At 59.3% G+C, this 56,717-nt stretch carries 56 protein-coding genes and 1 tRNA gene (1 of these 57 running past the window's edge); 33 read left to right on the forward strand and 24 right to left on the reverse strand.

Annotated features, from left to right (window positions below; genetic code table 11):
- The coding region (locus tag ABL922_RS03655; protein WP_349022847.1) for an OB-fold nucleic acid binding domain-containing protein at window positions 1-830 on the forward strand (830 nt) is incomplete at its 5' end.
- Window positions 831-1,008: 178 nt separating this feature from the next.
- Here the strand turns inward: ABL922_RS03655 and rhuM are convergent.
- Complete coding sequence (gene rhuM / locus ABL922_RS03660) at window positions 1,009-2,034, reverse strand: RhuM family protein (protein ID WP_349022848.1); 1,026 nt, start codon at window positions 2,032-2,034, stop codon at window positions 1,009-1,011.
- 122 nt (window positions 2,035-2,156) lie between these two features.
- A tRNA-Gly gene (locus ABL922_RS03665) sits at window positions 2,157-2,231 on the reverse strand.
- A gap of 199 nt (window positions 2,232-2,430) precedes the next feature.
- On the opposite strand from ABL922_RS03665, the gene ABL922_RS03670 reads away from it, so the two are divergent.
- Together ABL922_RS03670 and ABL922_RS03675 are read left to right on the forward strand one after the other, a co-directional pair.
- Complete coding sequence (locus ABL922_RS03670) at window positions 2,431-3,336, forward strand: tetratricopeptide repeat protein (protein WP_349022849.1); 906 nt, start codon at window positions 2,431-2,433, stop codon at window positions 3,334-3,336.
- A gap of 10 nt (window positions 3,337-3,346) precedes the next feature.
- Window positions 3,347-3,964, forward strand: a complete 618-nt coding sequence (locus ABL922_RS03675; protein ID WP_349022850.1) for an LON peptidase substrate-binding domain-containing protein — start codon at window positions 3,347-3,349, stop codon at window positions 3,962-3,964.
- A 3-nt stretch (window positions 3,965-3,967) separates the two neighbouring features.
- On the opposite strand, the gene ABL922_RS03680 is transcribed toward ABL922_RS03675, so the two are convergent.
- From ABL922_RS03680 to ABL922_RS03705, 6 genes are all read right to left on the reverse strand, one after another.
- Window positions 3,968-4,591 (reverse strand): MarC family protein, encoded by a 624-nt coding sequence (locus ABL922_RS03680; protein WP_349022851.1) that lies wholly within the window; start codon window positions 4,589-4,591, stop codon window positions 3,968-3,970.
- Window positions 4,588-5,310, reverse strand: a complete 723-nt coding sequence (locus tag ABL922_RS03685; protein WP_349022852.1) for a hypothetical protein — start codon at window positions 5,308-5,310, stop codon at window positions 4,588-4,590. The genes ABL922_RS03680 and ABL922_RS03685 overlap by 4 nt, the downstream gene beginning before the upstream one ends.
- A 7-nt stretch (window positions 5,311-5,317) precedes the next feature.
- Entirely contained in the window at window positions 5,318-6,214 is an 897-nt protein-coding gene (folD, locus tag ABL922_RS03690) for a bifunctional methylenetetrahydrofolate dehydrogenase/methenyltetrahydrofolate cyclohydrolase FolD (protein ID WP_349022853.1), read from the reverse strand.
- Window positions 6,211-6,516: a YggT family protein gene (locus ABL922_RS03695; protein WP_349022854.1), complete on the reverse strand. Its 306-nt coding sequence runs from the start codon at window positions 6,514-6,516 to the stop codon at window positions 6,211-6,213. Before ABL922_RS03695 ends, folD begins: the two co-directional genes overlap by 4 nt.
- Window positions 6,517-6,623: 107 nt before the next feature.
- A complete protein-coding gene (gene argB, locus ABL922_RS03700; protein WP_349022909.1) occupies window positions 6,624-7,523 on the reverse strand; it encodes an acetylglutamate kinase in 900 nt (299 codons plus the stop codon).
- 13 nt (window positions 7,524-7,536) lie between these two features.
- Window positions 7,537-8,193, reverse strand: a complete 657-nt coding sequence (locus ABL922_RS03705; RefSeq protein WP_349022855.1) for a queuosine precursor transporter — start codon at window positions 8,191-8,193, stop codon at window positions 7,537-7,539.
- A gap of 210 nt (window positions 8,194-8,403) precedes the next feature.
- Between ABL922_RS03705 and ABL922_RS03710 the strand changes: the two genes are divergently transcribed.
- Both ABL922_RS03710 and ABL922_RS03715 read left to right on the forward strand, forming a co-directional pair.
- The gene (locus ABL922_RS03710) at window positions 8,404-9,630 is read left to right on the forward strand and encodes a NupC/NupG family nucleoside CNT transporter (protein WP_349022856.1); all 1,227 of its coding nucleotides are present in this window, start codon (window positions 8,404-8,406) and stop codon (window positions 9,628-9,630) included.
- On the forward strand, window positions 9,627-10,271 hold the full coding sequence (locus ABL922_RS03715) for a DUF2185 domain-containing protein (RefSeq protein WP_349022857.1): 645 nt from the start codon (window positions 9,627-9,629) through the stop codon (window positions 10,269-10,271). Before ABL922_RS03710 ends, ABL922_RS03715 begins: the two co-directional genes overlap by 4 nt.
- A gap of 2 nt (window positions 10,272-10,273) precedes the next feature.
- Here the strand turns inward: ABL922_RS03715 and mutS are convergent, their stop codons facing one another.
- Complete coding sequence (mutS, locus tag ABL922_RS03720) at window positions 10,274-12,904, reverse strand: DNA mismatch repair protein MutS (RefSeq protein ID WP_349022858.1); 2,631 nt, start codon at window positions 12,902-12,904, stop codon at window positions 10,274-10,276.
- A gap of 157 nt (window positions 12,905-13,061) precedes the next feature.
- On the opposite strand from mutS, the gene ABL922_RS03725 reads away from it, so the two are divergent.
- Complete coding sequence (locus ABL922_RS03725) at window positions 13,062-15,326, forward strand: NADP-dependent malic enzyme (RefSeq protein WP_349022859.1); 2,265 nt, start codon at window positions 13,062-13,064, stop codon at window positions 15,324-15,326.
- 10 nt (window positions 15,327-15,336) lie between these two features.
- Here the strand turns inward: ABL922_RS03725 and ABL922_RS03730 are convergent, their stop codons facing one another.
- Entirely contained in the window at window positions 15,337-15,819 is a 483-nt protein-coding gene (locus ABL922_RS03730) for an outer membrane protein assembly factor BamE (protein ID WP_349022860.1), read from the reverse strand.
- A 94-nt stretch (window positions 15,820-15,913) separates the two neighbouring features.
- Here ABL922_RS03730 and ABL922_RS03735 point away from each other — a divergent pair, with 94 nt between their 5' ends.
- From ABL922_RS03735 to ABL922_RS03745, 3 genes are read left to right on the forward strand one after another with little or no spacing between them, the layout of a single operon-like run.
- A complete protein-coding gene (locus tag ABL922_RS03735; protein ID WP_349022861.1) occupies window positions 15,914-16,483 on the forward strand; it encodes a ubiquinol-cytochrome C chaperone family protein in 570 nt (189 codons plus the stop codon).
- Window positions 16,477-17,016: a DUF177 domain-containing protein gene (locus ABL922_RS03740; RefSeq protein ID WP_349022862.1), complete on the forward strand. Its 540-nt coding sequence runs from the start codon at window positions 16,477-16,479 to the stop codon at window positions 17,014-17,016. Before ABL922_RS03735 ends, ABL922_RS03740 begins: the two co-directional genes overlap by 7 nt.
- Before the next feature lie 9 nt (window positions 17,017-17,025).
- Window positions 17,026-17,640, forward strand: a complete 615-nt coding sequence (locus ABL922_RS03745; protein ID WP_349022863.1) for a CDP-alcohol phosphatidyltransferase family protein — start codon at window positions 17,026-17,028, stop codon at window positions 17,638-17,640.
- Here ABL922_RS03745 and ABL922_RS03750 read toward each other — a convergent pair.
- The gene (locus ABL922_RS03750; protein WP_349022864.1) at window positions 17,612-17,959 is read right to left on the reverse strand and encodes an antibiotic biosynthesis monooxygenase; all 348 of its coding nucleotides are present in this window, start codon (window positions 17,957-17,959) and stop codon (window positions 17,612-17,614) included. The genes ABL922_RS03745 and ABL922_RS03750 overlap by 29 nt on opposite strands.
- An 11-nt stretch (window positions 17,960-17,970) precedes the next feature.
- On the reverse strand, window positions 17,971-18,348 hold the full coding sequence (locus tag ABL922_RS03755) for a VOC family protein (protein WP_349022865.1): 378 nt from the start codon (window positions 18,346-18,348) through the stop codon (window positions 17,971-17,973).
- 99 nt (window positions 18,349-18,447) lie between these two features.
- Between ABL922_RS03755 and soxR the strand changes: the two genes are divergently transcribed.
- A complete protein-coding gene (gene soxR, locus ABL922_RS03760; RefSeq protein ID WP_349022866.1) occupies window positions 18,448-18,891 on the forward strand; it encodes a redox-sensitive transcriptional activator SoxR in 444 nt (147 codons plus the stop codon).
- Here the strand turns inward: soxR and ABL922_RS03765 are convergent.
- From ABL922_RS03765 to ABL922_RS03775, 3 genes are read right to left on the reverse strand one after another with little or no spacing between them, the layout of a single operon-like run.
- Window positions 18,888-19,286 carry an acyl-CoA thioesterase gene (locus ABL922_RS03765; RefSeq protein ID WP_349022867.1) on the reverse strand — a complete coding sequence of 133 codons (399 nt, stop codon included), beginning with the start codon at window positions 19,284-19,286 and terminating at the stop codon, window positions 18,888-18,890. The genes soxR and ABL922_RS03765 overlap by 4 nt on opposite strands.
- Entirely contained in the window at window positions 19,283-20,134 is an 852-nt protein-coding gene (locus ABL922_RS03770; protein WP_349022868.1) for a DUF2971 domain-containing protein, read from the reverse strand. Before ABL922_RS03770 ends, ABL922_RS03765 begins: the two co-directional genes overlap by 4 nt.
- A gap of 21 nt (window positions 20,135-20,155) precedes the next feature.
- Window positions 20,156-22,282, reverse strand: a complete 2,127-nt coding sequence (locus ABL922_RS03775; RefSeq protein WP_349022910.1) for a S9 family peptidase — start codon at window positions 22,280-22,282, stop codon at window positions 20,156-20,158.
- Window positions 22,283-22,421: 139 nt separating this feature from the next.
- Here ABL922_RS03775 and ABL922_RS03780 point away from each other — a divergent pair, with 139 nt between their 5' ends.
- The 3 genes from ABL922_RS03780 (at window position 22,422) to ABL922_RS03790 (ending at window position 25,808) form a co-directional block, all read left to right on the forward strand.
- A complete protein-coding gene (locus tag ABL922_RS03780; protein ID WP_349022869.1) occupies window positions 22,422-24,230 on the forward strand; it encodes an aminopeptidase P family protein in 1,809 nt (602 codons plus the stop codon).
- Between the two features lie 190 nt (window positions 24,231-24,420).
- Window positions 24,421-24,768 carry a DUF559 domain-containing protein gene (locus ABL922_RS03785; RefSeq protein WP_349022870.1) on the forward strand — a complete coding sequence of 116 codons (348 nt, stop codon included), beginning with the start codon at window positions 24,421-24,423 and terminating at the stop codon, window positions 24,766-24,768.
- A gap of 206 nt (window positions 24,769-24,974) precedes the next feature.
- Complete coding sequence (locus ABL922_RS03790; RefSeq protein WP_349022871.1) at window positions 24,975-25,808, forward strand: TauD/TfdA family dioxygenase; 834 nt, start codon at window positions 24,975-24,977, stop codon at window positions 25,806-25,808.
- 57 nt (window positions 25,809-25,865) lie between these two features.
- On the opposite strand, the gene ABL922_RS03795 is transcribed toward ABL922_RS03790, so the two are convergent.
- Window positions 25,866-26,261, reverse strand: a complete 396-nt coding sequence (locus ABL922_RS03795; protein ID WP_349022911.1) for a type II toxin-antitoxin system death-on-curing family toxin — start codon at window positions 26,259-26,261, stop codon at window positions 25,866-25,868.
- 1 nt (window position 26,262) lies between these two features.
- A complete protein-coding gene (locus tag ABL922_RS03800; RefSeq protein ID WP_349022872.1) occupies window positions 26,263-26,490 on the reverse strand; it encodes an AbrB/MazE/SpoVT family DNA-binding domain-containing protein in 228 nt (75 codons plus the stop codon).
- A 102-nt stretch (window positions 26,491-26,592) separates the two neighbouring features.
- On the opposite strand from ABL922_RS03800, the gene yghU reads away from it, so the two are divergent.
- The 9 genes from yghU (at window position 26,593) to purU (ending at window position 33,895) form a co-directional block, all read left to right on the forward strand.
- Window positions 26,593-27,504 carry a glutathione-dependent disulfide-bond oxidoreductase gene (yghU, locus tag ABL922_RS03805; protein ID WP_349022873.1) on the forward strand — a complete coding sequence of 304 codons (912 nt, stop codon included), beginning with the start codon at window positions 26,593-26,595 and terminating at the stop codon, window positions 27,502-27,504.
- A gap of 52 nt (window positions 27,505-27,556) precedes the next feature.
- Window positions 27,557-27,925: a VOC family protein gene (locus ABL922_RS03810; RefSeq protein ID WP_349022874.1), complete on the forward strand. Its 369-nt coding sequence runs from the start codon at window positions 27,557-27,559 to the stop codon at window positions 27,923-27,925.
- A 55-nt stretch (window positions 27,926-27,980) separates the two neighbouring features.
- Window positions 27,981-28,379 carry a cupin gene (locus tag ABL922_RS03815; protein WP_349022875.1) on the forward strand — a complete coding sequence of 133 codons (399 nt, stop codon included), beginning with the start codon at window positions 27,981-27,983 and terminating at the stop codon, window positions 28,377-28,379.
- A gap of 43 nt (window positions 28,380-28,422) precedes the next feature.
- On the forward strand, window positions 28,423-29,469 hold the full coding sequence (gene obgE, locus ABL922_RS03820) for a GTPase ObgE (protein WP_349022876.1): 1,047 nt from the start codon (window positions 28,423-28,425) through the stop codon (window positions 29,467-29,469).
- Window positions 29,454-30,572, forward strand: coding sequence for a glutamate 5-kinase (proB, locus tag ABL922_RS03825; RefSeq protein WP_349022877.1), 1,119 nt, complete (start codon window positions 29,454-29,456; stop codon window positions 30,570-30,572). Before obgE ends, proB begins: the two co-directional genes overlap by 16 nt.
- Window positions 30,572-31,492 carry an NAD(P)-dependent oxidoreductase gene (locus tag ABL922_RS03830; RefSeq protein WP_349022878.1) on the forward strand — a complete coding sequence of 307 codons (921 nt, stop codon included), beginning with the start codon at window positions 30,572-30,574 and terminating at the stop codon, window positions 31,490-31,492. Before proB ends, ABL922_RS03830 begins: the two co-directional genes overlap by 1 nt.
- An 89-nt stretch (window positions 31,493-31,581) precedes the next feature.
- Window positions 31,582-31,824 (forward strand): acyl carrier protein, encoded by a 243-nt coding sequence (locus tag ABL922_RS03835; protein ID WP_349022879.1) that lies wholly within the window; start codon window positions 31,582-31,584, stop codon window positions 31,822-31,824.
- A gap of 1 nt (window position 31,825) precedes the next feature.
- A complete protein-coding gene (locus tag ABL922_RS03840; RefSeq protein WP_349022880.1) occupies window positions 31,826-33,025 on the forward strand; it encodes an aminotransferase class I/II-fold pyridoxal phosphate-dependent enzyme in 1,200 nt (399 codons plus the stop codon).
- A gap of 9 nt (window positions 33,026-33,034) precedes the next feature.
- Window positions 33,035-33,895, forward strand: coding sequence for a formyltetrahydrofolate deformylase (purU, locus tag ABL922_RS03845; RefSeq protein WP_349022912.1), 861 nt, complete (start codon window positions 33,035-33,037; stop codon window positions 33,893-33,895).
- On the opposite strand, the gene ABL922_RS03850 is transcribed toward purU, so the two are convergent.
- The 3 genes from ABL922_RS03850 to ABL922_RS03860 are packed head-to-tail and all read right to left on the reverse strand — an operon-like array spanning window position 33,892 to window position 36,209.
- Window positions 33,892-34,752 (reverse strand): hypothetical protein, encoded by an 861-nt coding sequence (locus ABL922_RS03850; RefSeq protein ID WP_349022881.1) that lies wholly within the window; start codon window positions 34,750-34,752, stop codon window positions 33,892-33,894. The genes purU and ABL922_RS03850 overlap by 4 nt on opposite strands.
- A 40-nt stretch (window positions 34,753-34,792) precedes the next feature.
- Complete coding sequence (locus tag ABL922_RS03855; protein ID WP_349022882.1) at window positions 34,793-35,761, reverse strand: diacylglycerol kinase family protein; 969 nt, start codon at window positions 35,759-35,761, stop codon at window positions 34,793-34,795.
- A gap of 16 nt (window positions 35,762-35,777) precedes the next feature.
- Window positions 35,778-36,209, reverse strand: coding sequence for a DUF2141 domain-containing protein (locus tag ABL922_RS03860; protein WP_349022913.1), 432 nt, complete (start codon window positions 36,207-36,209; stop codon window positions 35,778-35,780).
- 163 nt (window positions 36,210-36,372) lie between these two features.
- On the opposite strand from ABL922_RS03860, the gene lptF reads away from it, so the two are divergent.
- The 4 genes from lptF (at window position 36,373) to ABL922_RS03880 (ending at window position 41,461) form a co-directional block, all read left to right on the forward strand.
- Window positions 36,373-37,593 (forward strand): LPS export ABC transporter permease LptF, encoded by a 1,221-nt coding sequence (gene lptF, locus ABL922_RS03865; protein WP_349022883.1) that lies wholly within the window; start codon window positions 36,373-36,375, stop codon window positions 37,591-37,593.
- A 3-nt stretch (window positions 37,594-37,596) separates the two neighbouring features.
- Window positions 37,597-38,691 carry an LPS export ABC transporter permease LptG gene (lptG, locus tag ABL922_RS03870; protein WP_349022884.1) on the forward strand — a complete coding sequence of 365 codons (1,095 nt, stop codon included), beginning with the start codon at window positions 37,597-37,599 and terminating at the stop codon, window positions 38,689-38,691.
- A complete protein-coding gene (locus tag ABL922_RS03875; RefSeq protein ID WP_349022885.1) occupies window positions 38,688-40,232 on the forward strand; it encodes an oligosaccharide flippase family protein in 1,545 nt (514 codons plus the stop codon). Before lptG ends, ABL922_RS03875 begins: the two co-directional genes overlap by 4 nt.
- 65 nt (window positions 40,233-40,297) lie before the next feature.
- Window positions 40,298-41,461 (forward strand): N-acetyltransferase, encoded by a 1,164-nt coding sequence (locus tag ABL922_RS03880; RefSeq protein WP_349022886.1) that lies wholly within the window; start codon window positions 40,298-40,300, stop codon window positions 41,459-41,461.
- On the opposite strand, the gene ABL922_RS03885 is transcribed toward ABL922_RS03880, so the two are convergent.
- Together ABL922_RS03885 and ABL922_RS03890 are read right to left on the reverse strand one after the other, a co-directional pair.
- Window positions 41,458-42,273 (reverse strand): ATP-binding protein, encoded by an 816-nt coding sequence (locus ABL922_RS03885; RefSeq protein ID WP_349022887.1) that lies wholly within the window; start codon window positions 42,271-42,273, stop codon window positions 41,458-41,460. The two genes, ABL922_RS03880 and ABL922_RS03885, sit on opposite strands and share 4 nt — an antisense overlap.
- Complete coding sequence (locus ABL922_RS03890; RefSeq protein WP_349022888.1) at window positions 42,270-44,000, reverse strand: acyl-CoA dehydrogenase; 1,731 nt, start codon at window positions 43,998-44,000, stop codon at window positions 42,270-42,272. Before ABL922_RS03890 ends, ABL922_RS03885 begins: the two co-directional genes overlap by 4 nt.
- Window positions 44,001-44,085: 85 nt before the next feature.
- Between ABL922_RS03890 and ABL922_RS03895 the strand changes: the two genes are divergently transcribed.
- From ABL922_RS03895 to galU, 6 genes are all read left to right on the forward strand, one after another.
- On the forward strand, window positions 44,086-45,000 hold the full coding sequence (locus ABL922_RS03895) for an L-threonylcarbamoyladenylate synthase (protein WP_349022889.1): 915 nt from the start codon (window positions 44,086-44,088) through the stop codon (window positions 44,998-45,000).
- A complete protein-coding gene (locus ABL922_RS03900) occupies window positions 44,997-45,980 on the forward strand; it encodes a M48 family metalloprotease (protein ID WP_349022890.1) in 984 nt (327 codons plus the stop codon). The genes ABL922_RS03895 and ABL922_RS03900 overlap by 4 nt, the downstream gene beginning before the upstream one ends.
- Before the next feature lie 84 nt (window positions 45,981-46,064).
- Window positions 46,065-47,126 carry an efflux RND transporter periplasmic adaptor subunit gene (locus tag ABL922_RS03905; RefSeq protein ID WP_349022891.1) on the forward strand — a complete coding sequence of 354 codons (1,062 nt, stop codon included), beginning with the start codon at window positions 46,065-46,067 and terminating at the stop codon, window positions 47,124-47,126.
- 33 nt (window positions 47,127-47,159) lie between these two features.
- Complete coding sequence (locus ABL922_RS03910; RefSeq protein WP_349022892.1) at window positions 47,160-50,240, forward strand: efflux RND transporter permease subunit; 3,081 nt, start codon at window positions 47,160-47,162, stop codon at window positions 50,238-50,240.
- Window positions 50,233-50,760 carry a peptide-methionine (S)-S-oxide reductase MsrA gene (msrA, locus tag ABL922_RS03915; protein ID WP_349022893.1) on the forward strand — a complete coding sequence of 176 codons (528 nt, stop codon included), beginning with the start codon at window positions 50,233-50,235 and terminating at the stop codon, window positions 50,758-50,760. Before ABL922_RS03910 ends, msrA begins: the two co-directional genes overlap by 8 nt.
- A 32-nt stretch (window positions 50,761-50,792) precedes the next feature.
- The gene (gene galU, locus ABL922_RS03920; protein ID WP_349022894.1) at window positions 50,793-51,662 is read left to right on the forward strand and encodes a UTP--glucose-1-phosphate uridylyltransferase GalU; all 870 of its coding nucleotides are present in this window, start codon (window positions 50,793-50,795) and stop codon (window positions 51,660-51,662) included.
- A gap of 6 nt (window positions 51,663-51,668) precedes the next feature.
- Here the strand turns inward: galU and aqpZ are convergent, their stop codons facing one another.
- Window positions 51,669-52,370, reverse strand: coding sequence for an aquaporin Z (gene aqpZ, locus ABL922_RS03925; protein WP_349022895.1), 702 nt, complete (start codon window positions 52,368-52,370; stop codon window positions 51,669-51,671).
- 140 nt (window positions 52,371-52,510) lie between these two features.
- Here aqpZ and ABL922_RS03930 point away from each other — a divergent pair, with 140 nt between their 5' ends.
- Window positions 52,511-52,816: a hypothetical protein gene (locus ABL922_RS03930; RefSeq protein WP_349022896.1), complete on the forward strand. Its 306-nt coding sequence runs from the start codon at window positions 52,511-52,513 to the stop codon at window positions 52,814-52,816.
- Window positions 52,817-52,897: 81 nt separating this feature from the next.
- Here ABL922_RS03930 and rpoC read toward each other — a convergent pair whose 3' ends face one another.
- Window positions 52,898-56,717: the 3' portion of a DNA-directed RNA polymerase subunit beta' gene (gene rpoC / locus ABL922_RS03935; protein WP_349022897.1), read on the reverse strand. It continues 443 nt past the right edge of the window; only the last 3,820 of its 4,263 coding nucleotides appear in the window; its start codon lies beyond the right edge, outside the window; it ends in the stop codon at window positions 52,898-52,900.

Below are 56,717 nucleotides of genomic sequence, written 5' to 3' on the forward strand. Positions count from 1 at the left end.
GTTTCCGCCAGATCGATGGTTTCCGCCAGGCTTGGGGAGAGGCCATCGAAGCTGCGCGGGCATCCGGCCCCTTCACCTCGATCGAAGATCTGGCCCGCCGCGCCGCACTGCCCCCCGCCGCCTTGCGCAAGCTGGCCGATGCCGATGCCTTTGGTTCATTGGGCAAGGGGCGGCGCGATGCGTTGTGGGAGGCGCGGCGAACGCCTTCCGACCAGCTGCCGCTCTTTGCCTTTGCCGATGCGGCCGAACTGGGGGCGGAACCCGATGCGCAGCTTCCTTCCATGCCGCTGTCGGAGGAGGTGGTCGCCGATTACCAGATGCTGCGCCTGTCGCTAAAGGCGCATCCGATGCAGTTTCTGCGCGATCGCTTCACCCACGAAGGCGTGCTCAGTTGCGCCGATAGCAATGCCGCGCCCGACGGACGGCGGGTGGCCTGTGCTGGCATCGTCCTCATCCGCCAACGACCGGGCAAGGGCAATGCCGTGTTTATCACGATCGAAGACGAGACCGGCGTGGTCAACGCGCTGCTGTGGGCGCGTGATATGGAAAAACAGCGGCGTGCGGTGATGGCTTCGCGGTTGATGCGGATCGAGGGCGTAATCCAGCGCAGCAAGGAAGGCGTCGTCCATCTGATGGCAAGCCGCATCGTCGACTGCACCGACCGGCTCGATCATTTGTCGGAAAGCCATAGCGCCGACCCGCAACTGGCGCGCGCCGACGAAGTGGCCCGCCCGCAAACGCCTCGCGCATCATCCCCACGCGCCCCGGGGCGCAGCGCAGCGCATCCGCGCAATGTACGGATACTCCCCAAGTCGCGCGATTTTCACTAAGGCCACAGCAGAAACGCCCCACATAGCGAGCATGCTGGGCAGGTATATCAATGATTTGATGAAGAAACTGGAGCGGGCGAAGGGATTCGAGCGTTAGCATCATTGTTGTCGGCCAAAGTATGATGCCCACACTACGCCTGCTTAGGCAAAAGATGGGCGTCTACAACGGACCCACTGACTATTTCTTCGTGGCTCTTGGAAGACCTTTTTGCGCGGTTTTAATTTCTGAAATGACCTTGTCAGCCGCTTCATGACGCAACGCCTTAACTTTTGCCTTAAATTTATCATATTCACGTTCGGCATGTTTTTTAGCATCCTTCATGGATACACGACCGCCGGAACGCAGCACCGACCGACCTAAATCCTTCAACTGCTTGTCTAGTAAATTTCCAGCTTCAACCATCGTCTTCAAGCGCCCGATATCCAGCTGGTCTTCAAATATGTCGAGCAGGATTGTGGTAAGGCGGTTAAGTTCCTTGATTTCTCGTTCGGCCAGATAGTTTTTTGAGGTAGTGACGTCTGCTTTTCTGATGTTGTCATTCGGCCATGTTTGAAGCCCCATATTGGGCGCATTGGAATCAGCCCTACTGTTAAGGACTTCGGCAGGCGTATGTGACGCGACTGCATAAATTAACTTGGCTTGAGTGTTTTTATAGAATTCGTGCCACTCATCTGAAGTGCCATCATAATCCTGGCACATTGCACAGATCGAACGTAGTTCGCGATAGACATTGGCTTCGTCCGACCTGATATCCCTAATGATATCGCGTAGCTCGGCAACGCGGTCACGATAATCGGGACTCTTGAGCCGAGTGGTATCTACTACAAATCCCTTCGTAGCGAATTGGACCAGTTTGTCTGTTGCCCATCTGCGGAACAATGTGGCCTGCTTTGAAGAGACTCGGTATCCAACAGAGATCACCATATCTAAGCTGTAGAGCGTGATTGGTTTGGTTGATGATGCAATTTGCGTTTTATGCAAATTGCTCTCGTCGAGTTCACCCTCTTCAAGAATGCTACTAATATGACGAGATATTGTCGAAACGTCTCGACCGTACAGGTCTGCGATCTGCGCCTGTGTCATCCAAAGTTCTTCGCCTTGATAATAGATTTCTACCTTAGGCCTGGCATCCGTCCCATAAACAAGGAAGCGGTCACCCGTCGCTTGATCCTCTTGCAGGTGCACAGGTTCCAGATCTGACATTAATATAGCCCTTAATCGACGATTCGAACGTAAAGAGAACAGATAGCACTTGGCAAAGATATTGCCAATAGCACCGCTCTTCACGACCGATGGGCCGGAAGGCATCAAATGCGTGTTAACGTTGGAGCGGGCGAAGGGATTCGAACCCTCGACCCCAACCTTGGCAAGGTTGTGCTCTACCCCTGAGCTACGCCCGCTCTGGCGGCTGGAATCATCTGGTTCCAGCGGGTGAGGCGCGCCATTAGCAGGCGACATCGGGGGCTGCAACCCCTTTAATGACAGGACAAAAGCTTTGCATTTTTTCCGCTCCGCGCGCCAATCTCTTGGCATATCCGCACCACACCCCACATAAAGCATACAGATGATTCGCATAACGGGAGCAGTATTTTGGCCAGCATGGGTTTGACTACCGAAGAACAGAAAGCGGTGCAGGCGTTTCGCGACGAAATTGTCGAGCCGTCGATGACCAAGCTCGTCATTCTCGATTTCTGGGCCGAATGGTGCGGACCGTGCAAGCAGTTGACGCCAGTGCTCGAAAAGGTCGCCGCAGATTATGCCGACAAGGGCGTGGTGCTCGCCAAGGTCAATGTCGACGAGAACAAGTTCATCGCGGCACAATTTCAGGTCCGCTCTATCCCCACCGTCTATGCGATGTTTCAGGGGCAGCCGGTGGCCGACCTGACCGGCGCGCGCACCGAGCCGCAGCTGGTGGCGATGCTCGATCAGCTGCTCGCCAAACTGCCGGTGCAGCCGGGCGCTGCGGCGGATGCTGGGCCGAGCCTTGATGAAGTGGCCGCCGCCGGGGCAGAGGCGCTCGCCGAAGGTGCCAATGAAGAGGCCTATGCGATCTTCACCGAAATTCTCGGGCACGATCCCGAACATAAGGGGGCGCTGGCAGGCATGCTTGAGGCATTGATTGCGCTCGATCGGAAGGAAGAAGCGCAGGCGATTCACGCCAGCCTGACCGAAGAGCAGCGCGCCGAACCGGCGATGGAGCGCGTCGGCACTATGCTCGCCATTGCAGCGGAAGCGCGCGATCCTGAAGAGGTTATTGCGCTGAAAGCGGCGGTCGATGCCGACCCTGACAACCATCAGGCGCGGTTTGATCTGGCCAATGCGCTGATGGCGGCGGGTGATCGCGATGGGGCGGCGGACGCGCTGCTCGCCACCATTGCCGCCGACCGCGAATGGAATGAAGGGGCTGCGCGCAGCCGTTTGCTCGAGATTTTCAGCATGATCGGGCTGGAAGACCCGTGGGTATCGGCGACGCGGCGCAAGCTGTCGGCGATTTTGTTCGGCTGATGCCACGTCGATGACAGCCAAGCGGATCTCGATCTTTCCTTTGACGGGCGCGATCCTGCTGCCCGATATGCAATTGCCGCTGCATATTTTCGAGCCGCGTTACCGCGCGCTGGTCAGCGATGCATTGGCGCGGGACCGTATGATCGGGATGATCCAGCCCAAGGGCGGCGGCGATATACCGTCGTTGTTTGACGTCGGCTGCCTCGGGCGGATCGGCGATGTCGAGGCGCTGGAGGACGGGCGCTATAATATCGTGCTCGAAGGGCTGCAGCGCTTTACCGTGAAGCGCGAACTCGATGTCACCACGCCTTTCCGGCAGATCGAAGCCGAGCTGTGGGAAGAGGATGAAATCGGTGAGACGCTGTCGCTGGGCGAACGCGCGGCACTGGAAATGGAATCGCGCCGCTTTGCCGATGCGCAGGGCTATGCGGTGGACTGGAATGCGGTTGGCCAGCTCGACGATTTCTCGCTGGTCAATGTGATCGCCCAGATCGCGCCCTTCGATGGCGCGGCCAAGCAGGCCCTGCTCGAATCGCGGGGGTTATCGTCGCGTAGCGAGATGATTATCCAGCTGATGCAGTTTTTCGGCCGGCACGACGGCTCGGAAGACCGGGTGACCTTGCAGTAAAGCCTAGGCGCCGAAGCTGGCGCGCAACCCATCAATCACAAATTGCGCCGCCAATGCGCCGAGCAAGACACCGAGCAGGCGGGTAATGACGGCCTCGGCCTTTGATCCCAGCACACGCATGATCGAGCCTGCGGCAACCAATGCGATCAGCGTCAGCAACAGCACCGCGGCCAATGCGCCGAGCACGATCAGCGAACGGTCAAGCCCTTCATTCTGGCTCATCAGCAGCATGACCGAGGCGATCGAACCGGGGCCGGCAATCATCGGCATCGCCATCGGAAAGACCGAGACATCCTCAATTTCGGGCGTGTCGATGATCTTCTGCGCGCGTTCTTCGCGCCGTTCGGTGCGCTTTTCGAACACCATGTCGATCGCGATCAGGAACAGCATGACGCCGCCCGCGATGCGGAAACTGTTGAGTTCGATATGCAATGCGCCGAGCAAATCCTCACCAAAAAGCGCGAAGACGTACAATATGCCTGCTGCAATGATCGACGCACGGATCGCCATGCTGCGCCGCTGCTGTGCCGACGCGCCCTTGGTCAGGCTGGCATAGATCGGCGCGCAGCCGGGCGGGTCGATCACCACGAAAAAGGTGATGAAGGCCGAGATGAACAGGTCGATCACGGGGCGGGCGCCGCCACCTTGTCGGCGATCACCGTGTCAAAGTCCTGGCCATTCCATAAACGCACCACGACCGACCGCGCGCCATTGGGCATCACGACCCAGGTGAAGTTGAGGCTCTGATCGCGCGACAGGCCCATTTTCATCTTGGCGCCTTCGGGCGGGGCCGACAGCGGGGCGTTCGGCTGACCCTTGCAACTGGCTACACGCGTTTCGATCATCTCGGGCGCGGCGCGCGGTGCGGTCAGCGCGTCGCCATGATCGACGACCCACTTCCACTCGCCCTTGCCGATATAGGAAGGCGGCGCTTTTTTCGGGCGCTTGCCCTTCTCGATCCATTGCCAGACGGTGGTGAAATAGCCGACCGAGCCATCGGGGCGCTGCCACGCGCCGGTGGTCACGCCCGTCCTGCCATCGCACGACATGAAGGCCTTGTGCGGTTGCCATGTGACCGATTTGGGTGGATCGGCTCTGCCCTTCAGCCATTCTTGCGCGAGAACCACCTCGGGCACGAACATGACGGCGTCCTTTGCCGATGTTTCGCGAAAGGCGGTCCATTGCCCCTTTTCCTGCGCCAGCCGGTTGAAGGCGATTTCAGCAGCGATAATCGCGCTGGGATTGGCACTCGGCGCGATCGCACTGCGCGGCACGGACTGGCCCGCACAGCTGCTGGTAAGCATGGCTGTCGCGAGAATGGCGGGAAGCAGATATTTTCCGGTCATGCCCGGATCATAGCCCTTCGGGGTCGGCAAGGCCAGCCCGGCGGTGCGCGGCAACCAATGTGTTGCGCAGCAGACAGGCGATGGTCATCGGCCCGACGCCGCCCGGCACCGGCGTGATGGCAGAGGCCAGTTCGAGCGCGCTTTCATAATCGACATCGCCCACAAGGCGCCCCTTGGTTTCGCCAACGGCGGGTTCAAGACGGTTGATGCCGACATCGATCACCACCGCACCGGGTTTCAGCCAGTCGCCCTTGACCATTTCGGCGCGGCCGACAGCGGCTACGACGATATCGGCTTGCTGCACGCGTTCCTTGAGATCGCGCGTGCGGCTGTGCGCGATGGTGACGGTGCAATTTTCGGCGAGCAGCAATTGCGCCATCGGCTTGCCGACGAGGATCGAGCGGCCAATGACGATTGCATCCTTGCCCGACAGATCGCCGATATGGTCTTTCAAAAGCATCAGCGAGCCGAGCGGGGTGCAGGGAACCAGGCCGGGTAGTCCAAGCGCAAGGCGTCCGGTGCTGATAGGGGTCAGTCCATCGACATCCTTGTCAGGGTTGATCGCGTCGACCACCGCCTGTTCGTCGAGTTGTTTGGGAAGCGGAAGCTGCACCAATATGCCGTCGACGCGTTCGTCGGCGTTGAGTTGCCGCACCAGCGCAATCAGCTCTTCCTGTTTGGTATGGGCAGGCAGGCGGTGCTCGAAACTCGCCATTCCGGCGGCGACAGTCGCCTTGCCTTTCGACGCGACATAGACCGCGCTGGCCGCATCATCGCCGACCAGCACAACGGCCAAACCCGGAACACGCCCAGCGGCGGCGGTAAAAGCAGGAACCGCCTCGGCGATGCGCGCACGCAGCCCGGCTGCAAACGCCTTGCCGTCAATAACCGTCGCTCCGCTCAAAGCGCACCGCTCATATAGAGGTCGCTATACAGGCCGCCGAGCAGCATCTGAATGATGCGCAGCCCGATGATCAGCACGATCGGTGAAAAATCGATCATGCCGGTATCGGGCATGATACGCCGAATTGGCTTGAGCAACGGATCAAGGATCAGGTTGAGCGAATGCCAGATCGAAGCCACGAAATCGTTCGACAGGCTGACAACATTGAAAGCGATCAGCAGGCTGAGCACGAACTGCACAATCACCACGGTGGAAACGATGGTGACGAGATAGCCAATGATCTGGATAAGCGCGAGGAGCATCTTGGTCTTCCAAAAAGGGAGTGATGCGCCCGATTAGCCGAGGTGGTGCGCTGTATCAACTGGGTATGACAGCTTTCTCCCCTGCTCTTCAGGGGCGGAGCTTTGGTTCACTTATGCACCAGCGTCCCCGCGCCGCGTGCGGTAAAGATTTCCAGCAGGCTCACATGCGGAACCCGGCCGTCGAGGATGACTGCGGCTTCGGTGCCGCCTTCGACTGCAGCGATGCAGGTTTCCAGCTTGGGGATCATCCCGCCGGTGACCGTGCCGTCTGCACGCAGCGCGCCAATCTGCTTGGGATCAAGATCGGTGAGCAGATTACCCGATTTGTCGAGCACGCCGGCAACATCGGTGAGCAAAAACAGGCGCGCGGCACCCAGCGCCGCGGCAATCGCACCCGCCATGGTGTCGGCGTTGATATTATAGGTCTGTCCATTCTCGTCGACGCCGATCGGGGCGACGACAGGGATCATCCCGCTGCCCGAGATTGTATCGAGCAGGCTGCGGTCGATATGCTTGGGCGTGCCGACAAAGCCAAGGTCGACCACGCGCTCGATATTGCTGTCGGGGTCGCGGGTGGAGCCCTCAACCTTCTCTGCAATCACAAAGCCGCCATCCTTGCCCGAAATGCCGACGGCGCGGCCACCGGCTTGCGCGATCCAGCTGACCAGCTCCTTGTTGATCGCGCCCGAAAGCACCATTTCGGCTACTTTGGCGGTTTCGGCATCGGTGACACGAAGGCCATCGACAAAGCTCGATTCAACGCCCAGTTTTTTTAGCATCGCCCCGATCTGCGGCCCGCCACCATGGACAACCACGGGGTTGATACCGACAGCCTTCAACAGCACCACATCCTCGGCAAAATTGCGCGCGGCTTCCGGATCGCCCATCGCATGGCCGCCATATTTGATGACAAAGGTCTTGCCCGCATAACGCTGCATATAAGGCAGCGCCTCGGTCAGCGTTTCGGCTTTTGCCAGCATGGCAGGATCGGGAGCGTGGTTGGTCATATTGGCGCGGGCGTTATGCGGTGGCCGACCGACCGTCAAGCTTCCGACCCAGATTGACGACTATCGCGATCACAATCGGGATCAGCACAAATGACAGCACAACCTTGGTCAGCATCTGCCCGGCCATCAAATCGGCAATCGGGCGAACGCCGTAGAAAGAGATCGAGATGAACAGCAATGTATCGACAATCTGCGACAGCACGGCTGCGATCACCCCGCGCACCGCGGCATATTTCCCCGTGGCCGAACGCAGCCTGTCGAACAGCCAGACGTTCAGCGTTTGCGAGGTGCCATAGGAGATGATCCCGGCCAGCATCATCCGCCAGCTTTGCCCGAGAATGACAGGAAACGCCTCAATCGCGGGCGGATACATATCCTTATCATGCGGCAACTGGAGCACGATCAGCGACAGCAGGATCGCACCGATCAACGGCAGAAAGCCGAAGCGGACCAGCCTGTTGGCGGTGTCTTTGCCATGCAGTTCGGCGATGCCGCTGGAAATACCGACGAGCAGCAAAAAGGGGAAAATCCCTGCTTCAACCGCGAGCGGCCCCAAAGCCACCTGTTTGGCGCCCAGTACGCCTGCAATCGTCACCATCCCGCCATAGAAAATCGAGAACAGGAACAGCGATTGCGGAATCGACATTCCAGCCTGTTTGTTGTCGGTCATTTTGCTGCTTCCCCGTTTCTGCTTTGATGCCCAATGGTTAGCGGCTAATTTTATTGGCGCAAGGCGGAAGGGCGCGCTAACACCACCTCTATCAGTTCGTCATTCCCGCGAAGGCGGGAATCCATCACCCAAGGTTGAAGTTTAAACCGCCGGTGATGGACCCCCGCCTTCGTGGGGGTGGCGAGATTAAAAGGGATGGGGAAGACGAAAATGCAAATCCTGATGAGCCTGGCCGGAATGGCGTTGATCCTGTTGATCGCCTTTCTGCTGTCGTCCAACCGCAAGGCGATCCGCCCACGTGTGGTGCTGTCCGCTTTTGCCTTGCAGGCGGGACTCGCGGCGCTGGTGCTTTACGTGCCTTGGGGCAATCGGGTTTTGCAGGGTGCGGCCGCTGGCGTGTCCAACCTTCTGGGCTATGCCAATGAAGGCACCAAATTCCTCTTTGGCGGGTTGGCGACCGATCCGCTGGGGCAGAATTTCGCGATCCAGGCATTGCCCGTGATCATCTTCTTCGCCGCGTTCATCTCGATCCTCTATTATCTCGGCGTCATGCAATATGTGATCCGCTGGATCGGCGGGGGCTTGCAGAAAATCACCGGCATTTCGAAGGTCGAAAGCCTGTGCGCGGCCTCGAACATCTTTGTTGGCCAGTCCGAATCGCCGTTGGTGATCCGTCCCTATCTGGCGACGTTGAACTCAGCCCAGCTATTCTGCGTGATGACGGTCGGGATGGCTGGCGTCGCGGGGACGATCCTTGCGGCTTATGCCTCGATGGGCATCCGCATCGATTATCTGATCGCCGCCGCCTTCATGTCGGCCCCGGGCGGCATCTTGATGGCAAAGCTGATTATGCCCGACGACCCGAACGAACCCGCGGTCGACGATCCCAATATCGCGCTCGACATGCATGACGATGAAAAGCCAGCCAATCTGATCATGGCCGCCTCACAAGGCGCGCAGACCGGCGTGAAGCTGGCGGTAGCCGTTGGTGCGATGGTGCTGGCCTTTGTCGCGTTGGTCGCATTGGCCAACGGTGTCTTGGGTGGCCTCGGCAATCTGGTTGGCCTAAAGGGGCTCAGCTTTCAGGGCATATTGGGGCAGGTCTTCGCGCCGGTCATGTATCTGCTCGGGGTGCCGTGGAACGAAGCGGTGCAGGCGGGCGGGCTGTTCGGCACCAAAATCGTGCTCAACGAATTTGTCGCCTTCATCGATCTGGGCGCATTGAAGACTTTGTCGGCACCGACGGTCGCCATCGTCACTTTTGCGCTGTGCGGTTTCGCCAATTTCAGCTCGATTGCAATCCAGATGGCCGTCACCGGCGGCCTCGCCCCCAACCAGCGCCCGATGATCGCCAAGCTGGGATTGAAGGCATTGGCGGCGGGCTCGCTTTCAAACCTGATGAGTGCGGCGTTGGCGGGATTGTTTCTCAATATATGAGCGCCGAACACCCTTATGAGCTTATAGTAGCCGATGAACGAGCGGCTGATGCGCCATATACCTTCTTTGTGCCAACATGGTCCGAGCGAGAGCGGATCAGCGTCGGAGACTTGGTGAAACTGGGCTTTGAGTATCTCTGGGATACCGAAGAATTCAGCGGTGAGCGGATGTGGGTTGAGGTGCTCAAAAAGGACAGTTCAAGCTTAACCGGTGCCCTCAAAAACGAACCTTCAGAGCGAGGTCTGCAATTTGATCAAATTGTGGAGTTTGAACTGAAAAACGTGATCGCCATAGAATGGCAGGAGCCGGAAAAGCATCCCGCGTTCGAACAAAAAACGACTTACTGGGAGCGCTGCTTAGTCGATCAGCTAGTCGTCGATGGTGCTTTGCCGGTTGAATATGTCTATCGGGAAGAACCTGATCTTGCTCAACCGGATGATAAGTATCCGGACAGTGGATGGCGATTAAGAGGGCAACAAGGCGAAGCGACTGACGACGATATGGAAGCGCGTGAAGTTGCCTATACCGCGCTCGGTGCAGTGCTGAACAGGGATGACAGCTTCGTCCACTTATTGAAGCAACCGATCGGTTCGGCTTTCATGCGCAATTTCGAAACTGGGCAATATGATCGTGAGGAATAAATTCACTCCTCCCCCGCCAAACCCTTCAATTCATACAGCAAATCAAGCGCCTGCCTTGGGGTGAGCGCATCGATATCCATCCCCGACAATCTGTCGCGCACCGCATCGACCTTGGCCTCTGCTGCATCCAGCGCGGCTCCGAAGAGCGGCATTTCGCCCAACCCTGCCGCCAGCCCGCCGGTTTCGGCGCGGCCTTTTTCGAGCTTTTCCAATACCTGCGCTGCGCGCGCCAGCACGGGCGGAGGCAGGCCCGCCAATTTAGCAACGGCGATGCCATAGCTGCGGTCTGCCGGGCCGTCTGCGACTTCGTGGAGCAGGACGAGGTCGCCCTTATATTCCTTGGCGCGGACATGGTGCAGCGACAGCGCGTCGAGCGTATCCGCAAGCCGGGTCAGTTCGTGATAATGCGTCGCGAACAGGCAGCGGCAGCGATTGGCTTCATGGATGCCCTCGACCACCGCCCAGGCGATGGCGAGGCCGTCATAGGTTGATGTGCCACGTCCGACCTCGTCGAGGATGACGAAGCTGCGTTCGGTCGCCTGCGCTAGGATCGCCGCCGTTTCGACCATCTCGACCATGAAGGTCGATCGCCCGCGTGCCAGATTGTCCGACGCGCCGACGCGGCTGAACAGCCGGTCGACCAGCCCCAAACGCGCCGAAGTCGCAGGCACATAGCTGCCAGCCTGCGCCAATATGACGATCAGCGCATTCTGACGCAGAAAGGTCGATTTACCCCCCATATTGGGCCCGCTGACCAGCCAGAGGCGCTTGTCAGGCTGCAAATGACAGTCATTAGCGATGAAGCGCTCGCCCAGCCGTGCCAGCGCACTCTCGACCACCGGATGCCGCCCGCCTTCGACATATAGGTCAGGTGTCTCTGTAAATTCGGGCAGGCACCAGCGCCCCTCCGCCGCGCGTTCGGCCAGTGCCGCCGCAACATCAATCCGCGCCAAGGCGTCAGCACTCGCCGCAATCGCATCACGCCTCACCAAAACATGCCCGATCAGCTCTTCGAGATGCGCCGCCTCTGCTGCCAGCGCGTGGCCAGAGGCTTGCGTGATCCGCAACGCTTCCTCATGCAGTTCGGGCGAGTTAAACCGCACCGCACCCGCCATCGTCTGCCGATGCGTAAAGCCACTGCCGGCCGCCATCAGCGGGTCGGCATTTTTGGCAGGCACCTCGACAAAATAGCCCAGTACGCCGTTATGCCGGATCTTGAGAGCCGCAATTCCGGTAGAGGCGCGGTAGCGCGCCTCCATCGCCGCCACCGCTGCCCGCCCGTCACGCCCTGCCAGCCGCAGCGCATCAAGCGCGGCGTCATAACCCTCTGCAATATAGCCGCCCTGGCTGGTTTCGGTGGGAGGCGTGGTAACCAGCGCGCGGGTAAACAGGTCGACCATCGCGCCATGCCCGTCGAGTGCAGGGAGCAGGCTTTCGAGCAAGGCGGGCCGCTCCGCCATCGCTCCCAGCCGCTCGCGCAATATGCGTGCACCGTCCAGCCCGTCGCGGATTTGCCCAAGGTCGCGCGGGCTTCCGCGTCCGGCGACCACACGGCCCAGCGCGCGGGCGATATCGGGCAACTGGCGCAGAGCGGCGCGCACGCTGTCCCGCAGCAAGGGCGCGTCGTGCAACCATTGCACCAGCGCCAGTCGTGCCTCAATCGCGCCCTTGTCCATTAGCGGAGCAGATAGATCCGCCGCCAGTTGCCGCGCACCCGCGCCGGTTATGGTGCGATCAATCTCGGCGAGTAACGAGCCCGTCCGCCCACCGCCATTGGCCGAACGGGTGATTTCCAGGCTGTCGCGCGTGGCCTGATCGATCAACAGATATTGCTGCACCTCGCGCCGCACCGGCACTTTGAGGAAAGGCATCTTGCCCTGTCCGGCATGCTCCAGATAAGCGAGCAACCCGCCCGCGGCTGCCAGTTCGGCACGAGAGAGCGAAGCAAAGTCGGTGCCGCCGAAATGCGCGGCAAGCGCACCCTTGCCCGCCGCACTGTCGAAATCTTCCTTTGGCCTGTCAATCGCACCAAAGGGCTTTACCGAAAAGCCTTCGGGCGCGACCACTTCGCTCGGCCCCAATCGCGCCAATTCCGCTTCGAGTGACGCGGCGCTGACACAACTCACCTCGAAATAGCCGGTCGAAATGTCGGCAGCGGCAAGGCCAATCTCGCCACCCGCCTCGGCAAGCGTGACGAGGATGTTCGACGCCCAGCTTTCGAGCAGGCTGTCTTCGGTCAATGTGCCTGCGGTTACAAAGCGAATGATGTCACGCGCGACGAGTGCTTTATACCCGCCGCGAGCCTTGGCTTCCTCGGGAGTTTCGGTCTGCTCGGCAATCGCGACCCGATGCCCCGCCTTGATGAGGCGCGCCAGATAGCCTTCGGCCGCATGTACGGGCACGCCGCACATCGGTATGGGTTGGCCGCCATGTTCGCCGCGCGAGGTTAGCGCGATGTCGAGGGTTTGCGATGCGGCCTTGGCGTCGTCGAAGAACAGCTCGAAAAAATCGCCCATGCGGTAGAACAGCATGCAGTCGCCGGCCTTTGCCTTCAGCTTCAGATATTGCGCCATCATCGGCGTCGGCGTTTCAAGGCCGGGCAATGACGCATTCTTGGCTGGGCGCGAGTCCATCCTCGCCTGATACCGGCTTGGCGGGGCAAGGCAACAGCCGCCCACCGATGATTTGTGGAATAAGTTTGCCTGCACCCGAAGCATGCAGACTTGCGCCGCTACCGTGCTTGCCGCTAGGGCGGGCGCATATCAGAAGAAAAGCAAGGCAAGCGATTATATGAGCGAAAGCGACGTCCCCTTTACCGCCCGCGAAGCATTGCTGTTCCATTCGCAGGGGCGCCCCGGAAAGATCGAGATCGTCGCGACCAAACCGATGGCGACGCAGCGCGATTTGAGCCTCGCTTACTCGCCCGGTGTTGCCGTGCCGGTACAGGCGATCGCCGACGATCCGGCGACGGCCTATGATTATACCGCCAAGGGCAATCTGGTCGCGGTGATTTCGAACGGTACCGCGATTCTTGGCATGGGCAATCTGGGTGCCTTGGCATCGAAGCCGGTGATGGAGGGCAAGGCAGTGCTCTTCAAACGCTTTGCCGATGTCGACTCAATCGACATCGAGGTGAAGACCGAGGATGCGCAACGCTTTATCGATGCCGTCGAACTGCTCGAGCCGACCTTTGGCGGTATCAATCTGGAGGATATCGCCGCACCTGACTGCTTCGTGATCGAACAGACGCTGCGCGAGCGGATGAATATCCCCGTCTTCCACGATGACCAGCATGGCACCGCGATCATCTCCGCTGCTGGCTTGATCAATGCTTGTTTGCTTACCGGACGAAGTCTCAAGGATATCAAGGTCGTCTGCAACGGCGCCGGTGCGGCGGCGATTGCCTGCACAGAATTGATCAAGGCGATGGGCGTGCCGCATGGCAATGTCATCATGTGCGACCGCAAGGGCGTGATCTATCAGGGCCGTACCGAAGGCATGGACCAGTGGAAATCTGCCCATGCCGTGCCCACCGAAGCGCGCACCTTGGCCGAGGCGATCAAGGGTGCGGACGTCTTTCTGGGGCTTTCGGCGGCGAATGCGATGACCAAGGACATGGTCCGCGACATGGCCGACCAGCCGATCATTTTCGCAATGGCCAACCCCGATCCTGAAATCACCCCGCCCGATGCGATGGAGGCGCGGCCCGATGCGATTGTTGCGACCGGACGGTCGGATTATCCGAACCAGGTCAACAATGTTCTCGGCTTCCCCTTCATCTTCCGCGGCGCGCTTGACGTGCGGGCGACGACGATCAACGAAGAGATGAAGATCGCTGCGGCAAATGCGATTGCGGAGCTGGCACGCGAGACGGTGCATGAGGATGTGGCGGCTGCCTATGGTGGCAATGCGCAAAGCTTTGGTCGCGACTATATCATCCCGGCCCCCTTCGATCCGCGCCTGATCGAGGTAGTATCCTCGGCGGTGGCCAAGGCGGCGATGGACAGTGGTGTCGCACAAAAGCCGATTGCCGATATGGACGCCTATCGCGCCTCGCTGCGCGCCCGGCAGAACCCGACAACCTCGGTGATGGCGCAGGTTTATGAAGCGGCGCGTGCTAAGCCCAAGCGGGTGATCTTTGCCGAGGCTGAAGAAGATGTCGTGCTGCGTGCCGCCGTCCAGTTCCGCCAGGATGGCTATGGCACGCCGGTGCTGGTCGGGCGGGACGCAACTGTGCTCGCGAAGCTGCAGGCGATGGGCGTTGCCAATCCCGAAAGCTATGAGATCCATAACAGCGTTTCCAGTCCGCTGGTCCCGGCGATGGTTGACCGGCTTTATCTGCGCTTGCAACGCCGCGGCTATTTGCGCCGTGACATTCAGCGCATGGTCAATCGCGATCGCAACATCTTTGGCGCCCTGATGCTCGCGATGGATCAGGGTGATGCGATGATCACAGGCATCACACGCACCTTTGCCCAGACGATGCGCGAATTGCGGCGTGTGCTCGATTCGAAAAAGGGCGAGATTCCGTTCGGCATCCATGTGCTTGTCGGCAAGACGCATACCGTTTTCATGTCCGACACCACGGTCAACGAACGTCCGAGTTCGGAAGAGCTGGCCTATATCGCCGAGCAGACCGCGCAGGTGGCGCGCCGCATGGGGCATACGCCACGCGTTGCCTTCCTGTCCTATTCGACTTTCGGAAATCCGGCGGGCAACTGGTTGGGCAATATCCGCGAGGCGGTGGCGATACTCGACAGCCGCAAGGTCGCGTTCGAATATGAAGGCGAAATGGCGCCCGACGTTGCGCTCAACCCGGCGCTGATGGCGAACTATCCCTTCTGCCGTCTGTCAGGCCCTGCCAATGTTCTGGTCATGCCCGGTCTGCAATCAGCCAATCTTTCGGCCAAGCTGTTGCGCGAACTGGGCGGCGATCAGGTGATCGGGCCGATGCTTGTCGGCATGGAGAAGCCGGTGCAGATCGCGACCATGTCGTCGAGTGCGTCGGAAATTGTCGCCTTGGCGGTGCTCGCTTCAGCTGGGGTCGCGCAATAAACGCTCCGGCTTAAGGGCGCCCGCCCGAGCTGCCTTGTCCGGCGCCCGGTGCACCTACCGCACCGATATTGCCGAACAGTTCTTCAAAGAAGCTGGTGTTGCGGCCAAGCGTCGGTGTTTTGTCACCCTCGGGGCTCAATTGTGCGATATTCTCCATACCGCGCTGGTTTACCGCGATAACATTTCCGGCATTATCGAATTGCACGTGCAAAATGGTCTGTGCAGTCGGGCGCGGGTTGCGGAAGGCGAGCTGTTTCGTGTCGCGCGCATAATAATACCAGTCATTGGGGCTGAACTGACCGACAAAGGTCGGGCGGCCCAAAGTGCCCTGCACCGAATCCTTGTTATCCACCCCGGCCTGCACCGAAGAGATCAATGCCCCATCGCCGATATAACCCTGATGCCCGCGAAACTGGGTGCAGCCTTGCGCCAGCAGCGCGGTGCCGACGAGAGCGGCAAGTTTCAGGGCAGTCGAAATTCGGGTATTCGGCATGTTGGGGCCTTTTATGTCTATAAGCGGCATTGCCATTGCATCCTTGGGCGGCAATGGCAATATCCATCACGAAATGAACCGCGGATGAGCGCAGATGCGTCACCGCCAGAATCCGGAGCAATCGAAACACGTGACGCTGTTACGCCGCCTTTTTGGATCCGCCGAACCCGACCCGCGCGAGGCGCTGCGTCCGCTCTATAATCAGATCGTTGCGCAAGCTCGCCAGCCGCATTGGTATCTGGCGGGAGCGGTGCCCGATACGGTCAATGGCCGTTTTGAAATGGTTTCGGCGTTGCTGGCGCTTGTCCTGATCCGGCTGGAGGACGAGCCCACGCAAGCGCAGGCGATGGCGTATCTGACCGAGATTTTTGTCGATGACATGGATGCGCAGCTGCGCGAATTCGGCGTCGGCGATATGGTGGTGGGTAAGCGTATCGGCAAATTGCTGGGTGCCTTTGGCGGGCGGCTTGGGGCGTATCGTGAGGCGTTGGCAGATAGCGCGGCAGCGGACATGCTGGCCGACGCACTTCGGCGCAACCTATATGCTGATGCAACGCCATCTAACGCGCAGCTCGATCATGTCGCAACCGAGCTGCGCCGACTATGTGCAGTCCTCAAGCCAGTTCAGGCAGCTGACTTGGCCTCGGGAGCAGCCAAATGGTGATTGCGCCTGCCACACCCGAATTCAGCCGCACGGTGCCGCTGTCCGAGATTGGCACCGCGTCAAAATCGCGGCATCTGACGGCCAGCGAGGCCGAGCGAAATGCGCTCGCACGGCGTTTCGCGCTGTTGTCGCTGGATAGCCTTGAGGCAGATGTGTCAGTGCAGCCTGAAGGCACGGCCTATTTCGCAGAAGGCAGGCTGCACGGCGAAGCGCAACAGGCCTGCGTTGCCAGTGGTGAACCGGTTCCCGCGAAAATCGACGAGGGTTTCCGCATTCGCTTCGTCGCCGAAACGGGATTTGAAGCCGAATCCGAGGTCGAACTTGCCGAAGAGGATTGCGACACGTTGTTCCATGACGGGCGCGTGATCGATCTGGGGGAGGCGGTGGCGCAAAGTTTTGCGCTGGCACTCGATCCCTTTCCGCGAAGTCCCAATGCAGATGCGGCCCTGAAGGCGGCTGGCGTAAAGGATGAAAGCGAGGCCGGCCCTTTCAGCGCGCTTGCCGCGCTCAAGGAAAAGCTGGAAAAGAAATAGGCGCAGCGATTGTTCGACACCCGCCTGCGTCAGCTGATCGATCCCGCGCTCAACCGGATGGGAGCGTGGGTCGCGCATAGCGGCATCGGTGCGAATGCCATCACACTGGCTGGTGCGGTACTGGTTGTGCCGCTTTTCTATGCCTTGCTTGCGCAAAACTGGCTGGCGGCGCTGGCCCTGCTTGCTGCCAATCGCTTGCTTGATGGCCTTGACGGTGCGGTCGCCCGCATAAGGGGGGCCAGCGCATGGGGCGGCTATCTCGACAGCTTATGCGACTATGTCTTCTACACCGCCGTACCGCTGGGCTTTGCCTTTGCGTCGCCCGCGAATGAGCTTTCGGCGCTGATATTGGTGGCCAGCTTCACTCTGACTGCGGTCAGCTTCTTAGCGCTTGCAGCCATCATGGCCGGACGCGATTTAGGCCATGGTAACAAAGCCTTCACTTACTCGACTGGATTGATGGAGGGCGGCGAGACAATCGCCTTTTTTGTCGCCATGTGCCTGTTTCCCGCCCTGTTCCCGCAATTGGCGCTGCTGTTTGCCGCACTTTGTTTGGCGACCGTCGGACAACGTCTATGGCTCGCTTATCGCTTGCTCAGCCTGCCGTCAGCGCCGCCGCGCTGACCGCTTCGGCGGCATAGATTTCGAGCGCCGGAGGCTCCGTCGAGAGCGCGCTCACCACTTTTACAAATGCCCCTGATTCGGGCACCGCAAAATGCGCACGCAAAGCGGCCGCATCGACCCATTTCTCGACAAAGACCAGCCGCTCGGGATGCTCGATATCATAATGGCAATTATGCGCGATGCAGCCCGGCTCGGCGCGTGAACGGCGGCAATGCGCAACAGCCTCCGCCTCAATCGCCGCGCGGTTATCGGCGTTGGTGATGATGTGGCCGGTGACAATGATCATGGCTGCCCTTCCCAATTGGTTGTGCCTGCTCATAGGTGCCGCTATCAGCCATAGCTGACAATTTCAAATTCGATGCCATCAGGGTCAAAAAAGTAAAATCGCCGACCGGGTTCATAGTCACCATGGCTGAACGGTGTAAGGCCGCGCGCGATCACGCGGCGCTCGACCTCGTCAAGATCGTCCACAACGATGCCAATATGGTTCAACGGCACCCCCTTCTTGTGGCCAAGCTTCTCATTTCCGGGTTTCAGCGCATAGACCGCAAGGTAGAAACGGTCATTGCCGACATGAATCGTGTCCCCACCCAATTGCGCCTTGCCGTTCCAGCGGATGTGCCAATCGAACAGGTCGATCAGCATTTCGGCTGACCTTTCTGGATTGCTGACCGTGACATTGACATGCTCGATAAAATTCTGCGCCATTGGTGACTTTCCTTTCGTCCGAATCACTATTCGAGGTTGACGCAGAGCTTATGCAACCTCAACCTAAGTTGAGATCAAGCTATTTCTTGAGAGAGTGACATGAAGGCATCAGACATCATTTCCATCGGCGATTTGGCAGCGCGAACCGGGCTGTCAGTTTCCGCCATCCGTTTCTACGAAGCCAAGGGCCTGATCGAACCTTTTCGCAGCGCGGGCGGACAACGACGCTTTCTGCGATCGGATATCCGTCGGCTGTCCTTCATACGTATCGCACAAGCCTTGGGGCTATCCATCGAGGGGATCGGCACCGAACTTGCCAAATTGCCGCACGGGCGCACGCCGAATACTGCAGACTGGGCGAAGATCAGCCGCGCGATGCGAGCAATGCTGAACGCCAAAATTGCCATGCTGGAACGGACGCGCGATCGCCTCGATGGCTGTATCGGATGCGGCTGTCTTTCGTTGAAGAAATGTGCGCTGTATAATCCCGAAGACCGCGTTGCAGCGCGCGGCTCAGGCCCGATTCATGTGCTTGAGCGCTAAGCCATAAATGGCGCGGAAACTTCCGGTCGCACCCGCGACAGCCGCCCGCTTGCTTTGTCGATCATCGCCCAGGTCGTGTTCGCCCGCACGATGACTTTTCCAGAGGCATCGACGAAATCCACCCGCCGGTCAAACTGCGCGCCTTTGGGCTGGCTTTCGATCCACGTCCGCCCGGTCACGCTTTCGCCCAAGGCAACATTGCCGCGATAGTCGATCTCGTGTCGGGTCACGACCCAGATATAAGCGGCGATATGCTCGGGCGCGGCCACAGCATTCCAGTGCGCCGTCGCCATATCCTGTATCCACCGCACCCACACGGCATTGTTGACATGGCCGAGCTCGTCAATGTCGGCGGGGGTGGGGGTGAAAGGGAGGGTGAATGGTTCGGCTGTCATCGTTCATCCAATCGCCGAAATAATAGCTCAAACTTGTTTGGTGACGACACTGCCTCCCAAAACTTCAGCGATCGATTATCTATAACGGCCTTAACAGCTTCCCGAAGAGCGGCTCGGCAATTCACCCCAAACACTACGCCGGTAACCACCTTGGTATCAAACTCAAGAAAGCGGCCGGCTCCGTTTGGTACAATCTTCCGCCATTCGCGTTCATAGCTCCAAAACGCCGCCTTAGACGTTAGAGCGTCAGCAAACCTGACCGTGCCCTCGGATTCGAAGTAGCTTACCATTGGCCGATTTTCATCATAGCTTACTCTCAGCAGGGGCATCAAACCTCCACGTGGTTGCAGCAACGGTTCAAATTTCAAGGCAATCCCAGTGTGGTTGTTTGCATAATGGCTCCACATCAATACGCTATCAATGCATTCCGAAAGGCAATAAACCCCCATATTACTCGCAGTACGTTCCGACGCTATCGTCGATGTTACTCGAAGCTGTTCAGGCGAAAGTGAAAGTAATCCATTTCGTGCTTCGCGCTCAATTTCATCCGGTGGCAATTCCGGTAAAGCGCTGATGAAGTTTGCAACTAGCTTTTCGGAAAGCCCTTCAATCGCATCTCGTTCCGTGGGGGATGCAATATTCGGCAAACAATCAAAAGGATCATTGAAATCACGCGGACTTGAGCAGTAAATTTTGCCTTCAAGACAGATTTGAGCAAGCTTATCCTGCCAAGAAGGCTTTTGGCCGTCTGCAAGAGACATATACTTCCACAAAGGAAATGATGGTAATATTTCACAATTTATGGCGTCAGCAGCAAATGCGTTCTCTTCGGAATTTGACTTGCTCATAATATACAAAACTGCATGGACTTACTCCGCCAACCCCAGCTGCCACACCAGAAACGCTGCTTCCTCGGCATTTTCGCGCAATCTGTCAAACCGGCCCGACTTGCCGCCATGCCCTGCGCCCATATTGGTCTTGAGCAGCAGCACATTGTCGTCGGTCTTCATCGCGCGCAGCTTGGCGACCATCTTTGCCGGTTCCCAATAGGTCACGCGCGGGTCGTTGAGCCCAGCGGTCCACAGCATCGGCGGATAGGCCTTGGCCGTGACATTGTCGTAGGGGCTGTAGCTGCGGATAGTGTCAAACGCTGCCTTGTCGGTGATCGGGTTGCCCCATTCGGGCCATTCGCCCGGGGTCAGCGGCAGCGTTTCGTCGAGCATGGTGTTAAGCACATCGACAAAGGCGACATGGCTGACGACCGCGCCGAAGATTTCGGGCGCCTGATTGAGCACTGCCCCCATCAGCTCACCGCCCGCCGAACCGCCGCTCGCGGTCAGCTTGCCTTTGCTGGTGTAACCCATCGCGATCAGCGCCTTTCCGGCGTCGACAAAGTCATTGAAGCTGTTGGTCCGCTTGTTCAGCTTGCCGTCGAGATACCATTGATAGCCAAGGTCATCGCCGCCGCGGATATGGGCGATGGCATAGGCAAAGCCGCGGTCGACATAGCTGAGGCGATTGGCCGAAAAGCCCGGCGGCACTGCATAACCATAGGCGCCATAGGCATAGAGATGGAGCGGCTGGCTCCCGTCCTTTTTGAAGCCTTTTTTGTACAGGATCGACACCGGCACCTTGGTGCCATCGCGCGCGGTGATTATGACGCGTTCGGTTTCGTACAGACTGTCATTATATCCGCTGGGGATTTCCTGTACCTTCAGCGTTTCGAAATTGCCGGTTGCAACGGTGTAGTCAAAAACGGTGTCGGGGGTGACCATCGATTCATAATCAAGTCGCAGTTTCGCCACATCATATTCGGGGTTATCGCCAAGACCGGCGACATAGCTTGCCTCGGGAAAGTTGATCGGTGTCGTGCGCTCGAGGTCATCATAATAGCGGATCTCGACCTGATCGAGGCCTTCCTCACGACCCTCGACGACATAAAAATCTTTGAACAGGCTTAGGCCGGTGATGTAAAATTCATCTGCGCCGCCGATTAGCGTCTGCCATTCGCCGGGCTTTTTGATGTCGGCAGTGGCGACGCGGAAATTCACATGATCGTCGTTGGTCAGGATGTAGAGCGTGCCATCGCGCACATCGACGCTATATTCGCGGCCCACCTTGCGCGGTGCGACGAGAATTGGCTCGGCCAAGGGATTGTCGGCAGGCACCAGCCGCACTTCGCTGGTCACATTGTCGCCGGTGGCGATGATGATCCAGTCTTCTTGCGCAGTGATGCCGACGCCGACGCCAAAGCCGATATCGGCTTCCTTGTAGAGCAATTTGGCCTTCTTCGGATCGTCACCCAGCCGGTGATAATGGGCATTGTCGGTGCGCCAATTTTCATTGGCAAGGCCATAGACAAGGCCTTTGCTGTCCTTCGTCCAGACGATGCTGGATAGCGTGCCAGGGATGATATCCTTCAATTCTTCGCCGGTTTCGAGGTTGCGGATGTGCAGGTCGAACCGCTCCGACCCATTATCGTCATAGGCATAAGCAAGCAGCTTGCCATCGGGGCTGACTTCGGCGGCACCCAGTTTGAAATAGTCCTTGCCCTTGGCCAGTTCGTTTTCATCGAGAATAAGTTGATCGGGACCCGCTCCAACCCAATCGTATAGGCCCGAGTCCGGCTGCTCTTGCTCGTCGCGATAAGGCGCTGTTTTACGATAGTGCTTACGATATTGCGCGCCCTCATCGAATTTCGACCAATAGATCCACTCGCCATCCTGTTGCGGAACGGATGAGTCATCCTCCTTGATCCGCCCCTTCATCTCCTGAAAAATCGTCTCGGTGAGCGCCGCCTGCGGCCCCATCTGCGCTTCGAAATAAGCGTTTTCGGCTTTGAGATGCGCCAGAATCTCCTCATTCTCGATCTTCGGATAGCCCTGATCGCGCAGCCAGTGATACTCGTCGGTAATCGTCACGCCATGCACGGTGGTGCTGTGCGGGCGCTTTTCGGCGATTGGCGGCTGGACGGATGTGTCGGTCTTGGCGGTCATGCTGTCTTTCTTCATATCATCTGCCAGCACCGGTGCGGCGCTGATGCAAAGGGCAATCGAGGTTCCGAGCTTCAGGAGTAGTTTCATACGGGCGACGTCCTCACTATATGGGAAGCATAACTAGATTCAGGAATCAGCCATGTCCACCTATGAAGCCCGCCTCGCTGCCTTGCGCGAACAGTTGAAAACCGACCGGCTCGACGGTTTCGTCATCCCCATCTGCGATGAGCATATGAGCGAATATGTGGGCGAATATGCGCAGCGTCTGGCTTGGCTGACGGGCTTTGGCGGTTCGGCTGGGACGGCGGCGGTGCTATCCGAGGAAGCCGCGATTTTTGTCGACGGGCGCTACACCATTCAGGTGCGTGAGCAGGTCGACGGCAAATTGTGGCAATATCAACAGGTGCCGCAGACCAGCGTTGCCGACTGGTTGAAGAGCAATGCGAAGAAGGGTGCGCGGATCGGCTATGATCCCTGGGTGCACACCAAGGGCTGGGCCGATGCGGCGGCCAAAGCGCTCGCCTCGGTCGGGGCGGAACTGGTCGCAGTGGGCGAAAACCCGATCGACAAGGTCTGGGCAGGCCGCCCCGATCCTTCCGCCGCCAAGCTGATCGTGCTGGGTGACGAATATACCGGCCAAGGTAGCGCGGAGAAACGCGCGGCGATTGCCGACTGGTTGGCAGAGCGCAAACTGGACGCCGCGATTCTGTCGGCGCTCGATAGCGTGGCTTGGGCGTTCAACATTCGCGGGTCGGATGTTTCGCGCACGCCGGTGGCGCTCTCCTTTGCCGTGATCAATGGCGATGGCACCGCCGATTTCTACGTCGAGCCCGACAAGATTACCGACGAGGTGCGCCAGCATCTGGGCAATGCCGTACGGCTGCACCCGCGCACCGCTTTTGCGCCCGCACTTCAGGGCATGCAAGGCAAGCGCATTGCGGTCGATCCCGAACGCGCGGTTGCGGCAATCTTCGACAAACTGGCATCGGGCGGGGCAGAGGTCGTCCAGCTGCGCGACCCCACCGTCATCCCGCGCGCGCAGAAAAATCCGGTCGAACAGGCTGGCCACCGCGCCGCACAGGCGCGCGATGGCGCAGCACTAACCCGCTTCCTCCACTGGCTGAATATTGCAGCCCCCAAGGGCGGCGAGACCGAATTGAGCGCCGCCGCCAAGCTGCAAAGCTTCCGCGAGGCAACGGGCAAGCTGCGCGACCTGAGCTTTGATACTATCTCGGCCGCAGGCCCCAACGCCGCACTGCCGCATTACCGCGTTGACGAGCAATCGAACCGGCGGATCGAGCCTGGTAGCATCTATCTGGTCGATAGCGGCGGGCAGTATCTCGACGGCACCACCGACGTCACCCGCACCGTATGGATCGGCCCCGGGGAGCCGACCGCCGAGATGAAAGACCGCAACACCCGCGTGCTCAAAGGCCATATCGCGCTCGCCCGCGCAGTCTTCCCAGAGGGCACAGCAGGCAGCCAGCTCGATGCGCTGGCGCGGCAATATCTGTGGGCCGCCGGCGTCGATTATGCGCATGGCACCGGCCACGGCGTCGGCGCGTTCCTTTCGGTCCATGAAGGCCCGCAACGCATCGCCAAATCGGCGGGCGGGCAGGCGGGGACGGGCGAAACCCTCCTCCCCGGCATGTTCCTTTCGAACGAGCCCGGCTACTACAAAACCGGTGCTTATGGTATCCGCATCGAAAATCTGGTGCTTGTCGAGGAACGCCAGATCGAGGGCGCTGAGGGCACCTATTACGGCTTCGAAAACCTCACCTGGGCGCCGATCGACAAGACGCTTGTCGATACCGACCTGCTGACCCGCGACGAGCTGCGCTGGTGGGATGAATATCACGCCCGCGTGCTGGAGATCGTCGGGCCGCAGCTGGAGGGTGAAGCGAAGGCTTGGCTGGTGGAGGCTTGTGCGCCGCTGGGGCGGGGATGAGCTGCAACACCTCTCCCATAGGGAGAGGATATGCAGCCTTGCTGGCTTTGCCAGCTAGGCGAAGTTGGTGAGGGGGTCTGCCCAGCCGACAGTGAACAACCCCTCACCGCTGCGACTAAGCCCCGGACCGAGTCCGGGGCAAGTCTCGCTGCCTCTCCCTATGGGAGAGGGGATGTGGTAATGGCATCCCGTGAAGCCAGTAGTTCACAATGCTCGCCGACTTCGGCGCGATATGACCGAAGCCGAAAAACGGCTTTGGAAATATTTGCGCGGTCGCCAGCTGGAAGGCGCGAAGTTTCGGCGACAGAAGCCGGTGGAGAACCGGATTGCGGATTTTCTGTGTGTAGAAGCCAAGCTGATTGTTGAACTGGATGGCGGTCAGCATGGCGAGCAAATCGAAGCCGATGCGGAACGGACGAGGCAGTTGGAAGCGGCAGGCTATACGGTGCTGCGGTTATGGAACAATGACGTTCTGGCGAATACAGAGGGCGTGTTGCACCAAATTCGTTGCACGCTGTTGATCGCAAAGGGTGAATGATAGCCCCTCTCCCATGGGGAGAGGGATGTGAAGACTTGCGAGTTTGCTCGCTAGTCGTAGCTGGGTGCGGGGTTGTGCGCTATCGATAGCCCCGATCCCCTCACCAACTTCGCCTAAGCCTTACGGCTAAGGCTTCGTATCCTCTCCCTGTGGGAGAGGAGCAGCGTGAGATTGACAAAACAACCCCGGAAACTAGCTTTACTGCTATGCAGATAACCCCATCCGGCCAGGCATGCGGCGCGAGCGTCACCGGTGTTGACCTGCGCCAGCCTTTGTCGACCGATCTGGTCAGCGCGATCCGGGCGGCGTGGCTTGAGCATCATGTGCTCGCCTTTCCCGATCAGGACTTGACCGACGACGATCTGGAGCGCTTCACGCTGCATTTTGGCGGCTTTGGCGATGATCCGTTCATCGCGCCGATCAAGGGGCGCAAGCATGTGATCGCGGTCGAACGGCTCGCGGATGAAACCTCGCCCTTGTTCGCGGAAAACTGGCACAGCGACTGGAGCTTTCAGGCGCGTCCGCCCGCGGGCACTTGCCTTTATGGCATCAAAATCCCACCCATCGGTGGCGACACGTTGTTTGCCAACCAGCATGCGGCGCTCGATGCGATGCCCGATGCGCTGCGCGTGCGGGTAGAGGGGCGGATGGCGATCCATTCGGCCAAGCGCGCTTATGCGCCCGATGGGGCCTATGGTGAGGGCGACAAGGCGAAACGATCGATGGACATTCGCCCGTCCAAGGATGCGGAGGCGACACAACTCCACCCCTATATCCGCGCGCATCCCGAAACCGGGCGGCTGGGGCTGTTCAGCTGTTTCGGCTATATCATCGGCTTTGACGGCATGGACGATGCAGAGGCGCTGCCGCTGCTGATCGAGCTTTACCAATATCAGGGGCAAGAGGCGTTCGTATATCGCCACAAATGGCAGCCGGGAATGCTGCTGATGTGGGACAACCGCTCGGTCCTCCACGCTGCGACCGGCGGCTATGATGGCCATCACCGACTGTTGCACCGGACGACGATCGCGGCGGCGTGAGGCAAGTGGCTTTTGTTGCAGCTGGGCTAACATGAAAATCGACCTTAATTTGTCAGTTCACCCAACTGACTGAACAAATTCTCGAAACCACGCTTCCAACTCGCCCTCGTTTAGCTCCCCTGCGGCCAGATCGACAAAAGCCACCACCATTTCGGCATCATTCGCAATCAGCTCATAGCCATTGAGCATCAAAAATGTTTCGCTGACCACCGCTGCGGTGCGCTTGTTGCCGTCGACAAACGGATGGTTGCGCGCAATGCCATAGGCGTAAGACGCGGCGAGAGCGCAGACATCAGGCTCACCATAAGCAGCCAGATTTTGCGGGCGCGCCATTGCGCTTTCGAGCAATGTTGCGTCGCGCACACCTTCTCCACCGCCATGTTCGGCGACCTGTTCGGCATGCGCCGCCATTGCCACGTCGAGCGTGACCCAGATCCAATCCTGCGCCACGATATTACTTTGCGAGTTCGCGCAAGGCCCGCTTGCGGCGTGCCATCACTTCGCGTGCGGCGGCCATCTGGCTTTCGAAATCGTCGGAAGGTTCGGTCAGCGATATGGTCAGGCCGTCATCGGCCAGATTGAGTTGATCGCCGGGCTTCAAACCCCGACGACGCACAATATCGCTGGGCAAAGTGATGCCCACCGAATTGCCGACTTTGATAATTTTGACTTGTGCGTTCATACATGCGTTATAACACCATTGTTTGGGATTGCAATCCCCCTACCCAAACCCCTTTCACGCGTTATACCGGTTGCAAAGAACAACCCAATCGAGGAGCGCCACATGCCCGAAACGCCGAACCAGACCCTGTCCGAATACACGCCTGCTAAAGTGTGGGAGTGGAATACTGAAAGCGGCGGGCGTTTTGCCAATATCAACCGGCCGATTGCCGGGGCGACGCATGACAAGGAACTGCCCGTCGGCAAGCATCCGATGCAGCTTTATTCGCTCGGCACCCCCAATGGGGTGAAGGTGACTGTGCTGCTCGAGGAGCTACTCGCGCTGGGCCATGCGGGAGCGGAATATGATGCCTGGCTGATCAATATCGGCAATGGTGACCAGTTCGGGTCGGGCTTTGTCGATGCCAACCCCAATTCGAAAATCCCCGCGCTGGTCGACCACTCCGGACCGACACCGCAGCGCGTATTCGAATCGGGTGCGATCCTGCTTTACCTTGCCGAGAAATTCGGCGCCTTCCTGCCCACTGACCCTGCCAAGCGTGCCGAGGCGTTGAGCTGGCTGTTCTGGCAGATGGGCAGCGCACCCTATCTCGGCGGCGGCTTCGGCCATTTCTATGCCTATGCGCCGTTCAAGATCGAATATTGCGTTGATCGTTTCGCAATGGAGGTGAAGCGGCAGATGGATGTGCTCGACCGCAACCTTGCTGAGCGCGAATATATGGCGGGCGATGAATATTCGATCGCCGATATCGCGATTTGGCCCTGGTATGGCGCGCTCGCCATGGGGTTGATTTACGAGGCAGGCGAGTTTCTCGACGTCACCAGCTACAAACATGTGCAGCGCTGGACCAAGCAGATCGCGGCGCGCCCTGCGGCGCAACGTGGGCGGATGGTCAATCGGGTGATGGGCGACCCTGCCACCTGCCTGCCCGAACGCCATGATGCGGGCGATTTTGAAACGCGCACAATCGACAAGTTGGTGGCAGCCGGAGAATGGCCGCCCAAGACGGATTGACGAAGTGCCGATGTTCGCATAATGTTCCAAATACTTTGAAGGAGATGATTCGATGATCGGTTATGTGACTTTGGGCACCAATGATCTGGCCCGTGCCGCCAAATTTTATGATGCCATTGCGGCTGAAATGGGCACCGGGCGGATGATGGATTTTGATGGCTTCATCGCCTGGGGCACGCCGGGTGGCGGCGCGGGTATTGGCCTGACCAAGCCGTTTGACGGCAATAGCGCCACGGTCGGCAATGGCGTCATGGTGGCGCTGGAGGCGAAGGACAAGGATCAGGTTCACCGGCTGTATGATATCGCGCTCGCCCATGGCGGCACCTGCGAAGGCCCCCCGGGACCGCGCGGCGATGGCGGTTTCTATGCAGGCTATTTCCGCGATCCGGATGGCAATAAGCTGAACGCTTTCATCATGTAATAATCTTGCGTGACATAGTGTCAGCTTTGTCAACTTCGGGCGGGAGTTTTTCCATATGAGCGTTCAAAAACTGGAGAAACACCCGCTCCATCTCGGCCTTGGCGCGACCGCGATCCCCCAACCCGAGTTCAGCGGAGCGATGGACTGGTATATGGCCTATGGCGAGCGCCACGGTGGCGATGGCGCCGAAGGGCGGCTGGTCAGCATGCATCGCTTTACCCAAAGCTGGGATAGCTGGGAAATGCATCCGGCGGGAGACGAGGTTGTCGTGTGCACCTCGGGCCAGATGACGCTGATCCAGGAATACCTCGACGGTTCGACCGGTTCGGTGACGATTGGGGCAGGCGAATATGCGATCAATCCGCCCGGTGTCTGGCATACCGCCGATATAGAGGGCGAGGCGACCGCGCTGTTCATCACCGCCGGAATGGGCACCGAAGGGCGGCCCAGATAGGCCAAGGCTGGTAAAACCAGCCGCTCTCGCCTAAGGGCGGGCCATGCATTTCCTAGATCAGGCGAAAATCTACATCCGCTCCGGTGCCGGTGGCCCCGGGGCTGTCAGCTTTCGCCGCGAAAAATATGTCGAATATGGCGGCCCCGACGGCGGCAATGGCGGGCGTGGTGGCGACATCATCTTCGAAGCCGTAGCCGGTCTCAACACCTTGATCGACTTCCGCTACACCCAGCATTTCAAGGCCCCGCGCGGTGGTGGTGGTGCAGGACGAGACCGCTATGGTGCAGGTGGCGAAGATCTGGTGATCAAGGTGCCCGTGGGCACGCAGATTTTGGCCGACGACGATGATCGCACCTTGCTCGCTGATCTGACCAAGGTCGGGCAACGTATCACCTTCCTGAAGGGCGGTATGGGCGGTCGTGGTAACGCCAGCTACAAGACCAGCACCAATCGCGCCCCGCGCCAGCACCAGCCGGGTGAGGATGGTCAGGAATCGTGGGTTTGGCTGCGGCTGAAACTACTTGCCGATGCCGGACTTGTCGGCCTGCCCAATGCCGGTAAATCGACCTTCATCAATCAGGTGACCAATACCAAGGCAAAGGTCGGGGCCTATGCCTTCACGACGCTGCGTCCTCAATTGGGCGTGGTCAGCCACAAAGGTCGCGAATTTGTCCTCGCCGACATTCCGGGGCTGATTGCGGGTGCTGCCGAAGGGGCAGGCGTAGGCGACCGCTTCCTGGGCCATATAGAGCGCTGCCAGATATTGATCCACCTGATCGACGCCACCGGCGACGACCCGGTCGAGGCTTGGCACACGGTCTGCGAAGAGCTCGAAGCTTATGGTGCCGGCCTTGAAGACAAGCCACAGATCGTTGCCCTCAACAAGGGCGACCTTCTGGACGAAGAGCTGATGGCCGACATTTCGGCGCAACTTGAGGCCGCTGGCGCGCAAGAGGTGATCGCGATTTCAGGCGCGACCGGACAGGGCGTCGACAAGGTTCTCGACCGCGTGATCGCGGCACTACCCGACAAGAGCAGCGTCGAAACCTCGAGCGGCGATAATGAGGAAGGCGAATGGTCGCCCATCTGAGCCCTGCCACTTGCCCGCTACTGGTGGTAAAGGTCGGGTCGTCCTTGCTGGTCGAATCTGACGGATCGGTTCGGCGTGATTGGCTCGAAACGCTGGTTGCCGATATAGCCAAACGCCAAAAGGCGGGGCAGAAGATCGTCGTTGTCAGCTCTGGCGCGATTGCGCTGGGGGCAAGACGGCTTGGTTTTGAAAAGGGTGGCCGTGCCAGCCTTGCAGACGCACAGGCCTCTGCCTCGGTCGGGCAGATTCTCTTGTCGGGTATCTGGGCCGAATTGCTCGCCTCGCAAGGGCTGACCGCTGCACAGATGCTAGTGACGCTCGATGATCTGGAGGATCGCCGCCGCTATCTCAACATCACCGCTACACTGGACCGGTTGCTTGGGGCTGGAGCAGTCCCCGTCATCAATGAAAATGACAGCGTCGCGACCGAAGAAATCCGCTTTGGCGACAATGACCGGCTGGCCGCGCGCGTGGCACAGGCGGCGAGCGCAAATGGCGTGGTGTTACTGTCCGATGTCGACGGGCTTTATGACCGCGATCCAAAAGATCCTGAGGCGCAGCTCGTGCCCGAAGTGGCCAAAGTCGATGGCCATATCCGCATCATGGTGACGGGCGACTCCTCGTCCGGCATGGGTTCGGGCGGGATGGCATCGAAGATCGATGCCGCAGATATCGCCACGCGCGCAGGGATTGGCCTCGCCATTGCCTCGGGGCTGCGCGACCATCCGCTTGCTGCGTTAGACGATGGCGCACCTTTTACATGGTTCACACCGCGCGGAGCCGGTAGCGCGCGCAAAAGCTGGATCGGTGGGCGGTTGTCGGTCAAAGGCAGTATCGTCGTCGATGCAGGAGCTGCGAAGGCGTTGCGAAGTGGGGCAAGCCTGCTGCCTGCGGGTGCCAAGCTGGTGCAAGGTGAATTCCGGCGCGGCGATGTCATCGACATCGTCACGGCAGAAGGTGAAACGCTGGCGCGCGGGCTTTCCGAATATGATGCCGCCGATGCCGTGCAAATTTGCGGCAAACGCTCGATCGAACTCGAAGCCATATTGGGCGCGGTTCCACGCCAAGTGCTCGTTCACCGCGACCAGATGGTGTTGCTCTGATGGCAGGCAAGGGCGTGGTTGCCCTGACCGGCGCGACCGGTTTTGTCGGCGGCGCGACGCTGCACCAATTGGTCGAAGCAGGCTGGCAGGTGCGTGCACTCACCCGTCGAAGCCAGCCAGCGAAGCCGGGTGTGACATGGGTTGAGGGCGCTCTCGATCGGCCTGAAAGTCTTGCGCAATTGTGTGAAGGTGCAGATGCAATCTTGCACATTGCAGGTGTGGTCAACGCGCCTGATGCAGCAGGGTTCGAAGCGGGCAATGTCACCGGCACCGCCCAACTTTTGAGCGCCGCCAAGGAATCGGGCATAAGGCGTTTCGTCCATGTCTCGTCACTCTCCGCGCGCGAGCCTAAGCTTTCGGTTTACGGATCGAGCAAAGCCAAAGGCGAGAAGCTGGTCGCGACCAGTATGCTCGACTGGACGATCCTCCGCCCGCCCGGTGTTTACGGCCCCGGCGACACCGAGGTTTTCGAAATGTTCAAAATGGCAGCCAAAGGCTTTTGCCTGCTGCCACCCGCTGGCAAAGGGTCGTGGATCCATGTCGATGATCTTGCGCGCTTGCTGGTTGCGCTGCTTCCGGCGCATGAGGATGCAACGGCGCAAACTTTTGAGGCTGATGACGGTGAGCCCGGGGGTTGGGAGCACGGCCGCTTTGCCCGTGCGATCGGCTTGGCGCTGGGCCGCCGCATAGCCACGATTTCTGCGCCACGCCCGCTGCTCTTTGCAGCAGCCTGGGGTGACCGGCTAGTGCGGGGCGCCAAGGCCAAGCTCACCCCGGATCGCGCCAGCTATATGAGCCATTCTGATTGGGTCATCGACCGCGAGGCTGCACCTCCCGCCGCACTTTGGCAGCCTCAAGTCGCCACGCTCGATGGCCTGAAAGCCACCGCGCGCTGGTATAAGGCGCAGGGATGGTTATAGAAGCGGGTAACCGATAGGGGCCAGAAATCGCCCTTTTACCGCCTTATTCCAGTGGTAATGGCGCGACAGTTTATAGTTAGGGACAAAATATGACCAACCGCAGCGAAATGTTCGACAAGCTCAAGGAGCTGATCGCGCCGTTCAACAAAAAAGGCGTAGAGCTGAGCGATGCAACGACCTTTGCCGGTGATCTCGAATGGGACAGCCTAACCGTCATGGATTTCGTCGCCGAAGTGGAAGACAGTTTCGACATCGTCATCACCATGAACATGCAGGCTGAAATCGAAAATGTCGGCCAACTGGTCGATGCGGTGCTTAAACTTACGGATTGATATGACCGACCTTTTCTCCAAATTCGACCCGCTGATTGAACAGCGCCGCGCGCTGCTTGAAACTGGGCTGACCGACCCGTTCAATCTGGTGATGGAAAAGGTGCTGTCGCCGACCGTCGCGATCTGCAATGGGCGCGAGACGATCCTGCTCGGCACCTATAATTATATGGGTATGACCTTCGACGAAGATGTCATCGCCGCAGGTAAACAGGCGTTTGACGATTTTGGCGCTGGCACCACCGGTAGCCGCGTCTTGAACGGCACCTTCCATCCGCACCGCGATGTCGAGGCGGCGCTGCGCGAATTTTACGACATGGACCATGCGATGGTCTTTTCGACCGGCTATCAGGCCAATCTGGGGATCATCAGCACGATCGCGGGCAAGGGTGATTATATCATCCTAGATATTGACAGCCATGCGTCGATCTATGACGGCTGTAAGATGGGCGACGCCGAAATCGTCGCCTTCCGCCACAATGACATTGAGGCGCTCGAAAAGCGACTGAAGCGTTTGCCTGCCGAGGCTGGCAAGCTGGTCGTACTCGAAGGCGTCTATTCAATGCTCGGCGACGTCGCACCGCTGAAGGAGATGGTGCGCATCTCCAAGGAAAATGGCGCGATGGTGCTGGTCGATGAGGCGCATTCGATGGGCTTTATCGGCGCCAATGGTCGCGGTGTTGCCGAAGAGCAGGGCTGCATCGACGATGTCGATTTCATCATCGGCACTTTTTCGAAAAGTGTCGGAACGGTCGGCGGGTTTTGTGTGTCGAACCATCCCAAGTTCGAAATATTGCGCCTTGTGTGCCGCCCCTATGTGTTCACCGCCGCCCTTCCGCCTAGCGTGATGACGTCGAGCGCGACATCGGTGCGCAAGTTGATGCACGGCGGCAACAAGCGCGCGCATTTGTGGGAAAACAGCAAGGCCCTGCACAAAGGGCTGCGCGATCTCGGCTTTCAACTGGGCACTGACGAGCCGCAATCGGCGATCATCGCGGTCATCATGCCCGATCTGGAGCGCGGTGCGATGATGTGGGAGGCGTTGTTACACGAAGGGCTATACGTCAACTTGGCCCGTCCGCCGGCAACGCCTGCGGGCATGACGCTGCTGCGCTGCTCGCTCTGCGCCGAGCATACAAGCGAGCAAGTGCAGGATATTCTCGGCCGGTTTGAACGTGCAGGCAAGGCTGTCGGCATCATCTGACCTTTGACGATGGCAACCCGCTACACCCTCGCACTCTCCTGCCCGGATGCACCGGCGCTGGTCGCGGCTGTTTCGGGTTTCCTTGCAAATCATGGCTGCAACATTCTTGAATCGCAGCAGTTTAACGACCGTGAGGACGCGCAATTCTTCATGCGGGTGGTGTTTGAGGCTTTGCCCGGAGCGCCTGAGGCCGATGCGCTGAAGGACCAATTCGCGCCTTTGGCCGAGCGGCTTTCGATGCACTGGCAGATTCGCAACGCCGATGCGCCGCGCAAGGTGTTGCTGATGGTCTCCAAATTCGACCATTGTCTCGAAGACCTGCTGTACCGGGTACGGGTCGGCGAGTTGAAGATGGACGTTGTTGCCATCGCTTCCAACCATCCGCGCGACGCCGCAAAACCTTCGCTGGTCGGTGACATTGCGTGGCACCATTTCCCAATCACACCTGATAGCAAGCCGAATCAGGAAGCCGCGATAAAGGCGCTGGTCGAGGAAAGTGGAGCCGAACTTGTCGTCTTGGCACGCTATATGCAGATCTTGTCGGATGATTTTGCGGGCTTCCTGTCGGGTCGTTGCATCAACATCCACCACAGCTTCCTACCCGGCTTCAAGGGTGCAAAACCCTATCATCAGGCGCACGCGCGCGGGGTAAAGATGATCGGCGCGACCGCCCATTATGTCACTGCAGATCTCGATGAAGGCCCGATCATCGCGCAGGACGTCGAAGCGGTCAGCCACGCCGATACGGCAGAGGATCTGGTGGCCAAGGGGCGCGACATTGAGAGCCGCGTGCTCGCTGCCGCCGTGCGCGATCATTTGGAGGATCGCGTGTTGCTCAATGGCAGCAAGACTGTCGTTTTCCGCAGCTAGCGCACCGCGCCTTTGGCAAGCAATCTTGGAACTAGAACGAAAGCCGCGACCAACGGCCATTTGCGTTGCCAGGGCTTGATCTCGATTTGCGTTCCCGCGTGGCGGTTTATCTTCCAGGCCAGATAGTCGATCCCGCCCGAATAGGTGAACGCTGCCTTGGCGAGACGGGTGATGGAGAGCAATTTGCCTTCGAACCGGCGGCGCGCCCAGCCACCGCTTTCGGCTCCTGCCGGGATAGCGTCTATTGCCGGAATGCTGAACCGTACATAGCGCGCCGGGTCGGCATCGACCACCGAGTTCGAACGGCTTTTGCGTTCGGCGCGCAATTCGACCGAATAGGTCAGAGCAAAGGCCCGCCGCCACCAGTCGAGCGGGGCCTCGCCATCGATTGATCCGGCGGCAGCCAGCAGTGTTGGTGCGGCGCGTGAAACGGCAGCGATGGCTTTGGCCTGAGCCTGCGTATCCGCGCTCCACACCAGCCGTGCTGGTTGTGCAAAGCGGGCCCAAACCGAGACATTGCGCGTTTCCGGGCCGTTCAGCCGGTGAAAATCGGTTTCACTCAGCACGGCATATTTGGCCATCAAGCCTTTGTGCTCGAACGGGAAGACATTGGGTGGAATGAGTCGGTTTGCCCGCGCCAGCCAGCCTTTGTCGAACGCCGTGTCATAGTCCGATACGATCAGGTAGAAATCGAGCATCAGCCCTTCGAGCTGGCTTTCGCGCAGGCAGCTTCCGTAAAATAGCACGGCTTTCGAAGCGTCCGGATATTTCGCGGCCAGCGCCTCGGCTATATCGCGCACGCGCGGGTCGACCGGCTGTGCCAATTCTTCTGCGACAAGCTGTGTGAGCGAGGACATGCGATGGCCTTAGCGGCTTTTTACCGGTTAAGCGATTGCCTCAGGCGGCAAGCTTGAGGAACGGCACCGGCGGGGTTGAGCGCAACACTATCGGACGGTCGCTGCCTGCCTCGAACACTTCGCCGTCGAGGATCACATTGCTGCGCCCGCCGTCGATCTGGATGATATCGCCATTGCTGATGTGGATGCCATCCATGCGCCGCTTGCCCAAAAGGCCGAGCAACGATGCGCCTATCATCCGCAACAACACCCAGGGCCCTTGGTCGACCGCCATCAGCTTCAGATGCCCGCTGCCTTCAGTGCGCACGCGCCCGCCAAGCAATAGCTTTTCGAGCGTGGTGACGATTAGCACGGAGAAACGCCCTTTGAGCTCACCATCGCGGATCAGCGAAATCCGGATCGATTCGGTGCGACGCGGAAGGAAATCTGCTTTCAGGCCGAACAGCACCGTGAAAATGGCGGCAATTGCGGCAATAACATGGCTTAGCCCGTTGGGCAGGCCGAGCGGATATATCTTGTTGCGGCAATAGAGAATCGTTTCCGCCAGATAGGCCCCGCCCAGAAACATCCCGATTACAGGGCGGACATTATCGGTGCCTTCGGACAGCGCGATCAGCTCACGCGCTACGACATGGCCAGACAGGTCGCCCTTCGCCAGTTCCAAAATGTCCACCAACGCCTGCAACGCATCCCCGCTTGCGCCCAGATCGAGCGCAATCAGGTTGGTCTTGCCATTGGGCAGAACTGCCACGGGAGGAGGCGTGCCTTTGAAATGGCCGCCATGATAGAGCTCGGTCAACGCTGCCTGAACGGTGCCATCGCCGCCATTGACGACGAGCACCTTGGGCTTGACGCGCGCGATCATTTCGAGCGCGCGAGCAATCTGGCCGACCTCTTCGACTTCATAATGGAAGATGTCCGGGTTCTTCGCGCAAAAGCTCCGCACCTGCGGCAACAGGCTCTTGTTGCCGGTCGAGTGCGGATTGGAAAGAAGCGCGACTAGAGCCAAATTACCCCTTGAAACCTCACATATATTTCATGTTGATCGTTACCGTCGTTACACCGGAACCCGCATAAAAGCTGACTTTCCCGACCGAGGGCTTGCCCAGGTTGAGTATATTGATCGACGGGTTGTTGGAAAAGCCGCCGCCGTCCGACGAGATATCGGTCTTGCCGTTGCCATTTTTGTCGTGCCGTACGGCAATGGCATAATTGCCGGCGGACGCCAAAGGAATGCAAAAGCTCATCGCACCTGCGCGGGCTGACGACTCTATGCGGTGCAGCCATTGTGATTTGTTGAGCCATGCAGCTTTGGTCGCAGGATAGTTTTGAACCCTAATCCTGCCTGCTGACGCTTTTACGCCATTTACGACAACTTTCACCGCAGGGCCCTGACCGGCGCTGCAGCGGCTCATATCGTTTGAAATCACGCTTCCGGCCGAGGCCGTGCCCGTCATAGCGAGCGCGGCGGCGGCGAAAGCGGCAATGAAACGTGCCATTGCTGTAACTACTCCGTACCATTTGCGTTGATCATATTACGACCAACGATATTGCTCCTGATCTTGATCAGGTATATCGGAACGATTTGCGGCCAAATTAGGGTGACAGGGCGACCATAAGTTGAAATTTTTGACCGCCACCGACCGCTACATAGCAAGGCTTGTCACGCTACCGCTGGTCAGCACGCTTGTGATTGCCGCGATGTTGCTGTTGCTCGACAAGATGTTGCGGCTGTTCGATTTCGTTGCCGCCGAAGGCGGGCCGGTCAGCGTTGTCTGGCGCATGCTCGCAAATCTGATCCCCGAATATATGTCGCTTGGCATTCCGATCGGGCTGATGCTGGGGATATTGCTCGCCTTCCGCAGGCTCGCAACCACTTCGGAGATCGATATTTTCCGCGCGGTTGGGCAGAGCTATTGGCGGCTGCTGCGCGTGCCATATCTTTTTGCGATCGTGCTGGCGCTGGCCAATTTTGCCATTGTCGGATGGGTGCAGCCAACGTCGCGCTATTTGTATGAAGAGTTGCGTTTTGATCTGCGATCCGGCGCCTTGGGCGCCTCGATCAAGGTAGGCGAGTTCAACAATCTGGGCGACAATCTGACGGTCCGGATCGACGAAAGCCGCAATCAGGGCAATGACCTGTCAGGCCTGTTCGTTTTTGCAGAGAACAAGAAGGGCCAGTCGATTTCGGTGACTGCCGAAAAGGGCCAGTTTCTGCGAACTGACGATCCCGATACGATCATCCTACGATTGACCAACGGCACGCTTGTGCATGATGCCCCCAATTATCGCAGCGCGCGTGTTCTCAGTTTTTCGAACCATGACGTGCCGATCGATCTGCCCCAGATCGAGCAATTCCGCGGGCGCGGCGGCAAGGATCGCGAATATACGCTTACCGAACTGGTAAAGGTCAGCAACGACATCGAGCGCCCAAAAAGTGAGCGCAATGCGGCATGGTCCAATTTCCACTTCCGGTTGGTTGAAGTGGCGATGATGTTTCTGCTGCCGCTGCTGGCCTTGGCGCTGGCGATACCCCCCAAAAGATCGACATCGGCGCTCGGGGTATTCTTGTCGATCGTGATGGTGGTGACCTATCACAAGGTGAACGAATATGCGGAATCGCTAGGTGCGATGGGGCAGGTTCCGCCCGCTGTTGCACTTTGGGTGCCGTGCCTTGTCTTTGCCGCGCTGATTTTCTGGATGTACCATGTGATCGCGCATGTGCCGGGCGGCCAACCGATAGGCGCGCTTGAAGTGTTCGCTGCCAAAGCGGGCAAATCGATCAAGAAGCTGTTCCGCTTCGGTCGACGCAAGTCGCGCCTATTGGTGCAGGAGGCCTGATCGGTGCGGCTGCAATTCTTCCCATCGCGCCAGATCGGCTGGTATATGGCGCGGCTGTTCCTCGTCCGCACGCTTGCCGTGTTGCTTATGCTGGTGCTGGTGCTGCAGACGCTCGATCTGTTGGGCGAAAGCGGCAAGATCCTCTCGGTCGCAGGCAACAGCGAATCCGACCTTTGGCGCTATGTAGGGATGCGCGCGCCGCAGATCATAGCCCGCTTCCTGCCCTTTTCGGTGCTGCTGGCGACACTGATAACTTTTGCGACGCTCAGCCAGAACAGCGAAGTGGTGGCGATGAAGGCGGCGGGCCTTTCGGCGCACCAGATATTGGCGCCGATGCTGGCGGCAAGCCTGCTGGTTGCCGGTGTGTCGTTTGTTTTCAACGAAACGGTGGTCGCCCCTGCAACCGCCAAGCTGAAGGTCTGGCAGGACGTCGAATACGGTTCTGTGCCCAAGGATGATGGCATCCGCACAAATGTCTGGGTGCGCGAGGGGCGCGACCTGGTTCAGGTGCGCATGGTTTCGGGGAAGGGGAACGCCACAAAATTGCAGGGAATTCGCGTTTACCAGCGTAACGAAGGCAGCCTTAAGCGCGTAATTCAGGCGGAATCCGGCAGCCTTAGCGACGGCGCATGGAAGCTTGAGAATATCGAGATTTTCGATGTTGCCAAAGCCGAGCAAGAAAAGTTGCCCGAACTGATTGTTGGACGCGGGATTGAGCCCGAGCGGTTCAACCGAATAAAGGTTGATGGCGATGCGCTGGGTTTCGTGCCGCTGATGCACGCCATAGACGATCTGAAGGCAGCCGGGCGTCGAACTGATACGCTCGAAGGCATATTGTGGCACAAGATTTCGGGGCCCTTGTCGGCGCTGCTGATGCCTCTGTTGGGGGCTGTGGCGGCCTTTGGACTGGCGCGTTCCGGCGCGCTATTCCTGCGGGCCGTGGTCGGGATGGCGTTGGGCTTTGCCTATTTTGTGGCCGACAATTTTGCCTTGGCGATGGGTAATTTGGGCGCTTACCCGCCATTTATTGCGGCATGGGCGCCCTTTCTGCTGTTCTTGCTGATCGGCGAAACGGTGCTGGTCCGTACTGAGGAATGAGCGGGCCGCAAGAAGAGGCGCTGATCGGGGCGCAGGCGCAGACCATTGATCGCAAGGATGTCGCCAAAGGTGCAGGGCTGGCGGCGGTGGCGCGGCTCGGTGCGCTGATTGAGGTCATAGCTCAGCCTGCATATACGTGGATGTTTGGTCTCGCAGGCTACGGCGTCTATGTTGTTTTGTGGGCTGCGATCAATATCCTGACGGATCTGTTCGATCTTGGTTTGGCAAAGGCGTTGCAACGCATTGTGCCGGCAACCGGGGATCGGGAACGGCAGCACGCGGCTGTGCGCTTTGCTTTGCTGGCGGGCACCGGCGCCGGCCTTGTCGTCGCGGTGATCGTTGCGCTGGCAGCGCCTTGGATCGCCGAATCCATTTCCGCACCTGAGTCCGTCCGACCGATTTTACCACGGGCGATCGCCATATTTGCCTTCAGCCTGCCGTTGTGGATATTCATCGAAATTGCAACGGGCGCCGCCAGGGCAATGCGCGCATTCGGCCCGGAAATCCGTTTGCGCATTTTCTGGGAACAGGTTGCACGGCTGGTTTTTGCAGCGCTGTTCTATTTTGCAGGCTTTGGTGTCGAAGGTCTGCTGCTCGGGCACCTCGCATCATTGGTGCTGACGAGCATCCTGTCGTGGCAGTTGCTGGGTCGCTTTTTCGACTTGCATCTGTTGCTGCATGTTCCGGTTCCAATGGCGCTGCGGCGTGAGGCGATCAAGGCTGGAATAGCACTACAGCCGCCTTGGCTGGCGCGCCGCGTTTACAGCGATTTGCCGCCTATATTGCTCAACTTGATGTTGCCTGGCGTGTCGGGCGCCACTGCGGCAGGGCTGTTTGGAATCGCACGCAAAATTGCCTCGATCCCGCTGATTGTCCGCTTGTCGTTTCTTTATGTCCTCGCTCCACTTTCATCGGCGCAGGCGGCAACGAAAAGGAGGGAGATCGGACCTCTATTCAGCTTTTCAACCCATATATCCGTGTTGTTCGCGTTGCCGATAGCCGGGTTCATGATGCTGGTTGCGGCAGATGTTCTAACTGCTTTTGCACCTGGCGCAGAGGCGGCGTTGCCGGTTGTCCTTATCCTGCTGCTCGGCCGGTCGGTTGAAGCTGCGCTCGGGCCCGCGACGCCGATTGTCGAGATGACAGGGCATCGTGCATTGCCTTTGATCAACAGCATATTGGGTTTGGCGCTGTGGCTGGGCCTCGCGGCATGGCTCGTTCCCTTGGCGCAGGCGGTAGGTATGGCGGTATCGGTGACCGCTGCTATCATCGTCACGGCCTTGCTGGCGATTTTCGAACTTTGGTGGAGCGATCGCCTATCGCCGTTCGGATTTGGTTTCTGGCGCGCGCTGCTCGCCAGCCTTGCAGGTATCGCGCTCCTCTGGGTGGCGGGAGAAGTGGTTGCCGGATTTGGCCAGCGTATCCGGGCGCTGACTTTGCTTGCTCTGTTCTTCCCCACTTTGTGGTTGATTTTGAAACTGGGACTTGTTCGGGAGGACAAAGCCGGTCTTGGCAAACTGGCGGCTCGATTGCGCTTGTAAACCGTTGTCGAGCGTCACACAGGTCCGCATAAGATGCTGTAACAGTGACTAGGAGGTTGGAGAGCATGCAGGCAGGCGAAGTGCGCGTTACGCCGGTGAACGGGAAAAAGGCGCTGGCGGAGTTTGTTGACCTGCCTTTCCGCCTTTACGCGAGCGACCCGAACTGGGTGCCGCCGCTAAAGGATGAGGTATATGGCCTCCTCACGCCCACCAAGAACCCCTGGTTCGAACATGCCGAGGCACAACTTTTCCTAGCGCGCCGTGCCGGGCAGGTGGTCGGCCGGATTTCGGCGCATATCGACCATCTCGCACTCAAGCAGCCGGTCGAACAGGGCATGGGCCCCGGCACCGGCTTTTGGGGATTTTACGAGGCGGAGAGCGCAGAGATTGGCAACGCATTGCTCGCCGAAGCCGAAAAATGGCTGCGCGCCAAGGGCATGACCAAAATGCTCGGTCCGGTCAGTTTCGCGATGTGGGATGAGCCGGGTTTGCTGATCGAGGGGCATGACCATCCGCCGACAGTGATGATGGGGTTCAACAGTGCGGCTTATCAGGGCTGGATTGAGGCGGCGGGGTATCAGAAGGTCGAGGACCTCTACACTTATGCGTTGCCAATCGTCGAAGACTTCCCCGAATTGACCCGGCGCATCGTTGCGATGGGAGAAAAAAGCGGCAAGATCCACATCCGCCGCGTTAACAAGCGTAAATTTGACGAGGAAGCGGCGTTGATCCTGTCGATCCTCAATGATGCATGGAGCGACAATTGGGGCTTCGTTCCCTTCACGCCCGCAGAAGTAGCCTATGCAGGTAAGAAGCTGAAACCGATCGTCTTTGAAGACCTGATCCGCATTGCCGAAATCGACGGTGAACCGGTCGCTTTCATGATGACTGTACCCGATCTCAACGAGCAGCTGGTCAAATATGGCGGCTCATTATGGCCGTTCAATTGGGCCAAGCTGCTCTGGTGGCTGAATGTCGGCACGCCGCAGGTGACGACGATGCGCGTACCGTTGATGGGCGTGGTCAAAAAGCTTCAGGGCACGCGCATGGCGGGCCAACTGGCTTTCATGCTCATCGAATACATCCGCCGCGATGCGATCACCAAATTCGGCGCAACGCGCGGCGATTTCGGTTGGGTGCTGTCGTCGAACGGGCCGATGGTTTCGGTGGGTGAAGCCGTCGGCGGCAAGGTGAACAAGATCTACCGGATATACGAAAAAACGCTCTAAAGGCTGCGGCCTTCGCGTCCGGCCAGTTCCACCGCATAGTGCCACGCCACGCGGCCCGAGCGGCCACCGCGCTGGTGGGCAAAGGCGAGGGCGTCTGCCTCGTCCCAGTCGAGCCCGAAATGCGCGGCGTAAGCGGCGACCATTTCGAGGAAGGCGGGCTGGTCGGGATATTGAAAACCCAGCTTGAGCCCGAAACGGTCGGCTAGCGCGAGCCGGTCATCGGCAACATCGCGCGCATTGACGGCGGCATCTTCGTCATCCTGTCGCCGCTCGACGATGTTGCGTCGGTTCGAGGTCACATAAAGCCGGACATTGGCGGGACGCGCTTCCGATCCGCCCTCGAGCATCGATCGCAAGCGGCGTGGGCCGGCATCGTCGCCTTCGAACGCCATATCGTCGATGAACAAGACGAAACGGCGCTCGGATTTGCCAAGCAGCGCGAACAGATGCGGCAGGCTGGCCAGCTGGTCTGCGGTGGTTTCGACCAATGCGAGCGGTAAGCCCTGCGCCTGCAAAGCGCCGGTCACCGATTTGACCAGTGCCGACTTTCCCATCCCGCGCGCACCCCAGAGAAGCACATCATGCGCGGCATGGCCTTGGGCAAGGCGGCGGCTGTTTTCGGTTATGGCTTCTTTTTGCCGGTGGACGCCGACGATCAGGCTGGCGGGAAGTGGGGCGAAAGTAGTGACGGCGGCAAGCGTTCGGCCGTCCCAATGGTAGGCGGGGTGGGCAGAAAGGTCTGCCGGTTCGCCCCTCGGCGGCGCAAGCCGTTCCAGCGCATCGGCGATGCGGCGGAGCAGATCTTCGCTCAAGCCGCCAGCCCTTCGGCATCCAATGCATAGAGCAAGTCCGCTCCCGCCATTGCACTGCCTTTGAGCGACAGCGCCTCGGGCACCATCACGTCGAGATAATAGCGGCAGCTGGCGATCTTGGCTTTCAGGAATGGCGTATTACCGCCTTCTGCCTCAGCAACCTGCAACTGTTTCGCCATCAGGCTGCCGCAGGTCGCGACCGCCATCATCGTGGTGAATGGATAGCTGCCAGCGAGCTTGTCGTCAGTCGAGGCGCTACCAATCATCCATTCGGCTACCTCGGTACAGGCGCCCGCAAGCGCCTTGAGTGCGGCATGTTCGCCTGCCTCTTGCCCGATCTTTGCCAGATGCTCGCGCACCGCATCACCGCCGCGCATGCCGAGTTTGCGGCCGACCAGATCGGCTGCCTGAATGCCATTGGTGCCCTCGTAAATCGCAGCTATGCGGATGTCGCGATACAGCTGCGCCGCGCCGGTTTCTTCGATAAAGCCCATGCCGCCATGTACCTGGATGCCGAGCGAGGCAATCTCGCTGCCCATGTCGGTGCCATAGGTTTTGGCAAGCGGTGTCAGCAGATCGACCATTTCCTGGGCGCCTTCTATGCCCAGGGCTGCGCGGTCGACAAATCCAGAGGCGCAGTAAAGCAGTGCGCGGATCGCCTGTGTTCCCGCCTTCATCCGCATCAGCATGCGGCGGACGTCGGGATGCTCGACGATGGCAACCGAATCGCGACTGGTTCCGCCTGCTCGCGCCGACTGGACACGATCGCGGGCGAAGGCGACCGCCTTTTGCGTCGCGGCCTCAGCAATCTGCACCCCTTCGAGGCCGACATTGAGACGGGCATTGTTCATCATTGTGAACATCGCGCGCATCCCGCCAAATTCAGGCCCGATCAACTCACCGATGCAATCGCCTTCTTCGCCAAATGCCAATACGCAGGTCGGCGATGCGTTGATGCCCATTTTATGTTCGATCGACACGACCTTCACATCGTTGCGTTCGCCGAGCGAACCATCGCCATTGACCCGATATTTGGGGACGAGGAAAAGCGAAATGCCCTTGGTGCCCGCGGGTGCATCGGGGGTGCGGGCGAGGACGAGGTGGACGATATTGCCCGCCATGTCATGATCGCCAAAGCTGATGAAAATCTTGGTACCCTTGATCTGGTAAGTGCCGTCGCCGCGCGGGGTCGCGGTCGATTTGAGCGCGCCGACGTCGGATCCTGCCTGCGGCTCGGTCAGGTTCATCGTTCCGGTCCATGCGCCGGTGGACAGTCTGGGCAAATACATCGCCTTTTGCGCGTCCGAACCATGATGGTTGATCGCCTCGATCGAACCGACCGAAAGGATCGGGCAAAGCGCAAAGGCCATGTTCGCTGCGCCCAGCGAATCGAGCGCTACGGTGGCGAGGCTGAAGGGCAGGCCCTGCCCGCCAAAGTCCGCAGGCGCGTTGATCGACCCCCAGCCATTGGCGACATAGGCCTTATATGCGTCGACAAATCCTTCGGGCATGACGACCTGCCCGTCGACCAGCCGCGCCCCCACCGTGTCGCCAATCCGGCGCAACGGATAGAATTCCGCTGCGGCAAATTCACCGATTCCGGCGACAATCGCCTCGACCATATCGGGGCTGGCATCGCCAAAGCGCGCATGCGCGGCGAGTTCGTCAATTCCTGTGATATGCTTCAGGACGAAAAGCTGTTCGGTAACCGGTGCGGTGAATGTCATTTTGAGGCCTGTTGCTTGCGGGTTTCCCGGCCTATAGCGCGGTATGATGACAGGCTCAAATCCCCTAGGACATGGCCGCATAGCAATGGCCGACTCCGCGGCGATCGCGGACGCGGTGGAACGGCTGCTTGTGGGCGATGTTGTCGCGATTCCGACGGAGACGGTATATGGGCTGGCCGCAGATGCGTCGAATGCCGAAGCGGTGGCCCAAATCTATCGCACCAAGGGTCGGCCCGATTTCAATCCGCTTATTGTGCATGTGCCCGATCATGCTGCGGCCGAACGGCTGGCACAGTTTGACGATCGGGCATCGATGCTCGCCTTCCGCTTCTGGCCGGGTCCCTTGACCTTGGTGTTGCCGTTGCAACCTGATGCACCGGTGGCCAAAGCAGTCACCGCTGGCCTGCCGACTATCGCGCTCCGCTGCCCTGCGCATCCGGTAATGCAGGCGGTGCTCAGGCAGAGCGGATTGTTTCTCGCGGCACCCTCGGCCAATCGCAGCGGCGGCATCAGCCCGACCCGCGCCGAACATGTCGCGCGCAGCTTTGGCGATGCGATGCCGCTCGTGCTCGATGCAGGGCCCTGCGCGGCGGGGCTTGAATCGACCATCGTCGCGGTGCGGGAAAATGGCTGGCAATTGTTGCGCCCCGGCCCAGTTACTGCGGACGAGATTGCGCATCTGCTCGGCGAGCCTCCCTTGCCGGTGACCGAAGCCAAATTCGAGGCGCCCGGGCAACTGGCCAGTCATTATGCGCCATCCAAGCCGGTGCGGCTGAACGTGACTGAAGCGGTATCAGATGAGTGGCATATCGGTTATGGCGGCATAGCCGGGGATGACAATCTGTCGACCGAGGGCGACCTAGCCGAAGCCGCCGCGCACCTCTTCGATGCTCTGCATAAAGCTGATGCGAGTGCCAAAAAGGCCATCGCCATCACCTCCATCCCCGATGAAGGCATCGGCGTTGCCATCAACGACCGACTGCGACGGGCGGCTGCGTGAAGCTGTTCACTTTGTTCTTCGCCACTATCGCACTTTTCGGAGCGGTTGCCGCGACGCGGGACGAGGAACCCAAAGACCCGGTCGTTGTCGCCCATCAGGAGCTGATTGCAAAGGACGTGCGGCTCGCGACGATTGGCTATCATCTTGCAAAGGGCAGTGCGGATTTTTGCCGGAACAAGTGGCGCAACCCCGGTTGGGTATTGCACGATGAACGCCAATATCCCGATCTTGGGCTGGCCCGCCGTGTTTTCACTTTTCGCCAACCGATAAGCATCGCCGCAGTGGTAGAAGGCGGGCCTGCGCAACGCGCGGGACTCGCGCCCGGAGACGGGTTGTTTGGTGCCGATGGCAGCGTGGTCTGGTATGGTCCAGAGCCGAAACGCCACCAGCCCTCGTCAGAGCGGATTGACGGGCTGCGTGACGAGTTTGCGACCCGGCTTTCCGAAGGCAGGCCTATCCCGTTCCAGATTGACACCGAAAAAGGCCGTCGCGATTTTCTGCTCGATTCCCCTGCAATCTGCGCCTCCGATTTCTGGGTCGATGCGCACGCAAAGCGTGATGCAGGCGCCGACGGCGTGCGGGTGCGGGTGACCAGCGGGTTGATCGACTATGTGCTCGACGATGATGAACTGGCGGCGGTTGTCGCGCATGAAATGGCGCACAACCTGCTCGATCACCGGCCGCTTATTGAGGCAACAAAGCGCGGCAAAACCAAAGTCATCAAGGCGACCGAGGCAGAGGCCGACAGGCTGTCAATATGGCTGATGGCCAATGCCGGTTATGATCCCGAAGCGGCGATTACATTCTGGCAACGCTATGGCAAGGCCACCGGCCTCGGTATATTCAGCGCGCCAACCCATTATCGCTGGCAGACACGGGTGGCGATGTTGCGCAAAGAAATTGACCTTATGGCCCAGTCTTCCGCCAATGAAGGCCAGCGCGATCCGCCCTTGCTGGCGGCACATAGGGCAAAGCAATAAATTGCATTGCGAAATGCAATCGACTGTTCCCTTGCGGCTCTGATTCCCCTACCAAGTGCAACCAAGGATATAATGGGAGGGAACGTGTCCGGTCGCGCACATCGCCTTGCTATCACGGCGCTTTTGCTAACGCCGCTGCTTTACGGCTGCGGGGAGAAGGAAGCTGGCAAAGCCGCGCTCAGCGAGGAAGTTTTTCCTGTTCAGGTGATGGCTGTCCAGCCGAGCAATATGCTGCAGACGGTAAGCGCCGTGGGCACGGTTCGCTATCGCCGTGAAACCCCGCTGGGGTTCACCACGCCGGGCAAGGTCGCAACCGTCCGTTTCGAGGAAGGTAATTTCGTGAAGCGTGGGGCTTTACTCGCCGCACTCGACACCACCAGTGTCGGCGCCGACCTGAATGTGGCCGAGGCTGAACGCAGCCGAGCGCAGTCCGAGTTCGAACGCATCAAACAGCTTTATGCTGAAGGCTGGGTGACCAAATCCCGCTTTGAAGCTGCCGAAGCCGCCGCCAAGGCCGCTGGCGCCCGCGTTGCGCAGGCGGGCTTCGCGCGCGGCACAGCTCAGCTTTATGCTCCATCGAGCGGTGTCGTGCTCACCCGCAATGTCCAGCCGGGGCAGGTGATTGCGGCAGGCACGCCTGCGCTCATTCTGGGCGAAGGTGACGACGGTTTCGTCTTCCGCGCCCCTGTCATCGATCGCAGCGCCTCTAAATTGCGCATTGGCATGGCGGCTGAAATCAACCTGCCGGCGCTGGGTTCGGCCCCGGTGACCGCCACAATCAGCGAGATTGACGGTCGCGCCAATCAGGCGACCGGCGCCTTCACCATTCAATTCAGCCTGCCGCCTTCGGCGCAGCTCAAATCGGGCCAGATTGGTACGGCGAGCATCAAGCTGCCTGCGGGCGATGACGGCGCGCTGCAGATTCCGGCGAGCGCGATTTTTGGGATGCGGGCCAATGAAGGGCTGGTTTACATTGTTGATGCCAAGACCGAGCGGGTGGAAACGCGCAACGTGGCCATAGAACGGGTTACCGACGGTTTCGTGATCATTACCGGTGGATTGAAGCAAGGCGATCTGCTGGTGACATCGGGTGCCGAAAAGCTGCGCACTGGTGCCAAGGTGCGCATGACGCGGGCACCCGGCTGATATGCAGCAACCAACGGGTCGGGCGGCACGCGCATGAACGTCACCGAATTTGCCATCCGGCGCTGGCAATTGACGCTGGTGATGTTCAGCCTGTTGATTGCGCTTGGCTATTCGGCCTTCACCTCAATTCCCCGCGCCGTCGATCCGCATTTCCCGCTGCCCGTTGTCGTCATCACCGCCGTCCAACCCGGGGCCGATGCTGAGGAAATGGAGCAAACCGTCGCCAAGCCCATCGAAGAGCTGATGCAGGGGCTGGAAGACGTTAAGGAAATCGTCTCGACCAGCAATGACAGTAGCTCGGTCATTCGGGCTGAATTTGACTGGTCGGGCGATCCAGACCGTTACTTCAATGATACCGTGCGCGAAGTCACCGCAATCCGCAGCCGCCTGCCCGCTGATCTGGCGCGGCTCGATTTCAAGAAAATGCGCACCACCAACGCGTCGGTGCTGCAGATCGCCCTAGTCAGCGAGACTGCGAGCTGGCGGCGGATGGAAAAATATGGCCGTGACATCAGCGAGGCCTTTTCGCGCTATACGGCGGTGCGCGAGTCCGAAGTCCACGGTCTGTCTCAACCCGAAGTAACCGTTGCCATCAAGCCCGAGCGGCTCGCCGAGCTGCGCCTGCCAGCCAGCAGCATCGCCGATGCCCTGAAACTGGGCGGGGCCGATGTATCGAGTGGCGCGGTGGTCAGTGGCATAAGGCGCTTCAATGTTGAAGCAGGCGGGGCGTTCAAATCGCTCGACACTATTCGCAATCTGCCGTTGCGATCGAATGAGGGCACGATCCTGCGCGTCGGCGATGTCGCCGATGTCTTTTGGGGCGCAGAAGAAACCCGCTCGCGCGTCTATCACAATGGCAAGCGCGCGACCTGGATCACCGCCAACCAGAAAGCGGGCACAGACGCCACCAAGCTGCGCAACGCGTTGATGGAGGAGCTGGAAAACCAGAAAAAGGTTCTGCCGCCCGATATCGAGGTGGTGCTGCAATTTGACCAGAGCCGCGACATTGCCAAGCGGCTCGCCGAACTGGCGCGTGATTTCTCGCTCGCCTTGTTCCTTGTGATGTTCACGCTATTACCCTTGGGTTGGCGTGCCGCACTGATCGTGATGGTGTCGATCCCTCTTTCGCTCGCTTCAGGTTTGGTCGCGGTTTATGCCATGGGCTTCAATCTCAGCCAGCTGGTGGTTGCCGGCTTCATCCTCTCGCTGGGCCTGCTCGTCGACGATTCGATCGTGGTGATCGAAAATGTGTCGCGCCATCTGCGCATGGGCAAGGAGCGAATGCAGGCGGCGATTGACGGAACAAAAGAAATCAGCCTTGCGGTGCTAGGATCGACGGGCGTGCTCGTATTCGCTTTCGTTCCGATGCTGTTCTTGCCCGAAGGTGCGGGCAAATTCATTGTGAGCTTCATCTGCACGATTATTTTCACCGTAACAGCGTCGCTTGTGATTTCGCTGACAATCATACCATTTCTCGCCAGTGGTTTGCTCAAACGCGATGGAGATGAACATGGCAATCCGCTGCTCCGCTGGCTTATGGAAAAAATCGATCGCTTTTACCGACCAGTGCTGCACAAAGCCCTCGAAAATCCGAGGCAGACGGTATGGGGCGCTCTTGCGCTGACCATCGGGGCATTTGCGCTGGTGCCCGTTTTGGGCTTCAGCCTGTTTCCGAATGCGGATTCGTCTTATTTCCGCGTCACCGTACAGGCAGAACAAGGGACCAGTCTCGACGAAACCGGCCGGATCGTCCGCAAGGCGTCGGAAATTCTTGCCAAGGAACCCTCGATTCAGGTTCGCGCCGAAAATGTCGGTCGCAAGAACCCCTCGGTATTCTACAACAGCTTTGAAACTGCCGAAACCAGCACAATTGGCGAAGTTCTGGCCGTCATGGATCGCTGGCGCGGCGAGGAAAGCATGGCGATGGTCGAGCGACTGCGAAAAAAATTTGATGCGATCAGTGGCGCGCGGGTCAAGCTGGTGCTGTTCCAGAACGGCGCTCCAATCAATGCGCCCGTCGAATTCCGCGTTGTCGGCCCCGATTTGAAGGTCCTCAAGGAATTGGCGGGTCAAGTGCAGGCGGTATTGCACAAGGTTCCCGGCACGCGCGATGTCGTGAACCCCGTTGCGACCGACCGGCTCGATCTTGATATGCAGATCGACGAAGGCAAGGCGGCCTTGCTCGATGTTCCGGCGGGATCGCCGCGTCGGATTATAAGACTGGCCTTGTCGGGCGAACGTGCCGGTAGCTTCCGTGACAATGAAGGCGATAGCTATCCGGTGACGGTCCGCCTGCCGCTGAACAACACCCAGCCGGTGTCTGCGCTCGATCAGATCTACGTCGCCACGCGCAGTGGAGCGCCGGTGGCGTTGGGAGAGATTACAGATCCGCAACTGGTGGCCGTCGCGCCGCTGATCACACGGCGTAATCTGGAGCGCACGGTTGAAATTACCGCGCAAACGCAGGACGGCGCATTGCCTTCGAAAGTCACGCAGGCGGCGAAAGCAGAGCTCGACAAGCTTAAACTACCGCTTGGCTATGCGATCCGCGTAGGCGGCGAAGCGGAAAAGATCAACGATACTTTCTCCGGCTTTGGCCCGGTTATCCTGATCGCAGTGTTCATCATTTTCGGGATTCTGGTTGCCGAATTTGGCGAGTTCCGAGAGGCGCTGGTGGTCGCGGGCGTCATTCCGCTGGGTACCTTTGGCGGGCTCATTGCACTAGTGGTGACAGGGAATAATTTGTCTTTTCTAGCCGTCATCGGTTTCGTTGCGCTAATAGGGATCGAGATCAAAAATTCGATCCTGCTCGTCGACTTCACTTCGCAGCTGCGCCAACGCGGGCTAGGGCTGCGCGATGCCATCGAGCAGGCGGGGGAAGTGCGTTTCCTACCCGTACTGCTAACTTCGGTGACCGCCATCGGCGGATTGCTCCCGCTCGCTATGTTTGGAGGCAGCCTTTACGGACCATTGGCGATTGTTCTGATCGGTGGACTTATTTCCTCGACCCTCTTGTCGCGCATTGTCACGCCCGCCATGTATCTGCTGGTAGTGCGCGGTCGCGAAGAGAAAAAAGAGGCCGCGCGTTTGGCAAAGGAAGCGACAAGTGGCTGAGGCAATTATTGCGGGCGGATGTTTCTGGTGCACCGAGGCGGTGTTCAAGCAACTGGACGGCGTGAATTCGGTCGAAAGCGGTTATATCGGCGGCAGCGTCGAAAACCCCGATTACAAGTCGGTGTGTAGTGGCACCACAGGCCATGCCGAAGCGATCCGGATCGGCTATGACCCCGACGTGATCGGCTATGCCGACCTGCTCGACATTCATTTTGCGACGCATGATCCGACCCAGCTCAACCGGCAGGGTAATGATATCGGAACGCAGTATCGTTCGGCACTATTCCCGCTCGATGACGAGCAGTGCGCCGAAGCGGAAGCAGCGATTGCCCGGGCCCAAGCCGATTGGCCTGCACCCATCGTCACAACGATCGAAAGTTCGGCGACCTGGTATCCGGCGGAGGATTATCATCAGGACTATTGGGATGGCGAAGGGCAGCGCAATCCCTATTGCCTCGCAGTCATCCCGCCAAAGCTTGCCAAGTTGAAAAAGGGCTTTGCGGAAAAGCTGGTGCCATAGACATTTAACTCTGTTTCGCTATGGTTTAGGCCATGACGCACAAACCCATCCGTAAGGCCGTCTTCCCTGTAGCCGGGCTCGGCACCCGCTTCCTTCCCGCAACCAAGGCGATCCCGAAAGAGATGCTGCCGGTGGTCGATCGCCCGCTAATCCAATATGCGGTCGATGAGGCACGTGAGGCGGGTATCGAGCAGATGATCTTCGTCACTGGTCGCGGCAAGAGCGCGATCGAGGATCATTTCGACATCGCCTATGAGCTTGAGCGGACGATGACCGACCGTGGCAAGGATATTTCGGTGCTTGAGCCGACCCGTTTGGGACCGGGAAATTGCGCCTATGTCCGCCAGCAAGAGCCGATGGGGCTGGGTCACGCAATCTGGTGCGCGCGCGATATAGTGGGCGATGAACCCTTTGCCATTTTCCTGCCCGATGAGTTCATGCACGGCACGCCCGGCTGCATGGCGCAGATGGTGGCAGAATATAACCGCGTTGGTGGCAATTTGTTGAGCGTGCTCGAAGTACCGCATGAACAGGTATCGAGCTATGGCGTTATCGACCCCGGTAACGCGCAAGGCAAGCTGACCGAGGTCAAAGGCTTGGTCGAGAAACCAGCGGTCGAGGCAGCGCCATCTAATCTGATCATTTCAGGTCGCTACATCCTGCAGCCCGAAGTGATGCGTGTGCTCGAACATCAGGGCAAGGGGGCCGGCGATGAAATCCAGTTGACCGATGCGATGGCGCAGATGATCGGCAACCAGCCTTTCCACGCCGTCACTTTCGATGGTGCGCGTTATGACTGCGGATCAAAGACCGGCTATATCGAGGCCAATCTGGCCGTGGCACTCTCCCGGCCCGATATGGCCGACGAGGTCCGCGCTATGGCACGGCGCCTCGTCGGATAGGCAGTTTTAACCAGCAGTCTTGTTGAGTTCCTTATAAACGAAACCGCCGAGCAGTCCGCCAAGGATCGGTGCGACCCAGAACAGCCATAGCTGTTGCAAGGCAAGCCCGCCGACGACCAGCGCCGGGCCGGTGCTGCGTGCCGGGTTGACCGAGGTGTTGGTCACCGGGATCGAGATCAGGTGGATCAGCGCCAGCATGAGGCCGATCGCCAGCGGAGCGAAGCCCGCAGGTGCCTTGGCATCGGTGGCGCCCATGATCACGAACAGGAAGAAAAAGGTCAGCAGCAGCTCGACCAGAAAGCCTGTCATCATCGCATAGCCACCGGGCGATGCTTCACCGACGCCGTTGGCGGCGAGGCCGTTGGTCGCGAGCGAATAGTCGGCTTGGCCTGTCGCAATGACATAGAGCGTGAAGGCAGCGGCAATCGCGCCCAAGGTTTGCGAAATCACATAAAGAGGTATGTCTTTACCATCGATGCGCCCGCCTGCCCAAAGCCCGAAGGTAACCGCCGGGTTTAGGTGGCAGCCCGAAATATGGCCTATGGCAAAGGCCATGGTGACCACGGTCAGCCCGAAGGCCAGCGATACGCCCAAAAGACCGATTCCGACTTCTGGAAAGGCAGCTGAAATCACCGCACTGCCACATCCACCCAGAACCAGCCAGAATGTGCCGATGAACTCGGCAATACCGCGTTGAATATTGCTCATGAAATTCCTCCTCCTGTGCCGCTTGTTGCGCGGCAAAACGAGATTATCACGCTTTGTCCGAATTCAATTGTCAAAGCGTCTATTGTTCAGAGACAGGACAGTATGTGTGCGCTATCCGGCAAGCATACCGGAGAAGATGCATGCGTCCTTACACAATTTTGCCCCTGGCCTTTCTGCTTCCCGGCTGCGTGGCCTCTGTCGTGGGGGACGTGGTGACGGCACCGATAAAGGTCGTCTCGAAAACCGCTGATGTTATGACGACGAGCCAGTCTGAAGCTGATGAAAAACGCGGGCGGGACATGCGGAAAAGGGAAGAGCGGCTGGGCAAGCTGGCGCGCAAACGCGACGAGGCGCGCGAAGATTGCGCCGATGGCGATCGCGAGGCCTGCATCCAATATGAGGCCCTTGAAGCCGAAATCGCGGTCGAGAAAGACCGCGATATCTAGGCTTCCCATCGCTCGATAGACCAACAAAAAGCCCGCCGAAATCGCTTCCGGCGGGCTTTTGTGTTTTGCTTGCGAGGGGGTTTATGCCTCGGTGTCGCCTTCGAAATCCTCAACGGTTTCGGGCGTATGTTCCATCATGCCGATCGGATCGTCGCCGAGAGCGGCTTCGGGGCCCTGCGCCAGTTCGGCCGCATGCTCTTCAGCGGCGGTTTCGGGGGCGATCAGGCTTTCCTGCAGCTTGCGATAGCTGGCGCGGAGCGCCGCATCACGGCTGGTGGCAGCCACGCGGATGCGGTTCATTGCCGAACCGGTACCCGCCGGGATCAGACGACCGACAATAACATTTTCCTTGAGACCGGTGAGAACGTCCTTCTTGCCCTCAACCGCCGCCTGCGTGAGCACGCGGGTGGTCTCCTGGAACGATGCCGCCGAGATGAAGCTGCGGGTTTGCAAGCTTGCCTTGGTGATACCAAGCAGGACGGGGGTGCCTTCGGCGAAGGCCTGGCCCGGTTGCAGCTTGGCGTTGATCGCATCCATTTCTTCGCGGTCGACCTGTTCGCCAGCCAGCAAGGTGGTGTCGCCACCATTGGTGATTTCAACCTTCTGCAGCATCTGGCGAACGATCACCTCGATATGCTTGTCGTTGATCTTCACGCCCTGCAGTCGATAGACTTCCTGGATCTCGGCGACCAGATATTCGGCCAGCGCTTCCACTCCCATGACTTCAAGGATGTCATGCGGGTTCGGCGAACCGGCAATCAGATTGTCGCCCTTACGGACGAAATCGCCTTCCTGCACGTCGAGCACCTTCGACTTCGGAATTAGATATTCGATCCGATCGCCTTCCTCGGGAACAATCGCGATCTTGCGCTTCGCCTTGTAGTCACGGACGAATTCGACGCGGCCCGAAATTTTGGCGATGATCGCATTGTCCTTCGGAATGCGTGCTTCGAACAGTTCGGCAACGCGCGGCAGACCGCCGGTGATGTCGCGGGTCTTGGCCGATTCGCGGGTCACACGAGCGAGAACATCGCCCGCTTCGACCTTTGTACCGTCTTCGACCGACAGCATCGTGCCAACGCTCAGCAAATAGCGCGCAGCTTCGCCGCTATCATCATCGAGAAGGGTCAGGCGGGGACGAAGGTCTTCCTTCTTGCCGCGAACCGCACCGCGATATTCGATTACGACGCGCTGGGCGATGCCAGTCGCATCATCGGTCTGTTCGATCAGGGTCTTGCCGTCGAGCAGATCCTGGAACTTCACGATACCCGGCTTTTCGGTGATCACGGGCATGGTGAACGGATCCCATTCGGCGAGGCGGTCGCCCGCCTTCACCTTGGCACCGTCTTCAAATGCCAGCGTCGCGCCGAAGGGCAGACGGTGCATTTCGAGTTCGCGGCCTTCCTTGTCCGACAGGATCAGTTCTCCGTTACGCGCCATGGCGATACGGCGACCGCGCTTGTCGACCAGGGTCGGCAGATCGCGATAAGTGACAACACCATCGACCGAAGCGTCAAGGTTCGACGTTTCGTTGAGCTGTGCGGCACCACCGATGTGGAAGGTACGCATGGTCAGCTGCGTGCCCGGCTCACCGATCGACTGCGCGGCGATAACGCCAACAGCTTCACCGATATTGACCGGGGTACCGCGGGCCAGATCGCGACCATAGCAGGTTCCGCACACGCCAACCTTCGATTCGCAAACCAGCGGGCTGCGGATCTTGAGGGCTTGCAGGCCGATTTCCTCGATCTGGGTGATCGCGGCTTCATCGAGCAGGCTGCCGGTCGGGATGGCAACCTTGCCATCGGGGCCGACAATGTCTTCGGCGGTGGTACGGCCAAGCACGCGCTCACCGAGCGATGCGATGGTTGAACCACCTTGGACGATGGCACGCATTTCCAGCGCGCGTTCGGTACCGCAGTCGATTTCGACGATGGTGCAATCCTGCGACACGTCGACAAGACGGCGGGTGAGGTAACCCGAGTTTGCCGTCTTGAGCGCGGTGTCAGCGAGACCCTTACGGGCGCCGTGGGTCGAATTGAAATATTCAAGAACGGTCAGACCTTCCTTGAAGTTCGAGATGATCGGGGTTTCGATGATCTCGCCCGACGGCTTGGCCATCAGGCCGCGCATTCCGCCCAGCTGCTTCATCTGCGCTGGCGAACCACGAGCGCCCGAGTGGGCCATCATGTAGATCGAGTTGATCGGCGCTTCACGGCCATTCTCGTCCTTGGGCGTCGCCTTCAGCTTGTCCATCATGGCGTTCGCCACCTGGTCACCGCAACGGCTCCAGGCGTCGATCACCTTGTTGTATTTTTCCTGCTGGGTGATGAGACCGTCCTGATATTGCTGTTCGAAATCAGCCACGATCGCCTTGGTTTCGGCAACCAGACCATCCTTTTCGTGCGGGATAATCATGTCATCCTTGCCGAAGCTGATGCCAGCCTTAAAGGCGTGACGGAAACCGAGGCCCATGATCGCGTCGGCGAAAAGGACGGTGTCCTTCTGGCCGGTGTGACGATAGACTTGGTCGATAACGTCGCCGATTTCCTTCTTGGTGAGCAAGCGGTTGACCACGTCGAAGGGCACGGTGTGCGACTTCGGCAGGCATTCGCCGATCAGCATGCGACCCGGCGTGGTCTGATAACGCACCATGCGCTCGACCTTGTCTTCACCGGTCTGCGGAACGCGGCTGGTGATCTTGGTGTGCAAGGTCACGGCGCCGACTTCGAGCGCCTGGTGGACTTCGGCCATGTCCGACAGGATCATGCCTTCGCCCGGCTCGCCTTCGCGGTCCATCGACAGATAGTAGAGACCGAGAACCATATCCTGCGAAGGAACGATGATCGGCTTGCCGTTGGCGGGCGAGAGGATGTTGTTGGTCGACATCATCAGCACGCGGGCTTCGAGCTGGGCTTCGAGGCTCAACGGAACGTGGACGGCCATCTGATCACCGTCAAAGTCGGCGTTGAAGGCCGAGCAGACCAGCGGGTGCAGCTGGATCGCCTTGCCTTCGATGAGGACGGGTTCGAACGCCTGAATGCCAAGACGGTGCAGCGTCGGCGCGCGGTTCAGCAAAACTGGATGCTCACGGATCACCTCGTCGAGGATGTCCCAGACTTCCTTGCGTTCCTTTTCCACCCACTTCTTCGCCTGCTTCAGGGTCATCGAAAGCCCTTTGGCATCAAGACGCGAATAGATGAACGGCTTGAACAGTTCGAGCGCCATCTTCTTCGGCAGGCCGCACTGATGCAGCTTGAGTTCCGGACCGGTCACGATGACCGAACGACCCGAATAGTCGACGCGCTTGCCGAGCAGGTTCTGACGGAAGCGGCCCTGCTTGCCCTTGAGCATGTCGGACAGCGACTTCAGCGGACGCTTGTTTGCACCGGTGATGGTGCGGCCACGGCGACCATTGTCGAACAATGCGTCAACGGCTTCCTGCAGCATGCGCTTTTCGTTGCGGACGATGATGTCCGGCGCGCGCAGCTCGATCAGGCGCTTCAGGCGGTTGTTACGGTTGATCACGCGGCGATAGAGATCGTTGAGATCCGAGGTCGCGAAACGGCCACCGTCCAAAGGCACCAGCGGGCGCAGTTCGGGCGGGATGACGGGGATGACGTCGAGGATCATCCATTCGGGCTTGTTGCCCGAATCGATGAAGCTTTCGACAACCTTCAGGCGCTTGATGATCTTCTTGGGCTTCAGCTCCGACTTGGTTGTCGCCAGCTCTTCCATCAGATCGACGCGTTCCTGTTCCAGGTCGAGGTCCATCAGCATCTGCTTGACCGCTTCGGCACCGATTCCGGCGGTGAAGGCGTCTTCGCCATATTCGTCCTGCGCGGCGAGCAGTTCGTCTTCGGTCAGAAGCTGGAACTTCTCAAGCGCGGTCAAACCAGGC

The organism is Sphingorhabdus sp. (assembly GCF_040079335.1).
In the GTDB taxonomy this organism is placed as follows: Bacteria; Pseudomonadota; Alphaproteobacteria; order Sphingomonadales; family Sphingomonadaceae; genus Sphingorhabdus_B.

Coding starts and splice junctions, on each gene's coding strand:
- ABL922_RS03740 (WP_349022862.1), top strand. CDS start 16,477: ATGGTGATTGCGCCTGCCACACCCGAATTCAGCCGCACGGTGCCGCTG.
- ABL922_RS03810 (WP_349022874.1), top strand. CDS start 27,557: ATGATCGGTTATGTGACTTTGGGCACCAATGATCTGGCCCGTGCCGCC.
- ABL922_RS03790 (WP_349022871.1), top strand. CDS start 24,975: ATGCAGATAACCCCATCCGGCCAGGCATGCGGCGCGAGCGTCACCGGT.
- ABL922_RS03725 (WP_349022859.1), top strand. CDS start 13,062: ATGAGCGAAAGCGACGTCCCCTTTACCGCCCGCGAAGCATTGCTGTTC.
- obgE (WP_349022876.1), top strand. CDS start 28,423: ATGCATTTCCTAGATCAGGCGAAAATCTACATCCGCTCCGGTGCCGGT.
- ABL922_RS03750 (WP_349022864.1), bottom strand. CDS start 17,959: ATGAGCAGGCACAACCAATTGGGAAGGGCAGCCATGATCATTGTCACC.
- ABL922_RS03895 (WP_349022889.1), top strand. CDS start 44,086: ATGGCCGACTCCGCGGCGATCGCGGACGCGGTGGAACGGCTGCTTGTG.
- ABL922_RS03780 (WP_349022869.1), top strand. CDS start 22,422: ATGTCCACCTATGAAGCCCGCCTCGCTGCCTTGCGCGAACAGTTGAAA.
- ABL922_RS03835 (WP_349022879.1), top strand. CDS start 31,582: ATGACCAACCGCAGCGAAATGTTCGACAAGCTCAAGGAGCTGATCGCG.
- ABL922_RS03705 (WP_349022855.1), bottom strand. CDS start 8,193: ATGACCGACAACAAACAGGCTGGAATGTCGATTCCGCAATCGCTGTTC.
- proB (WP_349022877.1), top strand. CDS start 29,454: ATGGTCGCCCATCTGAGCCCTGCCACTTGCCCGCTACTGGTGGTAAAG.
- yghU (WP_349022873.1), top strand. CDS start 26,593: ATGCCCGAAACGCCGAACCAGACCCTGTCCGAATACACGCCTGCTAAA.
- ABL922_RS03770 (WP_349022868.1), bottom strand. CDS start 20,134: ATGAGCAAGTCAAATTCCGAAGAGAACGCATTTGCTGCTGACGCCATA.
- ABL922_RS03800 (WP_349022872.1), bottom strand. CDS start 26,490: ATGAACGCACAAGTCAAAATTATCAAAGTCGGCAATTCGGTGGGCATC.
- ABL922_RS03840 (WP_349022880.1), top strand. CDS start 31,826: ATGACCGACCTTTTCTCCAAATTCGACCCGCTGATTGAACAGCGCCGC.
- ABL922_RS03730 (WP_349022860.1), bottom strand. CDS start 15,819: ATGCCGAATACCCGAATTTCGACTGCCCTGAAACTTGCCGCTCTCGTC.
- ABL922_RS03710 (WP_349022856.1), top strand. CDS start 8,404: ATGCAAATCCTGATGAGCCTGGCCGGAATGGCGTTGATCCTGTTGATC.
- soxR (WP_349022866.1), top strand. CDS start 18,448: ATGAAGGCATCAGACATCATTTCCATCGGCGATTTGGCAGCGCGAACC.
- aqpZ (WP_349022895.1), bottom strand. CDS start 52,370: ATGAGCAATATTCAACGCGGTATTGCCGAGTTCATCGGCACATTCTGG.
- ABL922_RS03755 (WP_349022865.1), bottom strand. CDS start 18,348: ATGGCGCAGAATTTTATCGAGCATGTCAATGTCACGGTCAGCAATCCA.
- ABL922_RS03850 (WP_349022881.1), bottom strand. CDS start 34,752: ATGTCCTCGCTCACACAGCTTGTCGCAGAAGAATTGGCACAGCCGGTC.
- argB (WP_349022909.1), bottom strand. CDS start 7,523: ATGACCAACCACGCTCCCGATCCTGCCATGCTGGCAAAAGCCGAAACG.
- rhuM (WP_349022848.1), bottom strand. CDS start 2,034: ATGTCAGATCTGGAACCTGTGCACCTGCAAGAGGATCAAGCGACGGGT.
- ABL922_RS03715 (WP_349022857.1), top strand. CDS start 9,627: ATGAGCGCCGAACACCCTTATGAGCTTATAGTAGCCGATGAACGAGCG.
- mutS (WP_349022858.1), bottom strand. CDS start 12,904: ATGGACTCGCGCCCAGCCAAGAATGCGTCATTGCCCGGCCTTGAAACG.
- galU (WP_349022894.1), top strand. CDS start 50,793: ATGACGCACAAACCCATCCGTAAGGCCGTCTTCCCTGTAGCCGGGCTC.
- ABL922_RS03675 (WP_349022850.1), top strand. CDS start 3,347: ATGACAGCCAAGCGGATCTCGATCTTTCCTTTGACGGGCGCGATCCTG.
- ABL922_RS03695 (WP_349022854.1), bottom strand. CDS start 6,516: ATGCTCCTCGCGCTTATCCAGATCATTGGCTATCTCGTCACCATCGTT.
- ABL922_RS03735 (WP_349022861.1), top strand. CDS start 15,914: ATGCGTCACCGCCAGAATCCGGAGCAATCGAAACACGTGACGCTGTTA.
- ABL922_RS03685 (WP_349022852.1), bottom strand. CDS start 5,310: ATGACCGGAAAATATCTGCTTCCCGCCATTCTCGCGACAGCCATGCTT.
- ABL922_RS03765 (WP_349022867.1), bottom strand. CDS start 19,286: ATGACAGCCGAACCATTCACCCTCCCTTTCACCCCCACCCCCGCCGAC.
- ABL922_RS03670 (WP_349022849.1), top strand. CDS start 2,431: ATGGGTTTGACTACCGAAGAACAGAAAGCGGTGCAGGCGTTTCGCGAC.
- ABL922_RS03880 (WP_349022886.1), top strand. CDS start 40,298: ATGCAGGCAGGCGAAGTGCGCGTTACGCCGGTGAACGGGAAAAAGGCG.
- ABL922_RS03860 (WP_349022913.1), bottom strand. CDS start 36,209: ATGACGGGCACGGCCTCGGCCGGAAGCGTGATTTCAAACGATATGAGC.
- purU (WP_349022912.1), top strand. CDS start 33,035: ATGGCAACCCGCTACACCCTCGCACTCTCCTGCCCGGATGCACCGGCG.
- ABL922_RS03930 (WP_349022896.1), top strand. CDS start 52,511: ATGCGTCCTTACACAATTTTGCCCCTGGCCTTTCTGCTTCCCGGCTGC.
- ABL922_RS03890 (WP_349022888.1), bottom strand. CDS start 44,000: ATGACATTCACCGCACCGGTTACCGAACAGCTTTTCGTCCTGAAGCAT.
- ABL922_RS03910 (WP_349022892.1), top strand. CDS start 47,160: ATGAACGTCACCGAATTTGCCATCCGGCGCTGGCAATTGACGCTGGTG.
- ABL922_RS03830 (WP_349022878.1), top strand. CDS start 30,572: ATGGCAGGCAAGGGCGTGGTTGCCCTGACCGGCGCGACCGGTTTTGTC.
- ABL922_RS03815 (WP_349022875.1), top strand. CDS start 27,981: ATGAGCGTTCAAAAACTGGAGAAACACCCGCTCCATCTCGGCCTTGGC.
- ABL922_RS03875 (WP_349022885.1), top strand. CDS start 38,688: ATGAGCGGGCCGCAAGAAGAGGCGCTGATCGGGGCGCAGGCGCAGACC.
- ABL922_RS03775 (WP_349022910.1), bottom strand. CDS start 22,282: ATGACCGCCAAGACCGACACATCCGTCCAGCCGCCAATCGCCGAAAAG.